This window comes from Rhodococcus sp. Eu-32, assembly GCF_003336925.1.
GTDB classification, from domain to species: Bacteria; Actinomycetota; Actinomycetes; order Mycobacteriales; family Mycobacteriaceae; genus Rhodococcoides; species Rhodococcoides kyotonensis_B.
Genome location: NZ_QGNK01000031.1, coordinates 1 through 48,404, shown reverse-complemented (window position 1 = coordinate 48,404; position 48,404 = coordinate 1). Strand labels below are relative to the sequence as shown.

At 65.6% G+C, this 48,404-nt stretch carries 40 protein-coding genes and 1 pseudogene; 14 read left to right on the top strand and 27 right to left on the bottom strand.

All coding sequences use genetic code 11. The annotated features are described in order from the left end of the window. Positions 1-143 precede the first annotated feature (143 nt). The 3 genes from DK926_RS24875 to DK926_RS24865 are packed head-to-tail and all read right to left on the bottom strand — an operon-like array spanning position 144 to position 3,000. Positions 144-1,586 carry an NAD(P)(+) transhydrogenase (Re/Si-specific) subunit beta gene (locus DK926_RS24875; protein WP_068426994.1) on the bottom strand — a complete coding sequence of 481 codons (1,443 nt, stop codon included), beginning with the start codon at positions 1,584-1,586 and terminating at the stop codon, positions 144-146. Continuing rightward, on the bottom strand, positions 1,586-1,915 hold the full coding sequence (locus tag DK926_RS24870) for an NAD(P) transhydrogenase subunit alpha (RefSeq protein ID WP_114332621.1): 330 nt from the start codon (positions 1,913-1,915) through the stop codon (positions 1,586-1,588). Before DK926_RS24870 ends, DK926_RS24875 begins: the two co-directional genes overlap by 1 nt. Beyond that, a complete protein-coding gene (locus DK926_RS24865; RefSeq protein ID WP_207890910.1) occupies positions 1,915-3,000 on the bottom strand; it encodes a Re/Si-specific NAD(P)(+) transhydrogenase subunit alpha in 1,086 nt (361 codons plus the stop codon). Before DK926_RS24865 ends, DK926_RS24870 begins: the two co-directional genes overlap by 1 nt. A gap of 289 nt (positions 3,001-3,289) precedes the next feature. On the opposite strand from DK926_RS24865, the gene DK926_RS24860 reads away from it, so the two are divergent. Further along, a complete protein-coding gene (locus DK926_RS24860; protein WP_068427084.1) occupies positions 3,290-3,730 on the top strand; it encodes an HIT family protein in 441 nt (146 codons plus the stop codon). Beyond that, on the top strand, positions 3,727-4,356 hold the full coding sequence (locus tag DK926_RS24855; protein ID WP_114332618.1) for a Type 1 glutamine amidotransferase-like domain-containing protein: 630 nt from the start codon (positions 3,727-3,729) through the stop codon (positions 4,354-4,356). The genes DK926_RS24860 and DK926_RS24855 overlap by 4 nt, the downstream gene beginning before the upstream one ends. Here the strand turns inward: DK926_RS24855 and DK926_RS24850 are convergent. After that, positions 4,353-4,664: a hypothetical protein gene (locus tag DK926_RS24850; protein WP_114332617.1), complete on the bottom strand. Its 312-nt coding sequence runs from the start codon at positions 4,662-4,664 to the stop codon at positions 4,353-4,355. The two genes, DK926_RS24855 and DK926_RS24850, sit on opposite strands and share 4 nt — an antisense overlap. A gap of 170 nt (positions 4,665-4,834) precedes the next feature. Between DK926_RS24850 and DK926_RS24845 the strand changes: the two genes are divergently transcribed. The 3 genes from DK926_RS24845 to DK926_RS24835 are packed head-to-tail and all read left to right on the top strand — an operon-like array spanning position 4,835 to position 7,278. Next, positions 4,835-5,356: a DUF3558 domain-containing protein gene (locus tag DK926_RS24845; RefSeq protein ID WP_243637012.1), complete on the top strand. Its 522-nt coding sequence runs from the start codon at positions 4,835-4,837 to the stop codon at positions 5,354-5,356. Next, entirely contained in the window at positions 5,346-5,867 is a 522-nt protein-coding gene (locus DK926_RS24840; protein ID WP_114332616.1) for a DUF3558 domain-containing protein, read from the top strand. Before DK926_RS24845 ends, DK926_RS24840 begins: the two co-directional genes overlap by 11 nt. A 34-nt stretch (positions 5,868-5,901) precedes the next feature. Beyond that, a complete protein-coding gene (locus DK926_RS24835) occupies positions 5,902-7,278 on the top strand; it encodes an FAD-linked oxidase C-terminal domain-containing protein (RefSeq protein WP_114332615.1) in 1,377 nt (458 codons plus the stop codon). A 37-nt stretch (positions 7,279-7,315) separates the two neighbouring features. On the opposite strand, the gene DK926_RS24830 is transcribed toward DK926_RS24835, so the two are convergent. From DK926_RS24830 to DK926_RS24810, 5 genes are all read right to left on the bottom strand, one after another. Beyond that, the gene (locus DK926_RS24830) at positions 7,316-8,332 is read right to left on the bottom strand and encodes a TIGR03842 family LLM class F420-dependent oxidoreductase (protein WP_114332614.1); all 1,017 of its coding nucleotides are present in this window, start codon (positions 8,330-8,332) and stop codon (positions 7,316-7,318) included. 3 nt (positions 8,333-8,335) lie between these two features. Beyond that, entirely contained in the window at positions 8,336-9,757 is a 1,422-nt protein-coding gene (gene hydA, locus DK926_RS24825) for a dihydropyrimidinase (RefSeq protein WP_114332628.1), read from the bottom strand. Between the two features lie 10 nt (positions 9,758-9,767). After that, the gene (locus tag DK926_RS24820; protein ID WP_114332613.1) at positions 9,768-10,607 is read right to left on the bottom strand and encodes a nitrilase-related carbon-nitrogen hydrolase; all 840 of its coding nucleotides are present in this window, start codon (positions 10,605-10,607) and stop codon (positions 9,768-9,770) included. A 109-nt stretch (positions 10,608-10,716) separates the two neighbouring features. Beyond that, positions 10,717-12,237 carry an ATP-dependent DNA ligase gene (locus tag DK926_RS24815; RefSeq protein ID WP_114332612.1) on the bottom strand — a complete coding sequence of 507 codons (1,521 nt, stop codon included), beginning with the start codon at positions 12,235-12,237 and terminating at the stop codon, positions 10,717-10,719. Between the two features lie 52 nt (positions 12,238-12,289). Continuing rightward, positions 12,290-13,849, bottom strand: coding sequence for a carboxylesterase/lipase family protein (locus DK926_RS24810; protein ID WP_114332611.1), 1,560 nt, complete (start codon positions 13,847-13,849; stop codon positions 12,290-12,292). Positions 13,850-13,925: 76 nt separating this feature from the next. On the opposite strand from DK926_RS24810, the gene DK926_RS26915 reads away from it, so the two are divergent. Both DK926_RS26915 and DK926_RS24800 read left to right on the top strand, forming a co-directional pair. Continuing rightward, a complete protein-coding gene (locus tag DK926_RS26915) occupies positions 13,926-14,579 on the top strand; it encodes a hypothetical protein (RefSeq protein ID WP_207890909.1) in 654 nt (217 codons plus the stop codon). A 139-nt stretch (positions 14,580-14,718) separates the two neighbouring features. Next, on the top strand, positions 14,719-16,131 hold the full coding sequence (locus DK926_RS24800) for a sugar porter family MFS transporter (RefSeq protein ID WP_114332610.1): 1,413 nt from the start codon (positions 14,719-14,721) through the stop codon (positions 16,129-16,131). Between the two features lie 26 nt (positions 16,132-16,157). Here the strand turns inward: DK926_RS24800 and DK926_RS24795 are convergent, their stop codons facing one another. Together DK926_RS24795 and DK926_RS24790 are read right to left on the bottom strand one after the other, a co-directional pair. Beyond that, a complete protein-coding gene (locus DK926_RS24795) occupies positions 16,158-16,805 on the bottom strand; it encodes an SDR family oxidoreductase (RefSeq protein ID WP_114332626.1) in 648 nt (215 codons plus the stop codon). A 64-nt stretch (positions 16,806-16,869) separates the two neighbouring features. After that, positions 16,870-21,540 (bottom strand): AAA domain-containing protein, encoded by a 4,671-nt coding sequence (locus tag DK926_RS24790; RefSeq protein ID WP_114332609.1) that lies wholly within the window; start codon positions 21,538-21,540, stop codon positions 16,870-16,872. Between the two features lie 972 nt (positions 21,541-22,512). Between DK926_RS24790 and DK926_RS24785 the strand changes: the two genes are divergently transcribed. Then, the gene (locus DK926_RS24785) at positions 22,513-27,978 is read left to right on the top strand and encodes a carboxyl transferase domain-containing protein (RefSeq protein ID WP_114332625.1); all 5,466 of its coding nucleotides are present in this window, start codon (positions 22,513-22,515) and stop codon (positions 27,976-27,978) included. A 124-nt stretch (positions 27,979-28,102) separates the two neighbouring features. Here DK926_RS24785 and DK926_RS24780 read toward each other — a convergent pair whose 3' ends face one another. From DK926_RS24780 to DK926_RS24770, 3 genes are all read right to left on the bottom strand, one after another. Further along, on the bottom strand, positions 28,103-29,008 hold the full coding sequence (locus DK926_RS24780; RefSeq protein ID WP_114332624.1) for a pseudouridine synthase: 906 nt from the start codon (positions 29,006-29,008) through the stop codon (positions 28,103-28,105). A 58-nt stretch (positions 29,009-29,066) separates the two neighbouring features. Continuing rightward, a complete protein-coding gene (locus tag DK926_RS24775; RefSeq protein WP_114332608.1) occupies positions 29,067-29,909 on the bottom strand; it encodes a rhodanese-related sulfurtransferase in 843 nt (280 codons plus the stop codon). 113 nt (positions 29,910-30,022) lie between these two features. After that, on the bottom strand, positions 30,023-31,699 hold the full coding sequence (locus tag DK926_RS24770) for an alkaline phosphatase D family protein (RefSeq protein ID WP_114332607.1): 1,677 nt from the start codon (positions 31,697-31,699) through the stop codon (positions 30,023-30,025). 119 nt (positions 31,700-31,818) lie between these two features. Here DK926_RS24770 and DK926_RS24765 point away from each other — a divergent pair, with 119 nt between their 5' ends. Together DK926_RS24765 and DK926_RS24760 are read left to right on the top strand one after the other, a co-directional pair. After that, on the top strand, positions 31,819-33,303 hold the full coding sequence (locus DK926_RS24765) for a cryptochrome/photolyase family protein (protein ID WP_114332606.1): 1,485 nt from the start codon (positions 31,819-31,821) through the stop codon (positions 33,301-33,303). A gap of 25 nt (positions 33,304-33,328) precedes the next feature. Next, on the top strand, positions 33,329-33,808 hold the full coding sequence (locus DK926_RS24760; RefSeq protein ID WP_114332623.1) for a MarR family transcriptional regulator: 480 nt from the start codon (positions 33,329-33,331) through the stop codon (positions 33,806-33,808). A 63-nt stretch (positions 33,809-33,871) separates the two neighbouring features. Here DK926_RS24760 and DK926_RS24755 read toward each other — a convergent pair whose 3' ends face one another. Next, on the bottom strand, positions 33,872-34,888 hold the full coding sequence (locus DK926_RS24755; protein ID WP_114332605.1) for an ABC transporter substrate-binding protein: 1,017 nt from the start codon (positions 34,886-34,888) through the stop codon (positions 33,872-33,874). Between the two features lie 131 nt (positions 34,889-35,019). Between DK926_RS24755 and DK926_RS24750 the strand changes: the two are divergent. Further along, positions 35,020-35,831 (top strand): annotated as a pseudogene (locus tag DK926_RS24750) (SDR family oxidoreductase). Further along, positions 35,828-36,331, top strand: a complete 504-nt coding sequence (locus DK926_RS24745) for an SRPBCC family protein (RefSeq protein ID WP_114332604.1) — start codon at positions 35,828-35,830, stop codon at positions 36,329-36,331. The pseudogene DK926_RS24750 and the gene DK926_RS24745 overlap by 4 nt, the downstream one beginning before the upstream one ends. A gap of 4 nt (positions 36,332-36,335) precedes the next feature. Here DK926_RS24745 and DK926_RS24740 read toward each other — a convergent pair whose 3' ends face one another. Then, the gene (locus tag DK926_RS24740) at positions 36,336-36,842 is read right to left on the bottom strand and encodes a DinB family protein (RefSeq protein WP_114332603.1); all 507 of its coding nucleotides are present in this window, start codon (positions 36,840-36,842) and stop codon (positions 36,336-36,338) included. Between the two features lie 131 nt (positions 36,843-36,973). Here DK926_RS24740 and DK926_RS24735 point away from each other — a divergent pair, with 131 nt between their 5' ends. Further along, positions 36,974-37,987: an NADPH:quinone reductase gene (locus DK926_RS24735; RefSeq protein ID WP_114332602.1), complete on the top strand. Its 1,014-nt coding sequence runs from the start codon at positions 36,974-36,976 to the stop codon at positions 37,985-37,987. Positions 37,988-38,048: 61 nt separating this feature from the next. Here the strand turns inward: DK926_RS24735 and DK926_RS24730 are convergent, their stop codons facing one another. From DK926_RS24730 to DK926_RS24695, 8 genes are read right to left on the bottom strand one after another with little or no spacing between them, the layout of a single operon-like run. Beyond that, the gene (locus tag DK926_RS24730) at positions 38,049-38,675 is read right to left on the bottom strand and encodes a TenA family protein (protein WP_114332601.1); all 627 of its coding nucleotides are present in this window, start codon (positions 38,673-38,675) and stop codon (positions 38,049-38,051) included. Next, positions 38,672-39,424: a glutamine amidotransferase gene (locus DK926_RS24725; RefSeq protein WP_114332600.1), complete on the bottom strand. Its 753-nt coding sequence runs from the start codon at positions 39,422-39,424 to the stop codon at positions 38,672-38,674. The genes DK926_RS24730 and DK926_RS24725 overlap by 4 nt, the downstream gene beginning before the upstream one ends. 8 nt (positions 39,425-39,432) lie before the next feature. Further along, a complete protein-coding gene (locus DK926_RS24720; RefSeq protein ID WP_068427097.1) occupies positions 39,433-40,461 on the bottom strand; it encodes a phosphotriesterase in 1,029 nt (342 codons plus the stop codon). Then, positions 40,458-41,492 carry an ABC transporter permease gene (locus DK926_RS24715; protein ID WP_068427043.1) on the bottom strand — a complete coding sequence of 345 codons (1,035 nt, stop codon included), beginning with the start codon at positions 41,490-41,492 and terminating at the stop codon, positions 40,458-40,460. Before DK926_RS24715 ends, DK926_RS24720 begins: the two co-directional genes overlap by 4 nt. After that, complete coding sequence (locus tag DK926_RS24710; protein ID WP_068427045.1) at positions 41,489-42,247, bottom strand: ATP-binding cassette domain-containing protein; 759 nt, start codon at positions 42,245-42,247, stop codon at positions 41,489-41,491. The genes DK926_RS24715 and DK926_RS24710 overlap by 4 nt, the downstream gene beginning before the upstream one ends. Continuing rightward, complete coding sequence (locus DK926_RS24705; RefSeq protein ID WP_114332599.1) at positions 42,247-43,257, bottom strand: substrate-binding domain-containing protein; 1,011 nt, start codon at positions 43,255-43,257, stop codon at positions 42,247-42,249. Before DK926_RS24705 ends, DK926_RS24710 begins: the two co-directional genes overlap by 1 nt. After that, a complete protein-coding gene (locus tag DK926_RS24700; RefSeq protein ID WP_114332598.1) occupies positions 43,254-44,150 on the bottom strand; it encodes a carbohydrate kinase family protein in 897 nt (298 codons plus the stop codon). Before DK926_RS24700 ends, DK926_RS24705 begins: the two co-directional genes overlap by 4 nt. A 3-nt stretch (positions 44,151-44,153) precedes the next feature. Continuing rightward, the gene (locus DK926_RS24695) at positions 44,154-44,996 is read right to left on the bottom strand and encodes a BtpA/SgcQ family protein (protein WP_114332622.1); all 843 of its coding nucleotides are present in this window, start codon (positions 44,994-44,996) and stop codon (positions 44,154-44,156) included. A 194-nt stretch (positions 44,997-45,190) separates the two neighbouring features. On the opposite strand from DK926_RS24695, the gene DK926_RS24690 reads away from it, so the two are divergent. Next, positions 45,191-46,216: a LacI family DNA-binding transcriptional regulator gene (locus DK926_RS24690; RefSeq protein WP_114332597.1), complete on the top strand. Its 1,026-nt coding sequence runs from the start codon at positions 45,191-45,193 to the stop codon at positions 46,214-46,216. On the opposite strand, the gene DK926_RS24685 is transcribed toward DK926_RS24690, so the two are convergent. Genes DK926_RS24685 through DK926_RS24675 form a run of 3 tightly spaced genes read right to left on the bottom strand, consistent with a single transcriptional unit; the run spans position 46,177 to position 48,249 of the window. Further along, positions 46,177-47,259: a M20/M25/M40 family metallo-hydrolase gene (locus tag DK926_RS24685; protein ID WP_114332596.1), complete on the bottom strand. Its 1,083-nt coding sequence runs from the start codon at positions 47,257-47,259 to the stop codon at positions 46,177-46,179. The genes DK926_RS24690 and DK926_RS24685 overlap by 40 nt on opposite strands. Positions 47,260-47,269: 10 nt before the next feature. Further along, entirely contained in the window at positions 47,270-47,773 is a 504-nt protein-coding gene (locus tag DK926_RS24680; protein ID WP_114332595.1) for an alpha/beta hydrolase, read from the bottom strand. After that, positions 47,770-48,249, bottom strand: a complete 480-nt coding sequence (locus tag DK926_RS24675; protein ID WP_068427059.1) for a phosphoribosyltransferase — start codon at positions 48,247-48,249, stop codon at positions 47,770-47,772. Before DK926_RS24675 ends, DK926_RS24680 begins: the two co-directional genes overlap by 4 nt. Positions 48,250-48,404 lie beyond the last annotated feature (155 nt).

Genomic DNA, 48,404 nt, shown 5'->3' with positions numbered 1-48,404 from the left:
CGACAAACGACTCGCCCAAGGCAAAAGCAAACGCGACATCATCCGCTGCCTCAAACGAGCCGTCGCCCGCGAAATGTTCCAGCTACTCACACAAAAAATCGGAAGTTGACACTCATAGGAGCATCACGGGCAGCGCAGCTGCATTACAGCGCCTTCAACTCCTCGATGACCGAGTTGACCGACTTCTTGGCGTCGCCGAACAGCATCGAGGTGCGGTCCGCGGTGAACAGCGGGTTGTCGATGCCGGCGTATCCGGAGCTCATCGAACGCTTGAGCACGATGACCGAACGGGATTCGTCGACGTTCAGAATCGGCATGCCGTGAATCGGGCTGGACGGGTCGTTACGCGCCGCCGGGTTGGTGACGTCGTTGGCGCCGATCACGATGGTGACATCGGTGCGGTTGAACTCGCCGTTGATGTCGTCCATTTCCTTCATCGCGTCGTACTCGACGTCGGCCTCGGCGAGCAGCACGTTCATGTGCCCGGGCATACGACCAGCGACCGGGTGGATCGCGTACTTGACCTCGACACCCTTGCTCTCGAGGATCGACGCCATGTCCTTGACCGCGTGCTGAGCCTGCGCGACCGCCAACCCGTATCCGGGCACGACGATGACCTGCGACGCGTACGCCATCTGGATCGCCGCATCCGCCGCCGAGGTGGACTTGACGGTGCCACCGGCATCGCCCGGGCCACCGGCAGCCGCGTCGCTGCCGCCGCCGAACGAGCCGAACACGATCGCCGGAATGGACCGGTTCATCGCCGTCGCCATCAGGTTGGTCAGGATCGAGCCCGACGCGCCGACGATCATGCCCGCGACGATCATCGCCGTGTTGTTCAGCGCCAGACCCGCAGCCGCTGCAGACAGACCGGTCAACGCGTTGAGCAGGGAGATGACGACGGGCATGTCAGCGCCGCCGATCGGGAACACCACGAACAGACCCATCAGACCGGCCGCGATCAGCACTGCGACGATCGTCCACCACGCCGTCCCCTCACCGGGGGTCGCGTTGATTCCGATGTAGATCGAGATCGCGACCGCGACCAGCAGCAACACGATGTTCGCCAGCTGGAAGGTGCGCGCGTTCTTCACGAACGCCTTCTCGACGTTCTTGTTCAGCAACTCCTGCAGCTTCGCGAACGCCACCAGCGAGCCCCAGAACGACACCGAACCGATCACCGCGGCGAACAGCGATCCGACGACGATGTGCACCGTCGGCTCCTCGCCGTGATGGAACGCCGAGAAGCCGTCGGTCTCGATGAACTCCGCCCACGCGATCAACGCGACCGTGCCGCCGCCGACGCCGTTGAACAGGGCCACGAGCTGCGGCATCGCCGTCATCTTCGTGCGCTTGGCCGGCGGAACACCCAGGATGACACCGATCAGCAGGCCACCGGCGATGAGAATCCAGTTGATCGCGGCCGCGTCGCGCACCTCGATCAGGGTCGCGACGACGGCAATGCCCATACCGGTTGCGGCGATCCAGTTACCGCGGACCGCCGTCTTCGGGCCCGTCAGACCCATCAGACCGTAGATGAACAGCGCGAACGCGATGATGTAGAGAATGTTGACCAGGTTGTTCATCAGGAATCAGCACCCTTCTCACCGACAGCAGCAGGTGCTTTCTTGGACTTGAACATTCCGAGCATGCGGTCGGTGACCAGGAAGCCGCCGACGACGTTGAGCGTGCCGAAGATCAGCGCGACGAACGCGATGATCCGCACACCCCACGACGCGTCCTCGGGAAGACGGCCGAGCACGATCAACGCACCCAGCACGACGATGCCGTGAATGGCGTTGGTGCCCGACATCAGCGGCGTGTGCAGCGTGTTCGGAACCTTCGAGATGACAGCGAAGCCGACGAAGCCGGCCAATACGAGAATCGCGATGTTCGCGAGCAGAGCGGTGTACATCAGGCATCGGCCTTCCGTGTGACGCAGGACTGCGCAAGCACCTCGTCGGAGAAGTCGGGCGCGACCGCACCGTTCTCGTCCAACAGCAGCTCGAGCAGCGCGGAAACGTTCTTCGAGTACAGCTCGCTGGCGTGCTCGGGCATGCTCGCCGGCAGATTCAGCGGCGACGCAATGGTCACGTCGTGCTTGACGACGGTCTGCCCCGGCTCGGTCAACTCGCAGTTGCCGCCGGTCTCCCCAGCCAGGTCGACCACGACGCTGCCGGGCTTCATGCCCTCGACCGCCGCAGCCGTCACCAGGCGCGGCGCGGGACGTCCCGGCACCAACGCGGTCGTGATGACGACGTCGAAGCCCTTGATCGCCTCTTCGAGCGCCTGCTGCTGCTGAGCCCGCTCGTCCTCGGTAAGTTCGCGGGCATACCCGCCCTCACCAGCGGCGTCGATACCCAGATCGAGCCACTGCGCACCCACCGAACGCACCTGATCGGCCACCTCGGGACGCACGTCGTAGCCGGTCGGGCGCGCGCCGAGACGCTTCGCCGTCGCCAACGCCTGCAGACCCGCGACGCCGACACCGAGCACCAACACCGTCGCCGGCTTGACCGTGCCCGCGGCGGTCGTCAGCATCGGGAAGAAGCGCGTGGACTCCGACGCAGCCAGCAACACGGCCTTGTAGCCGGCGACATTGGCCTGCGAGGACAACGCGTCCATCACCTGTGCACGTGAAATGCGTGGAATGGCCTCGACGGCGAACGCCTGCACACCCGCAGCGCCCAACGCGCCGATCTTGTTGTCCGCGTTACGCGGCGCGAGGAAACCGATCAACGTCGAACCCGACGGGAGCTTCGCGATCTCCGCATCGGTGGGAGGCGCGACCTTGACCACGACATCCGCCGACCACGCATCACCGATCTCCGCGCCCGCCGCCGCGTACAACTCGTCCGGAATCAGGGCCTGTACACCAGCGCCCGACTCGACGACGACGTGTACACCCTTGCCTACCAGCGAGGACACGACCTTGGGAACCAGCGCCACACGACGCTCGCCGTCACCCGACTCGCGGACGACGCCGACGCGCGTCGTCACATGGCCGCTCGTCCCGTTCTCTGTGCTGTGCGATGTATCCAATTCTCCGACTTCCGTAAAAAAGTGAATGGTGCCTGCGGTTCGGCGAACGGGGGTAACCGTGCGGCGAACAGGCGGCGCCCAGCGTCAAGGCACGAGGAGACTGATGATAGCCAGAGTAGGCAGCCCTCAGGTAACCCACGCCACAGCATTTCGCGGTCTGAATCGAATCCGAAACGGCGTGACGTGCAGCTCGACGGGGTTGTGTGATCGACATCATAAGCCAGGGTGTGCACCTACAGTGTTGGCCGTGGACAACTGCGTGTTCTGCTGCATCGTGTCGGGTGATGCCCCCGCAACGCGAGTTCTGGAGACCGACTCGGTGCTCGCCTTTCTCGACATCCGCCCGATCGCGCGCGGCCACGTGTTGGTGGTGCCGAAGACACATGCGTCCGACCTCGACGATCTGGAGCCGTCGCTGGGCGCGTCCGTGTTCGCGGCCGGGCAACAGCTCTCTCGCGCGATGCGCAGATCCGACCTTCGTGCCGACGGCGCGAACCTCGTCGTCAACGACGGCAAGGCCGCGTTTCAGACCGTGTTTCACACGCATCTGCACGTCGTCCCACGGTGGACGGGAGACAAACTCCGGTTCGCGACAGGATTCGTGACACGGCGTTCGCGTCGGCCGGAGGAGACCGCGGACGCGATTCGGACGGGTCTTCGACGTCTCAGCGAAGAGAACGACGCGTGAAGTTGTTTCTGGCGTCGTATCGATTCGGCGCGCACCCGGACACGTTCGTCGACATGACGGGCACACCAGGACGCATCGCGGTGATCGCGAACGCGTGCGACAGCTGGCCGGACGCGGCACGCGCGTCGGCGGTGACGAGCGAATTTCGCAGCCTGCGCGAACTCGGATTCGAGCCCGAGGAGCTGGACCTACGCGGAAGCACGAAAGCCATTGCCGCCATGCTCGATTCGGTCAGTGCCGTATGGGTTCGAGGCGGCAACACCTTCGTGCTGCGCTCTCGCCTCGCCCTGTCGGGCGCCGAGAACGAGATTGCACGACGCGTCCGTGACGGCCGGCTCGTCTACGGCGGTTACAGCGCGGGCGCGTGCGTCGCGTCGACGTCGTTGCGGGGCATCGAGACTGCCGACGATCCCGCCGACGTGCACCCGACTACCGGCGGCGACGTGATCTGGGACGGACTCGGCTTCGTCGAGACGTCCCTGATCCCGCACTACGGATCGATTCTCGACGACACGAATTCCGGTGCGACGATGGTCGAGCGCTACCGGCGCGACGGAACTCCGTTCGTCACCCTCGACGACGACCAGGTGCTGGTGGTCGACGGCGATCGGCAGGAACGGATCTAGCCCGACTGCGCGAACGGCGCGAGGCGGTCGAGCGAGGACCACGCCATGTCGCAGCGCTTCCTGGTCATCTCGTCCGCGTCGAGCAGCAGGATGTCGAGCAGGAGCCGAGGGCGGTGCTTCCACTGAGCTTCCGCGTCGGCGATCGTGGGTCGGTCGAACAACCCCGAATGTTCCAGCGCCTCCACCCACTCATGGACGTCACCGCGGTGCAGCGTTTCGAGGGTGTCGTAATCGATTCCGCCGCCTTGGAATTCGTACGAGAACATCGCGGCCACGTAATCCCACGACGTGCTGTGCGGATTCATCATGTTGGGCCTCCTTCAAGTCCACTGGCTGGGACGCTAGACCCCGCAGCCGCACGATTCCGTGTCACGCACGCATCGATCGGGTAACAGAAGTGACGGGTGTGACTATTGGGACTTGCTCCGCACTGTGGGAACCGGGCGAATTCATTCTCGACTCGGTAGGGTCACTGCTCGTGGGGAAGCCTGGAATTCGCATCGGCCTGAGCGTCCTGGCGCTGGCCGCAGCCGGATGCGGACACTCGGCCGACGACCCCTCCCCCACGGCCACGACCACTCGGGCACCCGCGCCCGTCAGCGAGGAACTCTTCGTCGGCGAATGCGGTTCCGTGACCGACGAGCAGGTCGTCGACATCACCGGGGTGCCCGGCCTCGCCGCGGTGTCCAGGAACGGAATTCGCTGCCGCTTCGAGGCCTCCGACAGCGGGGCGTACGCGATGTTCACGTGGTATCGAGGCAGTCCCATCGCTCGCGAACGGACCGTGGCGGGACGGATCGGACGCGAGATACGCGCCTTCGACATCGACGGACATCCCGGATTCAGCGCGCGAGCCGACGACTACTCGTGCGAGGTCGGCGTGGAGTCCGGCGACGGGTTCATCCACTGGTCCGTGAACTACGTGTACGCGACACCGACGCGCGAGATCTGCGACATCGTCGGCGACCTGGCGCGAGCGGTGGTCGCCAATGCGAAGTAGGAGACGTGCACTCGCGGCGGCGGTGTCGGCCGTCGCACTGCTCGCCGGCTGCAGCACTGCCGTCACCGGCACGCCGACGGCAGAAGGGTATGCAGGCGACGCCGACGCCGACTTCGCGAAGCTCCTTCAGGAATGCACCGCCGTCCCGGACGACAAGATCGCCGAGACCGTACAGGCCGACGGGGTCTACCAGTACTTCTTCGGGGCGGTCTGCATGTGGGACGGATCCGGGCCGGCGGGAGCAGTCGACGTGACGTTCGCGTGGTTCGAGACCAATTCGCTCGGACGCGAGAAGACTCTGTCGCAGGAGATCGGATACGCCGTCGAAGACGTGTCGGTGGCCGGTGCCACCGCGTTCCTGTCCAGGCGACCCGGCGATGCGGCGTCGTGTGGCATCACCGCCGCGTACTCGGGAACGATCACCTGGTGGGTGCAGTACCGCAGCGGCGCGGGCGACCCGTGCGCGGCCGCCACTCGGCTCGCCGAACTGACGTTGCAGCGAAACCAGTGACGCGGCGCCGCGTCGGCCCATAGTGTTTCTTCACATGAGCAACTCTTTCGACGCGGCCCTCACCGAGCTGCAGGACCTGCTGACGGACGGGGCCGTCCTCGTCGACCCGGACGTGACGGAACGCTACCGCCAGGACTGGGCCAAGGATCCGGATGCGGGAACACCGCTCGCCGTGGTGCGTGCGCGTTCCACCTCGGACGTGCAGAGCGTCATGAAATGGGCGAGCGCGCACCGCATTCCCGTCGTACCGCGAGGTGCCGGATCCGGATTGTCCGGTGGCGCAACGGCTGTCGACGGCGGTATCGTGCTGACGACCGAACTCATGCGCGACATCAGCGTCGCCCCGGTGACACGCGTCGCCGTCGTGCAGCCCGGTCTGCTGAACGCGGAGGTCAAGAAGGCCGCTGCCGAACACGGGCTCTGGTATCCGCCCGATCCGTCGTCGTTCGAGATGTGTTCGATCGGCGGGAACGCGGCCACCAACGCGGGCGGCCTGTGCTGCGTCAAGTACGGCGTGACGACCGATTACGTGCTCGGACTCGAAGTGGTGCTGGCCGACGGGGCCGCGGTCAGACTCGGCGGACCGCGACTGAAAGACGTTGCGGGACTGTCACTCACGAAACTGTTCATCGGCAGCGAGGGCACGCTCGGCATCATCACCGAGGTCACGGTGCGGCTCATTCCGGCGCAGCCACCGGCGAGCACCGTCGTCGCCTCGTTCTCGTCGGTGCGGGATGCGACGACGGCCATCCTCGCGATCACTCGATCACTGCGTCCGGCGATGCTCGAGTTCATGGACCGCGCGTCGATCGGCGCCGTCGAGGACGCGATGAACATGGGCCTCGACCGTGACGCGCAGGCGATGTTGATCGCACGGTCGGACTCCCCCGGCGCCGACCGTGCGCGGGAAATCGAGATCATGGCCGACGCGTGCACTGCAGCTGGCGCAGCGGACGTCTTCACTACCGACGACCCCGAGGAAGGCGAAGCATTCGCTGCTGCACGACGTTTCGCTATCCCAGCCGTCGAACGACTCGGCAGCCTACTGCTCGAGGACGTCGGCGTTCCGTTACCCGCGCTGCCGGATCTCGTCGAGGGGATCGAACGAATCTCCGAGAAGTACGACGTTCTGGTCGCCGTCATCGCGCACGCGGGTGACGGAAACACGCACCCGCTCATCGTGTTCGACCCGTCCGATTCCGACATGGAGCGTCGAGCGAACGTCGCGTTCGGCGCCATCATGGATCTGGCCATTTCGCTGGGCGGCACGATCACCGGCGAACACGGCGTCGGTCGGCTGAAGAAGGCGTGGCTTCCCGATCAGGTGGGTGACGACGTCATGCAGCTGACGCAGCGCATCAAGACCGCCCTCGATCCGGACGGCATCCTGAATCCCGGGGCGGTCTTGTAGGCGACTTCGTCGCACGTGCGCGCGAATGTATAGAGGGCTATACATTCGCACGCACGAGGGGGATTACTGCCTCCCCGTAGGCCTCCAGCGTCGCGGCCTTGGCGTCGTGCTGCAGATAAACGGCGAACTGATCGACGCCGAGCGTGCTCAGCTCCTTCAGCCTCGCGAGATGATCGGCCGGACTGCCGAGCACACAGAACCGGTCGATCACCGAATCGGGCACGAACTCCGCGTGCGTGTTGCCTGCCCTGCCGTGCTCGCTGTAGTCGTAGCCGGTGCGCGCGTCGATGTAGTCGGTGAGTGCGTCGGGCACACCGCCGTGGTGTCCGTACCGCGCGACGATGTCGGCGACATGATTGCCGACCATGCCGCCGAACCACCGAACCTGGTCGCGGGCATGGGCCAGGGCGTCGGCGCTGCCGTCGGTCACGTACGCGGGTGCGGCGACGCAGAACGAGATCGTCGACGGGTCCCGCCCGGCCGACTCGGCGGCCGCACGTACGCGACCGATCATCCACGACGCGATGTCCGGGTCCGCGAGCTGCAATATGTAGCCGTCGGCGATCTCCCCGGTCAGGGCGAGCGCTTTCGGGCCGTACGCGGCCACCCAGATATCGAGCGTCGATTCCTGCGCCCACGGTAACTGGACCGTCGTGTCCCCCAGGGAGACGGACCGTCCGTTGGCCAATTCTCGAATCACACGGACCGCCTCGCGCAGGGTCGCGAGCGTCGTCGGCTTCTCCCCGAGGGTTCGGACGGCCGAGTCACCGCGGCCGATTCCGCAGATCGTCCGGTTGCCGAACATCTCGTTGAGCGTCGCGAACGTCGACGCTGTGACGGTCCAGTCGCGGGTTGCGGGGTTGGTGACCATGGGACCGACCATCACGTGACGAGTTTCCGCGAGGATCCGACTGTGGATGACGTACGGCTCCTGCCACAGCAGATGCGAGTCGAACGTCCACACATGCGAGAAGCCGTGCCTCTCGGCGCGACACGCGAGGTCGATGACGCTCGACGCCGGTGGCGTGCATTGCAGAACAACCCCGATGTCCATGTCTCACAACAGCTTCTGTGCCAGTGACCGCTTGACGAACCGCCCATGCCCTGGGCGGCCGAGGTAGTCGCCGTGGTCGACGATCACCCTGCCCCGCGAGATGACGGTGTCGACGTGACCGTCGATCTCGAAACCCTCGTAGGCCGAGTAGTCCATGTTCATGTGATGGGTCTTTCCAAGGCCGATGCTCGTGTGCCCGTCGGGGTCGTAGATCACGAGGTCGGCGTCGGCGCCCGGTGAGACGATGCCCTTCTTCGGGTACATGCCGAACATGCGCGCCGGCGTCGTACAGCACACCTCGACCCATTTCTCGAGACCGATCTTTCCGCTCACGACGCCCTGGTACATCAGATCCATGCGGTGCTCGACGGATCCGATTCCGTTGGGAATCTTCGAGAAGTCGCCGAGACCGAGTTCCTTCTGGTCCTTCATGCAGAACGGGCAGTGGTCGGTACTGACCGTCGAGACGTCTCCGGTGCGCAGATAGCGCCACAGTTCATCCTGATGCCCCTCGGCGCGAGACCGCAGTGGCGTCGAGCACACCCACTTCGCCCCGTCGAAACCCGGTGCGCCCAACTGCTCTTCGAGCGACAGGTACAAATACTGAGGGCACGTTTCACCGAACACGTTCTGTCCGTTGCCTCGTGCGTGCGCAATCTGTTCCAGCGCCTGCTTCGCCGAGACGTGCACGACGTAGAGCGGCGCACCGGTCACGTTCGCGAGCATGATCGCGCGGTGGGTGGCTTCCTCCTCCAGCTGCCACGGCCTGCTGGTTCCGTGGAAGTACGGCGCCGTGTCGCCCCGCGCCACCGACTGCTCGATCAGCACGTCGATCGCAATTCCGTTCTCCGCGTGCATCATCAGCAGTGCACCGGTGTCGGCTGCGGCCTGCATCGCGCGCAGGATCTTGCCGTCGTCGGAGTAGAAGACACCGGGGTACGCCATGAACAGTTTGAAGCTCGTGACACCCTCGGCGACGAGTTCGCTCATGGCTTTCAGCGAATCGCTGTCGACGTCGCCGACGATCTGATGGAAGCCGTAGTCGATAGCACACGATCCGGCAGCCTTGTCGTGCCACTGCGCCAGTGTGTCCTGAACTCGTTGTCCCGGAGTCTGAATCGCGAAGTCGACGATGGTCGTCGTGCCTCCCCACGCGGCGGCTCGCGTTCCCGTCTCGAACGTGTCCGACGCGAACGTCCCGCCGAACGGCATCTCCATGTGGGTGTGGCCGTCGACCCCTCCGGGAAGCACGTACTTTCCCGAGGCGTCGATTACGACGTCGGCCGACTGCGTCAGATCGGCGCCCAACGCGGTCGAACCGGGTTGCAGCACAGCCACTATCGACTCACCGTCGATCAGGACGTCGAGTAGCTGCGACCCCGTCGGGGAAACGACGGTGCCGCCGTGGACGAAGGTCGTCACGATTCCACCGTCCTCATGGCTCCACCAGGGGCCTGTAGGCGTCGGGTCTGCGATCGCGGTAGAAAGCCCAGCGGTCACGCACGACCTTGATCAGATCCATGTCGAGGTCACGGACGAGGAGTTCGGGCTCGGTGTCCGACGCGACCTCTCCGACGAACGAGCCCTCGGGGTCGACGAAATAGCTGGTGCCGTAGAAGTCGTCGTCGCCGAAATCCGCTTCGACGCCGACGCGATTGATCGCACCGACGTAATACTCGTTGGCGACCGCAGAAGCAGGCTGCTCCAGCTTCCACAGGTAGTTCGACAGACCACGAGACGTCGCCGACGGGTTGAACACGATCTCCGCGCCTGCCAGGCCGAGGGCGCGCCATCCTTCGGGGAAATGCCGGTCGTAGCAGATGTAGACGCCGACGCGACCGACCGCGGTGTCGAAGACCGGCCACCCGACGTTCCCCGGGCGGAAGTAGAACTTCTCCCAGAAGCCGCGCACGTGCGGAATGTGGTGCTTGCGATACTTGCCGAGGTATCGGCCGTCGGCGTCGACGACGGCAGCGGTGTTGTACAGAACGCCGGGCATCTCCTGCTCGTACACCGGCAGGATCATGACGATGCCGAGTTCTTCTGCCAGCGCGGCGAACCTGTCCACGGTGGGACCGGGTACGGATTCGGCGTAGTCGTAGAACGATGCATCCTGCAGCTGACAGAAGTACGGGCCGTAGAACAATTCCTGGAAACAGATGACCTTCGCGCCTTGCTCGGCGGCGCTTCTGGCGTAGTCCTCGTGCGCCTTGATCATCGTTTCTTTGTCGCCTGTCCAGGTGGTCTGGACCAAGGCCGCTCGAACCGTCGACATATGCGTCACTCCATCCTCGGCTGGCTGGCCTCCTCAACATAAACACTCGGCGGGATGCGTGTCGGTGCAATCGTGTTACAACATGGCCCGGTTGGTTTCAGCTCTGTAACTAGCGGCTCTGCGTCGGCAACAGCGCTCTGACGGCCTCGATCGTGTCGGCTTCGGCGTGCGTCTTGTCGGGCCGGTAGCGCAACACCCGCGCGAACCTGAGCGCGACGCCGCCGGGATAGCGCGTGCTGACCTGAACACCGTCGAGCTCGATCTCGACGATCAGGTCGGGTTCGAGGTACACGGTGTGGTCGTCACGGCTGCGTTCGTGCTTCGGAAACTCGTCGGTCTGCCACTGCAGCAACGCGTCGGTGAGACCCTTGAACGTCTTGCCGACCATGATCGGCGGGCCACCGTCGGGGTCCCGCGCACCGAGGTGAAGGTTCGACAGCCAGCCCGTCCGCCTGCCGTACCCCCACTCCGCACCGAGGACGACGAGGTCGAGTGTGTGCTCGGGTTTGACCTTCTGCCAAGTTCTGCCGCGCCTGCCCGCCGCGTACGACGAGGACAAGGCCTTCACCATGACACCCTCGTGTCCTGCGTCGAGGGCTGCGTCGAAATGCGCTGCGGCGGAGTCTGCGTCGGGGCGAAGGAGTGCCGGTATCCGATGCTGCGGCGCGACGCGGTCCAGAGCGTCGAGCCTTCGCTCGAGGGGCTCGTCGAGCAGGTCGACGCCATCGAGGTGGATGCAGTCGAAGAAGTACGGATGCAGCAGGAGGTCGTGTGCGCTGTCGGCCCCGAATCTACTCATCGTCTCCTGGAACGGCCTCGGTCGCCCGCTGTCCGTCAGTGCCAGCGTCTCTCCGTCGAGAACCACACTGGTACAGGGCAATTCACGAATCAGCTCGACGAGTTCCGGGACGCCGGACGTGATCTCCCGCAGCGTCCGTGTGTAGACGTGCACCTCGTCACCCGATCGGTGCACCTGGATTCGGGCGCCGTCGAGTTTGTATTCGACGCTCACATCGCCGCCGAACTCGGTCCACGCCCCCGCCAGCGTTTCGGCGGGCGACGCGAGCATCGGGCGAATCGGTCTGCCGACCGTCAGGACGAACTCGGCGAGCGCCTGCTCGCCGCCCGACAACGCGGCGGTTGCCGTCACCGACAGACGGCCGGACAGCATGAACGCGCGTCGGACGGGTTCGAGCGGCAACCCTGCAGCCTTCGCGATGGCGTCGGTCATGACGCCTTCCAGTGCGCCCTGGCGTAGTTCGCCCGTCATCAACCGGACGAGGAAGTCCCGCTCGCCCCGGGTGGACCGGCCGAACAATTCTGCGAGCAGGTCTCGGCGTCGTTTCGTCGAACCGGAACCCGAGGTCGACGCCACCGCACCGATCGCGTCGTCGACTTCGGCGATCGTGAGCACCGGCTGCTCGACGGGATCGGCCTCGATGTCCGACAGTGTGCGCCAGCCGATACCGATGCGGCCCTGCGTCATCTCACCGGACAGCCACGCGACGACGGTCTCGACCTCGTCGGGTCGGAGATCGGCCAGCAGCGTCTGCAATGCCTCGGTCTTCGCCTTGCGCGACCGCGTTGCACCCACTGCCACGGACGTGTCGACGATTCGTGTGAACAGCACGCTCTGAACGTAACCCGAACCACCGACAGCTAACCGCGAGTTTCGGAGGAGCTCAGCTGAAGCCGAGAACCTTGTCGCCCCATGCGGCTCGCATGGCGCTGTCCGGGTCGTCGACGAGCTGGTCCTGCGAGTCGATCACCAGCGTCGACCACGTGGGTTCGGTGTACGGCGCCCAGTGCTTGGCTCCGTCGAGTGTGGCGGGTACTCCGTGACGCGCGAACGCGACCCACCGCTTCATGATTCGCGCCGACACCGCCGTCGCCGACTTCCGGCCACCGAGCCAGAACGTCGGATCGCGATTGAGAGTCCCGAAATTGCCGAAGACGTACGGCAATTCGGTGGCATGTCCGGCCCCGATGCGCGCAGCTCTGAGCATCGGGGTCGCATGATCGAAGCGGTACATCCAGACCGGAGCGTGGCGGCTGTGCGCGTCGGCGATCCACAGGCTCGGCATGCGGAACCCGGCATCTCGCGACATCGCCAGTGCCCCGGCAGGTTTGGATCTGTCGGGATAGGCGGACATGATCTCGGCGACGCGAAACGCAGGGAGATCGGCATGGTCGTTGGCGATGGCACGGAACATCTCGGAGACCGTGTCGGACGTGACCGGCATCAACGGTGACTTCATCAACCGGAAGATCGAGGCTTCGTCGTGATTGGTGCCGATGATCAACGGAATTCGATGAGCGTGGCCCTTCTGGAAGGCAGCCACCGGATAGCGAGGAACGACATCGCCGTCGACGACGGGTGCGAGCCCCAGGGTGCCGGGCGACCGCGTCGGAATCTCGTAGCAAAGAGTGTCTCCCGCTGCGACGAGCTTCCTGAAGTCCATCGACAACAGCTCGTCGATGCGATCCGGGGTGACGTCGATCAGCTCGAGGAACCGGGACGCGACGACGGCGGCGCGTTCGGGGCCGTACACCGACGTCGACGGCGCACTCTGCACGATGGCCTGCGAGAACAGGCCGTCCGCCTTGGGCGACGTCATCAGCGTCGTGATCGACGCGCCGCCGGACGATTCGCCGAACACCGTGACCTGTTCCGGGTCTCCGCCGAACGCCGCGATGCACTGCTGCACCCATTCGAGCGCGGCGATCTGATCCCGCAGTCCGAGATTGGTCTCGAACACCGCGTCCTCGGTCGTGAACGACGACAGGTCGAGGAATCCGAACGCACCGAGCCGATAGTTGATCGTGACGACGACGAGATCTCCCAGTTCGGCGAGATTTCTGCCGTCGTACACGCTCTGCGCCGACGACCCGATCGAGTACGCGCCGCCGTGAATCCACACCATGACCGGTCGCGGTGTGCCATCCGGCTCGGGGGCCCAGATGTTCAAGGACAGGCAGTCCTCGGACATCGGGATGGCCTGGTCGATGGGAACCGGACCGTTCCGACTCTGGGGTGCGATCGCACCGAACGAACGGCACTCGCGTGGTTCCGTCCACGGCTGCGGGGGGCGTGGTGCCCGAAAACGCAAGTGTCCCTCGGGAGCGGCCGCGTACGGAATGCCTTTCCATGCGAAGACGTCGCCGTCGCGATACCCGATGGCTCCCCCGTACGCAGTGTCGACCGACCGCGTCGCCTCACCTGTGGTTTCGACCTCGATCATGACACCTCCCCTTTCTGGCCGACGCTCGCCAACGTACCAACTTCGTGAGACGTGACGACTTGTCTAAGCTGTGACGATGTATCGACGCCGGGCACTCGGTCGTTCCACCGCAGCCCTGTTTCTGCTGGTCCTCGCCGGATGCAGCTCCAGCGTCGACGGCAGCGCGACGGCCCCGCTCGCCACCGTCGACACGAATCCACCGTCGGTGATTCGAACCACGACACCGTCGACACCACCGGTCACGACGACGCAGGCACCGACCACCACGACCACGTCGTCGACCGCCCCGACCACCACGTCGAAAGCCCCGCCGACCGCCGATGCCTCCGCATACGAGGGGCAACCCGGCTTCTACTTCTTCACCAGCCCCAGCGGAAAGTTCGAGTGCGCGATCGTCGTCACCGAGACGTCGGTTGCAGGCTGTCATGGCGACTTCCCGCCGACGGCACCGCGCGTGGAGGGTAGCGGCGCACCGGGATCGACCGTCGCACCGAACACCGTCGAACTCACGGCGGGCTCACCCGCACGATTCCTCAGCTCGGGGGATCCGCGCTTCCACCGGTTCGACGGCCCCGCACGCGCACTTGCCTACGGCGAGACTCTGGCCGTCCCCGGCAGCGGCGAGTCCAACGGCCTGTCGTGCCGCGTCGACGAGAAGGCCGGGGTCTCGTGCCGAGACCAGGTGGGCCACGGCTTCACGGTGTCCGATTCGGCGTTTCGACTCGAATGACCGCGCCGTTTCCGTCCTGACAGCGGTGTTTCGCACGGCAAACCATCGGGCATAAGACAGTCGGCGCGCCGAATCCGTCGCGCATGTTTCGTCGCGGCCGAGAGCGCTGAGCTTCCCGACCGGGAAGGAGTGCGTCCCCATGTCAGAGCAGCCGACCCGACCCGCCACGGGCAATCACAACGCCAAGGTCATCGGCGTGAGTGTGGCCGCAGCGGTCGGTGGTTTCCTGTTCGGCTTCGACAGCTCGGTCATCAACGGTGCTGTCGACGCCATCGAAGGACGATTCTCGCTCGGATCGTTCACCACAGGCTTCGTCGTCGCCATCGCACTCGTGGGATGTGCCGTCGGCGCATGGTTCGCCGGCTCGCTCGCCGATCGGTGGGGACGCAAGAAGGTGATGGTCCTCGGATCGGCGCTGTTCACGATTTCGTCGCTCGGGTCCGGCCTTGCGTTCAGCGTCCCCGACCTGATGCTGTGGCGCATCCTCGGTGGCCTCGGGATCGGCATCGCATCCGTCATCGCTCCCGCGTACATCTCGGAGATCGCGCCGGCGAAATGGCGCGGCAGCCTCGCCTCGTTGCAGCAGCTCGCGATCACCGTCGGTATCTTCGCGGCCCTTCTGTCCGACGCGTTGCTTCAGGGCGCCGCGGACGGTGCGTCGAACGATCTGTGGTGGGGGCTGGAGGCGTGGCGGTGGATGTTCCTCGTCGGCGTCGTTCCCGCGCTGGTCTACGGTCTGTTGGCCGTCACCATTCCCGAATCGCCCCGGTTCCTCGTCGGCAGGCACCTCGACAAGGAAGCCGCCGAGATTCTCGCCAACATCACCGGTGAGCTGCATCCCGACGAGCGTGTCCACGAGATCCGGCTGACGCTGCGCAAGGAAGAACGGTCCTCCATCAGGGACATTCGCGGTCCGCGGTTCGGGCTCCAACCGATCGTCTGGGTCGGCATCATCATGGCCGTGCTGCAGCAGTTCGTCGGCATCAACGCGATCTTCTACTACTCCACGACGCTGTGGAAGTCGGTCGGGTTCACCGAGGACCAGTCGTTCGTGACGTCCGTGATCACGTCGATCATCAACGTGACGATGACGTTCGTCGCCATACTGTTCGTCGACCGCATCGGTCGACGCAAGCTGCTGCTCGCCGGATCCACCGGAATGTTCGTCGGTCTGCTCATGGCCGCCATCGCGTTCTCGCAGCAGATCGGCAGCGGCGACGACGTGTCACTCCCCAGCCCGTGGGGAGCCATCGCGCTCGTCGGTGCGAATCTGTTCGTCATCTTCTTCGCCGCCACCTGGGGTCCGATCATGTGGGTTCTGCTCGGCGAGATGTTCCCGAACCGGATGCGCGCAGTGGCCCTCGGCATCGGTACCGCGGCCAACTGGACCGCGAATTTCGCTGTGACGCTGGCCTTTCCGCCGCTGACGCAGGCGGTCGGCCTGTGGGTGATCTACGGCTTCTTCGCGGTGATGGCTGCGGTGTCGTTCTTCTTCGTGAAATCCAAGATCCCCGAGACGAAGGGCATGGAGCTCGAGGAGATGCAAGCCTAGCGATCGGCTTCTGGGGTCTGGGCGGGTCAACCCAACGCTTCGGCGATCGGGGTCGAGCCGTTGTCGAACTCGATGAACCGGCCGATGGTTCCTGGGCTTGCGATCGCAGCGACCACGGCGGCAGCGACGTCGTCGCGAGTGACGGAACCGCCTGTCGCCCCGGCTTCTTTCGTGTCGATCAACCCGGTGCCCTGGTCGAGAGTCAGCGCGCTCGGCCCGAGAATGGTCCACTCGAGCGAGGTCGACTTCAGGTAGTCGTCCGCCTCCGCTTTCGCCTGCGCGTATGCGTGGAACGAATTCCCCGAATCCACACCGTGATCGAGACCTGCACCGAAGTAGGACACCATGACGTAGCGCGAAATACCCGCACGTCCTGCAGCGTCCATCGACCGAATGGCAGCGTCACGATCCACCGCGTACGTCCGCTTCGAATCGCCGCCTCCTGCACCGGCAGACCAGACGACGACGTCGTATCCCTCGATCAGCGCTGCGATCTTGGCGACGTCCAGGTACTCGATGTCGGCGACGATGGGCGTCGCACCCGCGTCGGCTACGTCACCGACGTGATCCGGGTTCCGCACGATGGCCCCGACCTCGTGACCGGCCCCCACGAGGAGCGGCGCCGCTCGAAGCGCCACCTTCCCATGACCTCCGAATACCACGACTCGCGACATGAACAGCTCCTTCGACGACGGACGGCACTGAAGTTCCACGGTACCCACCGCCACCGCGCGTCAATCACGGGCGTCTGTCGGTTCCCCCATCGTGGAAACCGTTCACCGGCAATTCTTTCGACCCGTTCGATTCCGACGGTACGGTCCACATCTCGGGGCTGACGTCGGCGCCCCGTGCTGGTGCAGGGTCTCCGGCCCCCAGCCACCCGTTCCATGCCTCGGCCCGTATCTCGCCTACCGACGGGCGGCGATTCGGCAGCGGCACGTCACCGAACAGTTCGTCCTGGGGAGGATCGAGATCGACGGGTGACCAGTCCGAGGCCGGGGTGGCAGCGTCGATCGAGACGGTGTTCGGTTCGATGCCCAGTGACGCCAACGTGGTCCACAGGCTGCTCATCGCGGCCTCCGGGTCGAGCCAGTACTCGGACTCGCGCACCCGCCAGAACGTCCACCCGCACCGCTTGAGTTCCTGCTCGCGTTGCAGGTCGGCCGATCGGCGTTCCGGCGTCGCCACCACGACGTCGCCGTCGCACTCGACGGCGAGTCGTGCGGACCGCCCGGTCACGACGAGGTCGATACGTCGATTGTTGACGACGACACCCGGGTTGACGTGGAACCCGCGGTCACGGAGTTCGACGAACACCTGCTGCTCGAAGATCGTGTCGAACTCGGAACGACGCGTGTCGGCGGTGACGCCCTCCGGCATCGGATCGGCGGGCGCCGGGGACGCCGACGCCATGTAGCTGAGCAACGAGTTGCGCAGGTCCGCTCGCTTGAGACGGTCCACCGTCACCGAATGGAAAAGCCACAGCTGGTCCTTGGCGCGCGACGCAGCCACGTTGAACCGTCGCTTGTACTGATTCGCCGTCAGCGCCACGAAATTCTGCGTCGGCGCGACGACCATCGACAGCATGACCACGTTGCGCTCGTCGCCCTGGAAGTCCGGTGGCGTGCCGATGCGCAGACGCCGGTCCTCCCACTGTTCGATGCCGATGCGTTTGATCAGTTCGTTCCTGATCTCGTCGACTTGGGACGTGCCCTGCAGAACGACGACGCCGAACGTCATGCCGTCGTACACCGGATCCGCGAGACATTTCACGATCTGGCCGACGATGGCGAGCGCTTCGGTTCGGTTGACGAGAGACGTCCCCGACCCGACTGCCTCGGCATCGGGCACGAAGGTATGACGCAGCGGTGGAAGTCGATCCGCACCGAACTGCCGCACCGGAACGAGTGGGGAGTCGCCGTAGAACTGCTGCGACGACCAGTTGATGATCTCGGGCATCGAACGGAAATGCTCTCGCAGTCGGACGACCTGTCCGAAGCGCGTCCGCAGCATCGAGAACAGACTCGACCGTGGCGTGAGCGTCGCACGTACATGTTCGGGAAGGTCCGGTAGGTACGCGTCGAGACGAGTGAAGACGTCCTCGAGCGTCCCTGACTGCGGCACGTCGGCAGGTGCGCATTGCCGGTCGTCGCCGACGACGATGACCCGCGGCGCGAGGTAGAGCAGGAACAGGCTGGCGATGTCGGCCTGGCTCGCTTCGTCGACGATGACGACGTCGAAGCTGTTCCGAATGGGAGGGATCGACGCCAGCACCTGCTGCAGCGGCATCACCCATGCGGGTACCGCGGTCTGCGCGTCGCCCATCGCCGACCGCGCGGCACTTCGGAAGGTCTCGGCGTAGCGGCCCGCACCCGTTCCGATCGCGGAGACGTGTTCTCGATACGTTTGCAGCGCACGCACTTCCACGGCAGTCATGCGTTCGAGGCAGTCCCGCCAGGCCATCGCTGCCGCAAGCCGGCCGGTGAGGTAGCTCAGATCGGCGTCGGCGGCGTTCAGTTCCGCTTCGAGCTTCAGCTCCAGACCGGCCTCGTGTTGCTCGGTCACCCATTCGCGAGCCCGTCGCCACGCCCACGCCTTCGACATCTGCCAGCTGAGTTCGTCCCAGTCCGAATTGCCTGCCGTGTCGACGACGAGTTCGTACAGTGCGGGCGCCGCCTCGGACAGCGTGGCTGCGAGCTCGTCCTGCTTCTGCTGATCCTCCTGCTCCAGGCATGCCGCGTTGTAGGCGACGACGGCCGCTGCGACGGCGTCCTCGTCCGCGTCGCCCAACGCCGAAACCAGAGCCGTCCCTTCCGGTGAGGGTCCGGAATCGATCTGTGTCGCAAGCGAATACATTGCTCGATCGAGCTCCGCGCGGGCCACGTCGGCATCGATGCGCGTCGCGATGGCCCCAGCAGAACCGGCGAAGGCCGACGCGTCGTCGAGGCTCTTGATCCACGGCGCCGACGGCGACACCGCGTACAACCGCTCGACGAGGGCGTCTCGAGCATGCAGCACACCGGAGACGCGCGTCAGTTGACTGGTGACGAGCCCGAGGTCGTTGACCTGTCTCGAACGAGAACCCTCCGTGGACACCGAGATTCGCAGATCCGCCAGCAGGACGGCGGCAGTCGCAACGATGTGCAGCGCTCGAATGTGTTCGGCGACAAGACGTGCCGCAAGAGCAGTCGTCGGCGGCAGACCGTCGACGGAGGCCGTGATTCCCAGTTCTTCGACGGCCTTCTGTTGCGCGCTCCTGCGGAACCGGGACTTCCATTCGATTCCCGATTCGAGCGCCACGGCAAGGGATTCCATCGCGTGCAACGCCGCGGTGGTGGTCGTCGAACACTGCACGTCGTGGGCTCCGACGAAACGATCGGCCCGCGCGGCGGTGTCGACCATCGAGACGATGCCACTGACCCGCGACCACAGGTGGGCCGACTCACCGGACAACACCGAATCGGTCAGTTGCCGATAGACGGCGTCGAGTTCGGACACCTCTCGCACGCGCGCGTCCAATTCCTCACAGAGGCGCCTGATCTCGAACGCAGCAGCCGGATCGACCCCGCCGAGGAACTCGACGAGGTGCGTCGATTGCTCGGAACCCGTGGCCACGTGCGCGTTCGCGCGTTGGCACAGCGACCGCAGCTCGGCCGAGTTGGGCAGAACCGTGTCGAGGCGAGGCAGTGACTGGCGAGCTCGACGCGTGCGCCCGTCCGGGGCTGTCGCGATGAGAGTGCGGAGATTCTCGACCTCGGTGCCGGTCAACGGCGGCCGATCCGTGAACAGCGGGCCGGGCAGCCATTCGTGCGCCTCCTGCGTCAGGACCATCTTGCGGACGACGGCCGCCGCCGTGCCGTCGAACCCGTCGGAGACGAACGGGTGAACGACGGTTTCGGCGTCACGCAGTTCGGACACCGACTGCAGCAGGGCCGCACGCCTCGCCACTGCCTCGTCGCGCCGGGCACGCAGCGATGCGATCTTCTCCGACTCGTCGACCTCGTTGTACGACGCCTTGCGGTCGGCGATCCGAGACACGCTTCGGCTGAGCTCCTCCGCACCGCCACGGGACAGATCCGTGATTGCCACGCACAGTTCTTGCAGTTCGGGTGGCAGCTTGTCCCTCAACACGCGCAACGCCTGGGACTTCTCGCTCGTCACCAGCACGCGCTGCCCACGCGCGAGCAATGCGGACAGCAGGTTGGCGATGGTGTGCGTCTTGCCCGTCCCGGGCGGCCCTTCGACGACCACCCCGCTGTCGAGGCCGAGACGTCGAACGATCTGTGACTGTTCGGCGTTGGCGGGCAGCGGAAACAGCGGATCCTCGGCGATCGACGCGGCGTCACCCGACCCGGGAGCGGAACTTGCAGGGACGCCCCTGCTGTTCGAGCTGCGCGACAACCATGCCAGCCGATCTGCGGGCTCGATGGGTTCGACCAGCTGAGCGAGGCCGAGCGGCACGCCGTCGTCGGACCTTTCGAGATCGGCGATCATCTGCTCGTAGTAGTCACGCAGCGCGAACGAATCACGCTTGCGGAGAACGAGTGCAGGCGAGACCGTCAGACTCGCTCGATCCGCGGTCGCGAACGTCGACGGCCTGTCGAGGTCCGGCCGCACGTCGACCGGAAACGCGAGCGTCGCCTCGGCCCACTCCGACAGAAACGGAACGATCTCGGCGGACACGGGCGACGCGACGCGGGCGGTGAGAATTTGCTGCAGATCCGTGGACCTGGACGCGTCGAAACCCGGCCGTCCGGCGAGAAGCTGGGTGTCCTCGAGCCGCGGCCGACCGTTCGACGGCAGCTTGACCAGTAGATCTCCGGTGCGCACGTCCCGTTCGACCGTCGCTGCCTGCGCGATCAGGTGGGTGCAGACATTCGCACCCGACTCGGCCGACGCCAGTGTCAGCAGGCCCGATGCGACGACCAGTTCGACCGACTCCGGTCGCGACGACAGCTCGTGCATCATCAGCTGCAGGCTTTCGTACAGCGACGCTTTCGGACGCGCGACGCGGTCGACCTCGGCCCACTTTCGCCATCGGGCCGAATATGCAGAGAATGCGGTGCGAATCTCGTACGCCCGCCGCACGTCGAAATCCGCGTCGGAATCCGCGTCGTCGCCGGGTGTCGACGGCATCGCAGTATCGGTCAGTTCGAGTGCGCGGTATCGGCTGTCCTCGATCATCGACGAATCGATGGAACCGACGAGAATCTCCGGGACTACGGGCGGGTCGGTGACCTCCACAGGGCGCACGCGTAACAGCACGCCGCCCGATTCGACCGACGCGTCGACCGTGGGGACGACCGCACCGTCGTGCAGCCAACGAGTCCGCAGATGACCCTCGAAGTGCAGTATCGGCTCGGTTCGCGCCACCACTGTCTCGCGGAGGAACCGAAGCAACCGCAACACTCTGTCTCGAACGTCGCCGGCCGGGGCGTCGCCACCTGCATGGTCCCGAGAGGGCTCGGGGCTGACACGAGAAGGCTCGGGGCTGGCCCGAGAAGGCTCGGGGCCTGGAACCGGTGCGGTCGACACAGTGAAAACCTCTGAACTCTTCGAAACGGCCGTTCTCGAACAGGGACGGAGCTTGCACGCTCGGAACAGACTAGTCGGCACGACGCGTTTCTTCACGATCTCTGAACCATCGGTCTTCTTTGTCGTGGGATTTCACAAAACGTGTCCGCTTCCGACGGTCAGCAGCCACAGTCGACAGGTCCGGAATGCTCACCGACGGCCGAGCGGATACGCAGCGATCGATCACCGTGATGCACAACGTCTTTCGAACAGGCATCGGAACACACGTGCGCGCGTCCGTCATCTCGGAACGCGTCGCCTGAAAGATCGCGGAAGATACCCGAAGTCGATCCTTGCCGCAAACAGCAGACCGCACGTCCTGACGAGCCTCCGACAGCACACCGGTACCGATCGGTAACGTACCGACGGGTAAGTAAAGACATGACCGTGAGCGCGAAATGTCAATTCCAACAACGCTACTCGTCAGTATCCCGTCAAGACCCCAGGGTCTTTTCACAAGTTTTTCACGGCAACTCCGTGAAAAACACTGTGTTGGTTGACCTTTGAACGAAGCGATATCAATCACAGTTTGCCCGAAAGTAGTTGACATGGAAAAACACTGCCGAGCCGCTAGAATCAGTTCTCGTTCAGCCAGCGCCTGAAGATTTCGCGGGGCGGGGAGAAATCAGAATCGGATGGACGACACGAGCGAAGAAGACGGTTGTCGGGGGGCCTGCAACGGGTGGTAATCCGCCCTCGCAGACTTGCCGGCGTCTCTTGCCCGCGCACGCGCCGACGATTCGATTCCCTCCCGCTGGCGGTCGACCCTCGACCGACGACATCCACCACCTGACGAAGAGAGACACGTTGTTCAAGCGGATAGCAGTAGTCAACAGAGGCGAAGCGGCCGTACGCCTGATCAGAGCCGTCAAGGAACTCAACGCCGAGTACGACTACGGCATCCGGACGGTCGCCCTCCACACCGAGGCCGAACGACGGGCAATGTTCGTCCGTCAGGCCGACGAAGCTGTGACACTGAACAAACCCGCCTCCGGGTCGGCGTACCTCGACTACGAGGTTCTGGAAGCTGCACTCGTCGAATCGCGTGCCGATGCGGTGTGGGTCGGCTGGGGATTCGTCGCCGAGGACCCCGCGTTCGCGGACATCGTCTCCCGACTGAACATCACGTTCATCGGCCCGTCCGCGAGCGCGATGCGCCTGCTCGGTGACAAGGTCGAGGCCAAGCTGCTCGCCGAGAAGGTCGGCGTCCCCGTCGCACCGTGGTCCGGTGGTCCCGTCTCCACTCGCGCCGATGCCCGGCGTCACGCGCAGGCGATCGGCTATCCGCTCATCATCAAGGCACGCAGCGGTGGCGGCGGTCGCGGTATCCGCAAGGTCTTCCACGAGGACGAGCTCGAACTGGCTCTCGAGCGCACCCAGGGTGAAGCCGAGCGATCCTTCGGCGACCCCGTCGTCTTCATCGAGCGCCTGGTCACCGATGCCCGCCACGTCGAGGTGCAGGTCATCGCCGACAACCACGGCAACGTGTGGGCTCCCGGCGTCCGCGACTGCTCGATCCAGCGCCGCAACCAGAAGGTCATCGAGGAGTCCAGCTCTCCGCTGCTGACGAAGGAACAGTCCGACCACCTGCGTGCGGTGTCCGCGGAACTGGTCCGGGCCGCCGAGTACTCCGGTGCAGGCACCGTCGAGTACCTGTACCAGCCCGAGCAGAAGATCTTCACGTTCCTCGAGGTCAACACTCGACTGCAGGTCGAGCACCCGATCACCGAGTTCACCACCGGCCTCGACCTGGTCAAGCTGCAGATCCTGGTGGCGAACGACGAGCGCCTCGAAGGCGACTGCCCTCCCGAATTCGGCCACGCCGTCGAAGCTCGCCTCAACGCCGAGGACGCCGACAACGGATTCGCTCCCGCGCCCGGCAGCGTCGAACTGCTGAAGTTCCCGCTCGGATCCGGCATCCGCGTTGACACCGGCATTGCGCAGGGCGACGTCATCCCGCCCGACTACGACTCCATGGTCGCCAAGGTCATCGCCTGGGGACGCGATCGTAGCGAGGCCCTCGCCCGTCTACGGACCGCGCTGCGCGAGACGACCGTCGTCATCGACGGTGGCACGACGACCAAGTCGTTCCTCCTGAGCCTGCTCGACCGCGACGAGGTCATCACGGCATCCGCCGACACCGGTTGGCTCGACCGCACCGACGCCGGAACCGCGACGGGCCCGACCGCGAAAGCCGACATCGCCATCGTCGCCGCCGCGATCGACGCGTACGACGCCGAAGAGGCTCGCGAGCGCGCCGCGTTCCTGACCTCCGCCCGTGGTGGACGACCCCGCGCCAGCCACACCATCGGCCGCACGGTCGAGCTCAGCTACCAGGGCCAGGCCTACAAACTCGGCGTCAGCCAGATCGGCCCGCACCGCTACCGCGTCGACGGTGACAGCGGGGACCTCCAGGTCGACGTCGAACGCCTCGGTGACTACCAGAGCCGCCTCGTCGTCGGCGACAGTCGCTACCAGGTCGTGACCGTCGCGCAGGCCGCGCACTTCCTCGTCGAGGTCGACGGCATCAGCCACCAGATCAGCCAGGACGAGGCAGGCCTCGTGCGCGCACCCGCGCCAGCGGTCGTCGTCGCCGTTCCTGTCGCCGTCGGCGACGAGGTCGAGGCAGGCCAGACCCTCGTGGTGCTCGAAGCCATGAAGATGGAAACGGCCGTTCGCTCGCCGTACGCGGGCCGGGTCAGCGAGGTCCTCGCCTCCGTCAACGGTCAGGTCGACTCCGGCGCCCCGCTGCTGCGCGTCGACGAAGCCGGTGAGCAGAAGGCGTCGTCGCAGACCGCGCGCGTGGACTTCCGCACCGTGACTCGCCCCGAGGGTGAGACGGCGAGCTGCCTCGCTCTGGCCCAGTTGGACGAATTGGCCGCTCTCATAACCGGATTCGACGTCAACGCATCTCGTGCACGGACGCTCCTGTCCGACTACGAGACGCTGCGCAGCCAGGTCCCGCGCGACGATCGTCAGGTCGTCGACGCAGAATTGGCTCTGCTCAACACGTTCGCCGACATCTGCGAGCTCTCTCGTAACCGTCCGACGATGGACGAGGAGAACACCGACACTCGCGTCCACTCGCCTCGCGAGCACTTCCACTCGTTCCTGCAGTCGCTCGACGCGGACATCCAGGGATTGCCGGATACGTTCCGCGGCAAGCTCTCTCGCGCGCTACGTCACTACGACGCAGAGGACCTCGAGCGCGGACCCGAGCTGGAGGAGGCCGTCTACCGTGTCTTCCTCGCGCTGCAGCGCATCGAGAATCAGGTTCCCGTCGTCGCCGCGCTGCTCGATCACTGGCTGTCCGACTCGTCGACGCAGCCCGCAGCAGGCTCGGCCATCGGCGAGGTCCTCGAACGCCTCATCGTCGCAACCCAGGCCCGCTACCCGCTCATCGGCGACGTCGCCCGCAACCTGCGATTCCGCCTGTTCGACGCCCCGCAGATCGCACGGTCGCGCGAGCAGGTCTACGACGGCGTCCGCGGTAGCCTGCAGTACCTCGCCGAGAACCCCGACGCGCCGGACTACGCCGCGCGCATCGATGCGCTCGTGTCGACGCCGGAGCCGCTGCTGGACCTGCTGGCAACCCGCGTCGCGGATCCGGGTGCACTGCTCGAGGTCGTCACGCGTCAGTACTACGAGATTCGCACCCTCGAGGACGTCAAGGCGTTCGACCGCGACGGCAAGCACTTCGTCACCGGCAATTTCGAGCTGAACGGCGAACGGCTGCAGCTGGTTTCGACGGCGACCGCGTTCGACGACCTGGCACGAACGATCGATGCGATCGACGACATCGCCGGGCCTGCGCCCGAGCATCTGGCCGTCGACCTGTACCTGGCGTGGCCGAACGCACCGAAGGACGGCGACGAGATCTCGTCGACCATCCATTCGGTTCTGTCGGCACATCCTCGCACCAGCGGATGGCGTCGCATCACGATCACGGTGTGCGGCACGGATGTTCGCCACGTGACGTTCCGTCGCCCGACCACCGAAGGGTCGCAGCCCCTCGCGGAGGACACCGTCATCCGCGACATGCACCCGCTCACCGGTCAGCGTCTCGACCTGTGGCGTCTGAAGAACTTCGACGGCAAGCGTCTGCCCGCGACACCGGGTACCTACCTGTTCCAGCTGCAGGCCAAGGAGAACCCGGCCGACGAGCGTCTCATGGCTCTCGCCGAGGTCCGCGGCGTCACAACACAACTCGACGAGAACGGTGACGTCGTCGCGGTTCCCGAGATCGAGCGCACCGTCGCCGCGTGCCTCGACGGCATCCGCCGTGCTCAGGCAGGACGCAAGAAGCGTCTCGACGCCAACCGCATCACGCTGTACGTGTGGCCGGTGCTCGAGGTTCCCGAGGACAAGCTCGCGACGATCGCCCGGCACATCGCGCCGTCGACGATCGGTGCAGGCCTGGAAGAGATCACGATGATCGCGCGCCTCAAGAGCGGCCCGGACGCCCCGGTCCGCGACGTGGCCATCCGCTTCTCGTACCGATCGGGTGCGGGCGTCATCGCGAAGGTGACGGCCAAGCCCACCGAGCCGCTGCGTCCGCTCGACGAGTACACGCAGAAGGTGCAGCGCTCGCAGGCCCGCGGCACGGTGTACCCGTACGAGCTGATTCCGCTGCTCACCGGTTCGAAGGGCGCGTTCACCGAGTACGACTTCGACGACAGCGGCGCGTTCGTGGCCGTCGATCGTCCCTACGGCCGCAACAAGGCAGGCATCATCGCGGGCCTCGTCACGACGCCGTCCGAGCGCTACCCCGAGGGCATCACTCGCGTCGCACTGTTCGGTGACCCGACCAAGGCGCTCGGTACCGTCGCCGAGGCCGAGTGCTCGCGCATCGTCGCCGCCATCGACCTGGCCGAGAAGCTCGGTGCGCCGGTCGAGTGGTTCGCACTGTCCTCCGGTGCCACCATCTCGATGGCGACCGGTACCGAGAACATGGACTGGGTCTCACGCGGTCTGCGTCGCATCATCACGTTCACGCAGGCAGGCGGCGAGATCAACATCGTCGTCGCAGGCATCAACGTCGGCGCGCAGCCGTACTGGAACGCAGAAGCCACGATGCTGGCGCACACGAAGGGCATCCTCGTGATGACCCCGGACAGCGCAATGGTGTTGACCGGCAAGCAGTCTCTCGACTACTCCGGTGGCGTCTCGGCCGAGGACAACTTCGGCATCGGCGGTTACGACCGCGTCATGGGACCGAACGGCCAGGCACAGTACTGGGCACCGAATCTTCGTGCCGCAGTCGAGGTTCTGTTCGCTCACTACGACCACGCCTACGTCCTGCCGGGAGAGCGGTTTCCGCGTCGCGCCGTCACGGCCGACCCGTCGGACCGCGACGTGCGCAGCTACCCGCACGTGCATCCGTCGAGCGACTTCACCACCGTCGGCGACATCTTCTCGTCCGAAACCAACCCGGATCGTAAGAAGCCGTTCGACATTCGCACCGTCATGCGTGCGGTCGTCGACCAGGATCACTCGGTGCTCGAGCGCTGGGCCGATATGGCCGACGCCGACACCTCGGTCGTCTTCGACGCGCACCTCGCCGGAATTCCGGTCAGCGTCATCGGTATCGAGTCGCGGGCCATCCCGCGTAAGGGATGGTTCCCGGCCGACGGACCCGACCAGTGGACGTCGGGCACGCTGTTCCCGAGTTCGTCGAAGAAGACGGCTCGCGCGATCAACGCCGCCAGCGGCAGCCGTCCGATCGTCGTGCTGGCCAACCTGTCCGGCTTCGACGGCTCCCCCGAGTCGCTGCGCAACATCCAGCTCGAGTACGGCGCCGAAATCGGTAGGGCCATCGTCAACTTCGACGGTCCCGTCGTCTTCTGTGTCGTCTCCCGCTACCACGGTGGAGCGTTCGTCGTGTTCTCCGGAGCGCTGAACGACAACATGGAGGTGCTGGCCGTCGAGGGCTCGTTCGCCTCGGTGCTCGGTGGAGCTCCGGCGGCAGCGGTCGTCTTCACCCGAGACGTCAACGCCCGCACCGCAGCCGACCCGGCCGTCAAGGACATCGAGGCCCGTCTCGCCGCCGCCGAGACCGACGCCGAGCGCACGCACCTGCGTGTCGAATTGGCGCAGGTCAAGACGGACGTCCGCAACGCCAAGCTCGGCGAGGTGGCGTCGGAGTTCGAGGCGATCCACAACATCCAGCGCGCTCAGGAAGTCGGATCGGTGCACCACATCGTCCCGGCCGCCGAGCTTCGCCCGCAGCTCATCGCAGCGGTCGAGCGTGGAATGGCCCGCACCCAGGCGTAAGTGGTTCCGACACAACACCCCCGGCCTCGCATAGGGCCGGGGGTGTTGTCGTGTCGGGGCACAGATGCTCACCTTTTCGCTGGATGCACGACAATTGGCCAGCAATGTGGCGTGCGCCTGACAACTACGTGAGCGTCCAGCCGGCGAGGGTGCGGCGGCTTTCGAATCTGCGACGCTCCCCGGTGATCGGGTCGTCGAATTCGACTGCACGCGCGAGCAACTGCAGCGGGGTGCCGAAGTCATCTGCGGCCGTGCGCGTGTAATCCGGGTAGTACGGATCGCCTTGGATGGGAATGCCCAACGACGACAGGTGAATTCGCAGTTGGTGCGTACGGCCCGTGTGCGGGAACAACCGGTAGCGCGCCCTATCGCCGAGTTCCTCGATCAGCTCGATGCGCGTCTCGCTGTTCGGTTCGCCCGGCTCCTCTCGGGCGACCATGACGCCGTGGTCCTTGAGAATTCGACTGCGCACAGTTCGCGGAAACTCGAGCGACGGGTCGTAGACGGCAATCGCCTCGTACTCTTTCAGGACCTGCCTGGTCGAGAAGAGTTCCTGGTACGGGCGCCGTAATGCCACGTCGCGCGTGAACAGCAGGACACCGGCGGTGGCGCGGTCGAGTCGATGAGCCGGCGTCAGATCCGCGTCGTCGAACATGCGACGCAGCCGCACTGTCGCGGTCTCGGTGACGTGCATGCCGCGCGGGATGGTCGCCAAGAAGTGGGGCTTGTCGACGACGACGATGCCGTCCGCGTCGTACAGGACGTCGAGGTCGAAGGGGACCGGAATCTCCGGCGGCGGAACCCGGTAGAAGTAGACGAATCGGCCGGGAGCGTACCGCGATTCGGCATCCCAGCGTCGACCTTTCTCGTCGACGACCTCGCCGGCGGCCATGGAATCGATCCACGGATCCATCGGGTGTTCGCGCGTCAGGAATTCGAGCAGCGTTCGGGCGACGTCGCCGTGCGGAAGTCGAATCCGCAACGGCGCCAGCCCATCCCGGAACGGCAGCGGGAGTGGAGCCTGCGGAATGACCTCACCGGAGGTGTCAGACGGGAGTGGAGCCTGCGGAATGACCCCACCGGAGCTCTCAGACGGCACAGTCGATGCACACCAGGCGCAGGCCGCGTCCGTCGTCGTCGAAGTCCTGGTAGCGCGACGTCGGGTTCGCGCAGACCGTGCATCGGCCGATGACCTCGGTGTGATCCGAGAAATCGGTCGTCATCCGCTTGTCGAAGACGTACAGCGACCCCTTCCACAACCCGTCGTCGCCGAAGGTCTCTCCGTACCGAACGATTCCGCCGTCGAGCTGATAGACCTCCTCGAACCCGCGCGACCGCATCAGCGACGACAACACCTCGCAGCGCACGCCGCCCGTGCAGTACGTGACGACCGGGCTCTTCTTCAGGTGGTCGTACTTACCGGAATCGAGCTGGGCGACGAAATCGCGCGTCGTCTCCACGTCCGGCACGACGGCGTTCTCGAATCTGCCGATCTGCGCCTCGAATGCGTTCCGTCCGTCGAAGAAGACGACGTCGTCGCCGCGCTCGCCGACCAGTTCGTGCACCTGCTGCGGGCTGAGGTGCACTCCCCCGCCGACCACGCCGTCTGCATCGACCTTCAGTTCGTCGGGCGCGCCGAACGTGACGATCTCGTCCCGCACCTTGACGCTCAGGCGCGGAAAGTCGTCGCCGAGACCCTCCGACCACTTGATGTCGGCGTTCTTGAACGGGGCGTAGCTGCGGGTGCCGCGAACGTACTTCTTGACGTCGTTCACGTCACCGCCGACCGTCGCGTTGATCCCGTGTTCGGAGATCAGAATCCTGCCGGTTAGGTTGTTCGATGCGGCGAGGGTGTGCTGCCAGAGCCGGATGGCCTCGGGGTCCGGCAGCGGGGTGAACACGTAGAACAGGACGATTTTCGGTACAGCCATGGCTGCAAGTATGCCGTGGTCGGCGGGCCGGGTCCGAATCGGCGGGGAGCGAATGGCCGCATCCGGTCACTCCAGGTGACCGAACGTGACATTCGGTCGGACAGCAGGGTGTTTCAGTCCGCCCGAACCGGCATGGGCGCAGGCTCGACTCGGGCAACCCCGTCGGCGACGGTGAAACCCGCACCCCAGTACACGCGGGTCAGCGGGTCTTCTTTGGCGTCGAGGTACCAGTGATCCATCTGCACGCCCGTCGGCGTCACCTCGAACACTCCGAAGCCGTGGCTGTCGAGGTCGACGTAGCGGATGTGCCGGTTCAACGTCATGAGCGCGGATTCGGCGACGCGGCCGAGGGTGTGCGGCGGCGTCGTGGTCAGATCGTCGATGTTCGCCGACGTCACCGACGTCACGACCAGCTCGGTGGCGACGCCGCCCGTCTCGAAGTAGCGCGACGCGTCCTGCGGGATGTCGCAGGCCCACGCAGAGTGGATGTCACCGGTGATGAAGACGGTGTTCGTGACTCCGTTGTCCGCTATCGCGCCGAGCAGACGCGCGCGGTCGGCCGTGTAGCCGTCCCACGGGTCCGCGTTGTAGGGCAGTCCGCCCTCCGGGATGTTCAGCAGAGCCGTCAGACCGCGCGCGGCCTCGCTCTCGAGCGGCGGCAGCAGAACCGGGGTGATCATGACGGGGTTGCCGACGATCTTCCACCGCGTCGGCGACGACACGATGCCTTCCGTCAGCCACTCCATCTGGTCCTTGCCGGTGATGGTGCGGTTCGGGGAGTCGACGTCGCCACCCTGGAACGGCAAGACCTGCTGCGACCGATAGGTGCGCAGATCGAGCATGGACAGCTCGAGCAAGTTGCCGAAACGAAGCCGTCGATACAGGTGACGGTTCTGCGGTGTTCCGGCGGCGCGGACCGGCATCCACTCGTAGTAGGCCTGCACCGAATTGGCCTTGCGCTCGGCCCACGGCCCCTCGGTCTCGGGCTGGTGGTTCTGGGCGCCCCCGTCGTACGCGTCGTTGGCGCTCTCGTGGTCGTCCCACGTGCAGATCCACGGCACTCCGAGGTGTGCCGCCATCAGGTCCGGGTCGCTCTTGTACTGGCCGTGGCGGATTCGGTAGTCGTCGAGGCTGACGATTTCGTGGACCGGATCGTGTTGCCGGACAACGCCGTTCTTGCCTGCGAAGCCGCCTGTCTCGTACTCGTAGATGTAGTCGCCCAGATGGATGATCGCGTCGAGGTCCCGTCGATCCGCGAGATGCCGGTACGCGGCGAAGAAGCCCGACTCCCAGTTCGAGCACGAGACGACACCGAAACGAACCCGTTCGAGGTCGGCGTCGTTGCTCGGCGCGGTGCGCGTGGTTCCGACGGCGGACTGCGTCCCGGCCGTCTCGCCCGTCTGGATCTCGAAGCAGTAGTAGTACGTCGTCGCGGGAGACAAGCCGTCGACGTCGATCTTGACGGTGTGGTCGCTGGCGACGTCCGTGACGACCGTGCCGCTGCGCACGAGCATCGTCAGTTCGCGGTCAGTGGCCACGCGCCACCGAACGGTCGTCGCCGGACCGAGCCCGGACCCAGGAGTGGCGTCGGGACCAGGTGTGACGCGCGTCCACAGAACGACTGCATCCGGCGTCGGATCCCCGGACGCGACGCCGTGCTGGAACGGAACGAACTCCGTTCCCTGCGCGTAGGCGACGGCAGGCATCGCCGATGCTGCTCCAGCCGCCGCGATCGCTACCGATGACGAACGCAGAAATCCCCGCCTGGACACACCTTGTCTGTCGCGCACCGAGCTAGTTCATTCGAACTTCGGCGCGTGGTCAAGTCGACCTGGCCACCGGGCTCGAAAGTTCACCGGAGATACACGGCGAGGTTTGCCGAGGTATCGATCCGAGCACTCTCCGGTCCATGACATCCTCCGATCCGCTGTGGCTCTTCGGAGATCAACTCGGGCCGCATTTCCATTCGACGGAAGAGCACGGACATCGGGATGTTCTGCTGGTCGAGAGCGCCCGCGTTCTACGACGACGACGGTTCCATCGCCAGAAGTTGCATCTGGTGCTGTCGGGGATGCGTCATCTCGCCGACGAACTGGGCGACCGCGCGACCTACCTGCGCACCGAGACCTACCGGGACGCGCTGGAGGAGTTCGGCAGGCCCGTCCTCGTGTTCGAACCCACGTCGCACTCGGCAGAGCGCTTCGTCGAGACGTTGTCCGAGGAAGGCCTCGTCGTCGACGTGCTGCCGACGCCGATGTTCGCGCTCAGCCGCGGCGATTTCGCCGAGTGGGCCGGAAATCGCACTCACTTTCTGATGGAGACGTTCTACCGCGATCAGCGCAGGCGCTTCGACGTCCTGATGAAAGGCGACGAACCCGTCGACGGACGGTGGAATCTCGACGAGGACAACCGTGAGCCGCCGCCGAAGAAGCGCGTCACGCTCGGCGTCGACGCACCGTGGTGGCCCGAGGAGGACGAGATCGACGAGCAGGTCCGCACGGACCTCGACGAGATGGAACTCGACACCGTGGGCGAGGACGGCCCGCGGGTGTTCGCCGTCACCGCGGACGAAGCACGAAAAGCGTTGCAACACTTCGTCTCCTATCGTCTTCCGGACTTCGGCAAGTACGAGGACGCCGTCATGACCGACGACTGGACGATGGCTCACTCGCTGCTGTCGGTTCCGTTGAATCTCGGGCTGTTGCAGCCCCTGGACGTCGCGGAGTCCGTCGAACAAGCCTGGCGCGACGGCGACGCGCCTCTGTCGTCGGCCGAGGGCTACGTCCGTCAGATCCTCGGGTGGCGCGAATACGTGTGGCACCTGTACTGGCATTTCGGTCCCGAGTATCTCGACAGGAACGAGCTGAACGCTCACGAACCGCTACCGGAGTGGTTCGACGATCTGCACGGAGACGAACCGGTCGCGGCGTGCCTGTCGCACACTCTGTCCGAGCTCCGCGACCGCGGGTGGGTCCATCACATTCCGCGACTGATGATCCTCGGCAACTTCGCGTTGCAGCGCGGCTACGACCCGAAAGCGCTGACCGAATGGTTCGCGACGCGGTTCGTCGACGGCTTCGCGTGGGTCATGCCCGTCAACGTCATCGGCATGAGCCAACACGCGGACGGCGGTCTGATCGCGACGAAGCCGTACGCGTCGGGCGGCGCGTATCTGAACCGCATGACCGATCACTGCGGCGGATGCGAATACAACCCGAAGAAGCGACTGGGCACGGATGCCTGTCCGTTCACCGCGGGATACTGGGCGTTCGTACACAAGCACCGAGATCGGTTGGCACAGAACCACCGAACTGCGAGGCAGGTGTCGTCGATGAACCGGCTGGCCGACCTGGATCAGGTGCTCGAACAGGAGCGCCAGCGCGAGGTGTACTGAACGGCCCGTGGCAGAATCACCGAACATGTCGGGACCCAGTGGAGAAACGTTCCCCGACTGGTTCGTCGAACGCTTCGCCGACTACTGGCAGTCCGGCGGCGCGTCGCGCATCGAGGGTCGGATCATGGGCTACCTGCTCGTCGACGAATCATCCGGCGTCACCGCCGCTCAGCTCGCGGAGGCGCTGAGCACCTCCCGCGGATCGGTGTCGAACTACATCCGACGCCTCATCGCACGCGGGTTCGTGAAACAGGTGCGGCGGCCGAAAGACCGGATGCACTACTACGTCATGGATTCCGACGTGTGGGGCGGCTTTCTCGAGAACGAGCACGCATACCTCGAGAACCAACGCGCGCTCGCGACCGAGGCATTGAAGTACGCCGACCCGAACGGTCCGGCCTACCTCCGTGTCCTCAACATGCGCGACTACATGGGATGGATCATCGACAACCGCATGCTCCGCAGCGAGTGGACTCGGTTCAAGGAGGAACGGGACGGGCGCTGACGCACCCGCGCGCGGATAGTTGGCCTCTGGGCCAACCAACCGCGCACGGGTGGCGCAGCCGCACTACAGCTTTCCGACGGCCTCGTCGATCATCGGCACGTAACGTTCGAGTGCCCACGGCACGGTCAGCGGGTTGATGATCGACGACCCGGTCACGAACGGCTGCTCGATCGGCGCGACGACGGACCCACGCCCGATGGCCGGAATCTGGTTGTAGGCGGGCTGGGCTTCGGTCTCCGCGCGGTTCTCGGCGTCCGAGTAGAACGTGAAGATCAGATCCGAATCGTTCAGCAGATTCGCGTTCTCGAGCCCGATGACCGCCGAGTCGGTGCCCTCGGTCTCGTCCAGCGTGTAGACGACGGGGTCGACCTCCAGGCCGAGTGCACGCACCATCGCGACGCGCTGTTCCTCGGCGAGAAACACGCCGAGCGTCGCGGGCCCGGTGTTGTAGATGTACGAGAACGTGACGTCCTTGTACTCCGGGTGGGCGGCGGTGGCGTCGGCGAACTGGCTCTTGATCTTCTCGATCTCCTCGGCGGCCTTGGCTTCCTCACCCATGGCCTTGCCGATGACGGAGATCTGGTCTTCCCACGTGATGGTCCACGGCTGCTCTTCGTACGCGACGACGGGAACGAAGTCGTTCAGCGCGTCGAACTGCTCCTGCGTGATGCCGGACCACGGCGCGAGGATGAGGTCGGGATCGAGCGCGAGGACGGCCTCGATGTTCAGTTCCGTTCCGCCGGTGAATTGTTCGGGTAGCTCGTCGGCGGCGACTGCGTCGTGAATCCACGGAAGATAGCCGGTGTCGTCGCTCCCCCACTGGTACTCCTCGATACCGACGGGCACGGTGCCCAGCGCGATCGCGGTCTCGGCGGACCCCATGCCGAGAGTGACGATGCGCTCGGGCTTCTCGGTGATGACCGCTTGGCCGAGTGCGGAATCGATCGTCACGGTCTCGAAACCGCTGCCCGACGCGTCCGCGGTGGTGTCGTCGGTCGACGAGCTACACCCCGCGACGACCAGGGCTGCAGCCAGGAAGCCGGACAGCATCGCGGTGCGCCGGAGAGGGAGGTGTCGCATCGAAGCCCTTTCGCTAGGTGAGCGCGAATGTATAGCCCTCTATACATTTCTGCTCACAGGCGGTTTACCATAGGCTTACCTACTCTGAAATTTCAAATTCCATGAAACTTCGAGACACGTACGGTGGTCCCATGAGCCTTCCCAAGCCAGGCCCCGATCGCACGGCAGTGGTGACCGGCGCGTCCTCGGGCATCGGTGAAGAGATCGCCCGCGAACTCGCCCGGCGTGGTCATGGCGTCACCCTCGTCGCGCGGCGCGAGGACAAGTTGGCCGCGTTGGCCGCCGAACTCGGCGACACAGCGCACGTGCTGGCCGCAGACCTGTCGAAGCGGTCCGATCGCGCAGCTTTGCTGGGCCGCATCGAAGCCCTCGGCCTGACGCCGGACATCCTCGTCAACAATGCGGGACTGTCCACGCTCGGGCCCGTCGCTGCGTCCGATCCCGAGGCGGAGCTCAACATGATCGAGGTCGACGTCGCATCCGTCGTCGACCTGTGCAGCCGGTTCCTCCCCGGCATGACGTCGCGACGACGCGGCGCGATCCTCAATGTCGCGTCGACCGCCGCGTTCCAGCCCCTCCCCGGCCAGGCCGGGTACGGCGCATGCAAGGCGTTCGTTCTGTCCTACACACAGAGCCTTACCGGAGAGCTGAACGGCACGGGGGCGTCACCGCGACTGCCCTGTGCCCCGGCCCGGTCGACACCGGCTTCGGTGAGGCAGCGGGTTTCTCGAAGGAGGACGCCGAAGCCGCACTGCCGTCGGTCATGTGGATGCCCGCCGACGTCGTCGCCAAGACCGGCGTCGACGGTATGGCCAAGGGCCGGATGGTCGCGATTCCGGGGACAGTCAACCGCGTCGCGTCGGTGTTCGCCGCGGTGACGCCCCGAAAGCTGTTGGTACCCATCCTCGCTCGCAACCATCCCGGACTTCGGAGGGGACGATGACCCGTGAGATGACCGTCTCGGACAGCGTCGTGGTGAACGCCGATCCGGACACCCTGTACGCCGCCATCAGCGATCCCACGAACATGGGCGACTGGAGTCCGGAGAATCTCGGAGCCGTCGTGACCGACCCACGCGACACTGCGTACGTCGGAATGCACTTCGTGGGCCGGAACAAGCGCGGCGGCGCGACGTGGGTGACCCGCTGCACGGTCACCGTCGCCGATCCCGGCAAGGCGTTCGAATTTCGGGTTCACGCGATCGGCGTGAAGAAGCCTCGCCTGAATGCCGCGAACGCCACGTGGCGCTACGACTTCGAGTCCGTCGACGGCGGAACGAAGGTCACCGAGACGTGGACCGACGACCGCCGAAAGTGGCCCGACGTCGCTGCCCTCGTGTTCGACAAGGTCGTCACCCGCGGCAGGACGTTCCCGCAGTTCCAGCGTCGCAACATCCGGAAGACGCTGGACAATCTGCAGAAGGCCTACGCGACGACGAGCTAGCCGCCTACGCTCGCGAGAAGAGTCCTCGGACGTACGCCGCCTGGCCCGCGTGCTGAAGGTCGTCGGACACCACCGACACCAGGCGGACCCCGAGGGTGACCGGAGGATCCCAGTTGTCGTCGACGACGCGATCGAGGTCCTCCGCGGTCAGCGACTCGACGTACGCCTTCGTCCTGGCGTGGACGGCGTCGTGGTAGTCGCGGAGCAACTCCGCGCTGCTCGTGACGGCCGCGACGTCGTCGGAACTCTGTCCGTACCCGATGTCGCTCGCGTCGAAGGGAAGCGCGAACCGTTCGTGCCAGCCGTCCGCCGTCCAGACCTGCTCGCTGCCCGCGACGCCGGCGACGTGATCGTCCTGCACGCGCGTGAGATGCCAGATCAACCACGCGACGGTGTTGGCGTCGGAATCCGGGCGGAAGGTAAGAGCCTGGTCCGGAATGTCGTCGAGAGTGTCGTGGACGACGCCCTTGATGCGTTCGAACGCGTCGACGAGTACAGCGGCATGATTCATCGGGGCTCCTTCTGTGCGGCTTCGCCACCCGTGCGCGGTTGGTTGGCCTCTGGGCCGACTTTTCGCGCACGGGTGCGAAGCGCATACCCACGTTCGGAATTTTCATCACCGCGACGCCCGTTGCACAGAGAATGAAGGCAATTGCGTATACCGAGACCGGACCGTCCTCCGTACTGAACCTCGTCGAGCGAGAGCCCGGTGAGCCCGGTCCGGGTGAGGTCCGGGTCAAGGTCGTCGTGTCCGGCGTGAATCCGACCGACTGGAAGAACCGCACCGGCGCCACTGGCTCCCTCGGATTCGACGAGGTCGTACCGAATCAGGACGGAGCCGGAATCGTCGACGCGGCGGGACCGGGCGTCGAAGGTCTGGCCGTCGGCGATCGCGTGTGGCTTTATCTTTCCCAGTACCAGCGGCCGACGGGCACCGCGCAGGAGTACACGGTCGTTCTCGCCGAGCATGCGGTGCGGCTGCCCTCCGAGGTGTCCTTCGACGTCGGCGCCAGCCTCGGCGTTCCTGCCATGACCGCGCACCGCGCGTTGACGGTGTCCGAGGACGGGCCGACGCGTCTGCACCCCGGTGCGCTGCAGGGCAAGACCGTCCTGGTCGCGGGTGGGGCAGGGGCCGTCGGACATGCGGCGATTCAGTTGGCGCGATGGTCGGGCGCGACCGTCGTGACGACTGTCAGCAGTCCCGAGAAGGGTGCACTCGCCACCGCGGCAGGCGCTCATCACGTCGTGAACTACAAGACCGGTGACGCCGAGGCCGAGATCAAGAAGATCGCGCCCGAGGGTGTCGACCTGATCGTCGAGGTCGCGCCCGCGCAGAACGCGAAGTTGAACGCAGCTGTCGCGGGCAACCGTGCATCGATCGCGGTGTACGCGAACAACGGCGGCGACGCCTTCACCCTCGACATCCGGCCGCACATGATTTCGAACGCGCGCTACCAGTTCGTGCTGCTGTACACGGTCGGCGACCAGGCGTTGAAGGCTGCGCAGGAGGACGTGAGCGAGGCAGCACGGGCAGGCGTCCTCGAGGTCGGCGAGGCGGCGGGCCTTCCGCTGCACCGGTATTCGCTCGAGGACACCGCGGCCGCCCACGACGCCGTCGAGAACGGTGCCGTCGGCAAGGTGCTGATCGACATCTAGGGGCCTTCGGCCCACGTGCGTGGGAATGTAGAGCGGGCTATACATTCCCACGCACGTGAGGCTATGCCGCCACCCCGTGAAACTGGTTCTCCGCCTGCAACATCCCGGAGAACCAGTCGTCGAGGGTGGCGTCGTCGATACGTGCGGGCAGTGCATCGACCTCACGCGCCAACGCCTCCACCTGCGCGACGAACGCAGGCTCGGTGTGCATGACGACCCAATCCTGCAGTGCCGGTTCACGTTCGACGTCCGACGCGAGCGCTTCACGGCACCACGACAGGTACAGCGTCTCGGCCGCGAACATCCCGACGAGCGCTGCGGCTCGTCCGTGCTCACGCGCCAGACCCAATGCATACCTCGACAGCACCGACGACTCGGCCACCAGCGCATCGACATCGCCGTCGTACGGGAACTTCTCGCGTAGATCGGTGAAGTAGTCACGCTGCTCGCCGACGAGGTTGGACATCGACACGACGTGGTCGCGGGCGTCGTCCAACGACTCCGACTCCGCCACCACGAGACCGAGGATGCGCACGGCCGTCAGCACGAACGCCTCCTCGATCACCAGATATCGTCGAAAACCGTTGTCCGACAGCGTCCCCGCGATGGACTCGGCGATGAACGTCACCGCGCGCGACTCCGCGAGAGCCACCTGATGACGCTCGACCAGCGCGGCCGCGCGACTCATTCCCCCGCTACCCACGTGATCAGGCCGTCGAACAGGTCGGTGTACCCCGCCCACTGCTCGCAGAACTCCGGGGGCGCCCAGTGCGGCGAGCAGTCCGACGTGAAGACCACCGAACGGCCCGTACCGTACTCCCCCGCCACGACGAGCGGGTCGCCGTTGATCGTCGCGGGCACGGCGGTGCCGTCCTTCGCGACGACGCGGTTGTATCCGAGCAGTCCCGGCCATTCCGTTCCTGCGCCACCGAGTGCGGCGTGCGACGGGTCGTCGACCTGCGGCACCATGCCCGCGGGAGTTTCGACGCGATCGTCCTCGGGCAGCATCGTGACCGGCAGCGCGTCGGCCAACGCGGTCTGGCGAAACGCACCGCGAGCTTGGAAACCGGAGAACGACAAGTACCCGCCGATCATCATCAACGCGCCACCGGCGGCAACCCAGTCACGCAACGCGGCGAGACGGTCCTCACCGGGCTGAAAACGGTCGAACACCCCCGGCGCCAACTGAATCGAGTTGGCGCCGATGTCCGACAGCACGACGACGTCGAACTCGGCGAGCGCCTCGGCCGTACCCGGGAACTGCGTCGGCACCAGGTGGGCCGGCATGTGCACGACGTCGTGGCCGCGCGAGGTCAGCGCGTCCTTCAGTGGCCCGACACCCTCGACGTACGAATGCACGGTGAACTCGTCGACGCCCTTGACGTGCGTGGACGTCGTCATCCAACTTTCGCCTGCGATCAGAACTTTCTTGCCCATGAAACTCTCTATCCTTTTCCGGCGTGCTCGAAGAGCGCCCTGGGGTTGTCTCGCATCAGCGAGGACACGTGCTCCGGTTCCATTCCGCCGCGCACCAATCGTGCGGCGAACGAAACCGGTACATAGGTGAATCCGTTGCCACCGTGCTTGCGGAGCATCGATTTCAGGAACAGGTCGTGGCTCAGCAGCAACTGCGTGCGATAGCCGCCGCCGACCAGACCCTGGATCGCGAGTGCCGTCTCTGCCGGGTACGGCGATTGCCCTTCACCCGGGAACTCGAACGGCATTCCGATCATGTCGAATTCGAGGTACACGCCACGGTCGGCGATCGAACACTGATATTCGGGGTCGTTGCCCGACGGGTCCATGTGGCACAACACCACCGAACCCGGATCGACGCCCATCTCGTCGACGACGATGTCGAGGACGTCGTGGCCGTACCGCTTCCAGCCCGGAAGGTGAACGAACAGGGGGACGTTCACTTCCCGCTGGGCCACACACGCCGCCCTCAGCGCTTTGGCCTCGTTGGGCGTGAACCACGGCGAGACACCGATCTCGCCGATCACGCCGGGACTCGGGCGGTCACCGGGCGCGAACTCCTCGATCAACGACGCCGCCAGCATGTCGACGCCGAGTTCCTCGACCTCGGCCGGGTGCGTGGATTCCAGGTACCAACCGCAGCCCATCACGACGCGGACTCCCGACGCCGCCGAGTACTCGGCCAGAATCTCCGGTCGACGACCGATTCCCGGCGGGGTCAGATCGACGACCGTCGTTCCGCCGTTGTCCGCGAACGCTTTCAGGTCGTCGAGCACGGCCGCCGCGTCGTCGACCCGGCAGTTGTCGAGGCTGTGGTACGGGTTGTCGTGCAGCAGCCACGCGTCCTCGGCCCTGACCTGCCCCTGCAGAATTTCGGCGACACGCGGGTCGGAGGACTCGCTGTACGCCACCGATGCGTCGTTGTGCAGGTGTTCGTGCGGCAGAACGAGGCCGAGTTCGGACGAGTCGATCGGGCCGGTGACCGTCTGTATTCTCACTGTCCGCCCGGTGCGCTCTGCAGGTGCTTCCACAGCTGCGCCAGCGAATGGCCGCGCATGTTGATCCAGATCGCCACCAGCAGCACGATTCCGGTGATGATCGGCGTCAGGAACGGGCTGACACCCAGCAGCGTGAGGCCGTTGGCGATGATGCCGGTCAGCACCGCACCGATGACCGTACCGACGACGGTGCCGCGGCCACCGAACAGGTTGGTACCACCGAGAACGACGGCCGTGATGACCGTGAGCTCGAATCCGTTGGCGGAGTTGGCCGATCCCGATCCGAGACGCGCTGCGATGAGCAGACCGGCGATGCCGGCAGCGAGGCCGGTGAACACCAGCGTCATCATCAGGACGCGACGGGTGTTGACGCCCGAGCGTCGCACCGACTCGACGTTGGAACCGATTCCGGTGACGTAGCGTCCGAACCTCGTGCGGTTCAACGCGACAGCACCGATCACGACGACGATCAACGCGATCCATGCACTCGCCGAGAAGCCCAGCCACGACGCGGTGCCGAGTTTCGCGAAGTACGTGTCCGGCGTGATCGGGACCGAGAATCCCTCGGTGCGGTACAGCGCGATACCGCGAATGATCGACAGTGTCGCCAACGTGACGATGAACGGCGGAATGCCTTGATACGCAGCGAGCCAACCGTTGACCAAACCCCACGCCGCCCCCATCAGCGGAGCGGCGACGAACACGATCGACGAATCGACACCCGCCTGGATCAGTTCGGCGCTCATCGCGGCGACGAATGCGACCGTCGCACCGACCGACAGGTCGATCTGCCCCGTCGTGATCACGAACGTCATCGCCACCGCGATGATGAGCACCGGCGCGATCTGCGTCGCCAGGTTCGAGATGTTGGTGAAGGTCAGGAACGACGACGTCGTCACCGAGAACACCAGTGCCACAGCGACAGTGACGGCCAGCATCGCGAGCGTCGGTTTGTTCAGCGACTGCCAGAACGTGGGCCTGGCCGCGAGCGTGCTCACGGACGGCTGCGCGCTCTTGTCGATGGTGATCATGCTTGTCCTCCCTGCGGAACAGGTGTGCGGGTGATCAGCCCGACCAGCGACTCGATGTTCAGATCGCCGATGGGTACGTCGTCGACGCTCTCACCCTCGTACATGACGGTGATGCGGTCGCAGACCCGGAAGAGGTCCTGCAGTCGGTGCGTCACCAGGATGACGCCGACCCCCTGTGCTGCGACGTCGGTGATCAGCTTCAGCACCGATTCCACCTCGGCGACGGCCAACGCGGCCGTCGGCTCGTCGAGGATGAGTACGTCGGGTCGGAACGACACGGCACGCGCGATGGCGACGGTCTGGCGCTGTCCACCGGACAGTTGACCGATCTCCTGATACGTCGATTTCACCTTGACGTGCAGGTCGGCCAGGATCTCGGCGGCCTTGGAATGCATGCCGTGGCGATCGAGGAACGGGCCCTTCCGTGGCTCGCGCCCGAGGAACAGATTGCTGGCGACGTCGAGCGTGTCGCACAGCGCCAGATCTTGGTAGACGATGCCGATCTTCTTCTGTTGCGCGTCGAGCGGCGTCGAGAACTTCACCGGTTCGCCGTTCACTCGCATTTCGCCACCGTCGTGTTGGACGGCGCCGGCAAGGATCTTCATGAGCGTCGACTTGCCGGCGCCGTTGTCTCCGACGACCCCGAGTACTTCACCCTTGGACAGTCGAAGATCGACTCCGCGTAGGGATTTCACCGGGCCGTACGATTTGGTGATCCCGGACAGTTCGATCAACGGCGCGCTCGTAGGTGCCATCACTTCTCCAGGTAGTAGAGGTAGTCGTCGACATTGTCCGGGGTGACGATCTGCGTCGGAACCGGAATGTCGGCGGGCGCCTCGCGGCCGCAGCCGAGGTCGATGGCGGCGTTCATGGCTTCGTAGCCGAACTCGAAGGTGTTCTGCTGTACGACCCCCTTCAGCCAGCCTGCGTTGAGTGCGCTGACGGCCTGGTCGGACAGATCCCAGCCGACGGCCTGGACACGATCCTGTGCGTTCTGGCTGTTCACCGCGGCGACCAGTCCGATCAGCGCAGGCTCACCGGTCGCGTAGACGTACTCCATGTCGGGGTTGCCGGTCAGCAAGTTCTCGGCCGCGGCCTGCGCGTTCTCCTGGATGTTCCGGCCGTCGACGACGGTTCCGACGGTCATGCCCGCGGCGGACACGGTGTCGGTGAAGCCCTTCTGACGCTCGAGCTGGACGGTACTGTTCAACGCACCGACGATTCCGACTGTGCCTGTGCCGCCGGACATCTCGGTGAGGGTTTCGCCGATCTGCTTACCCCCCTCCTCGTTGGCCGTTCCGACCTGGGTCGACAGAGCAGGGTCGTCGACGACGGCATCGACGGCGACGACGGGGATGCCGGCCGCGTCTGCCTTTACGATCGACGGCTTGATGCCGTCTGTGTCGATCGCGTCGACGATGATCGCGTCCACACCGGAGGCGATCAGGTTGTCGAACGCGTTGGCCTGCGTGACCGAGTCGTCGTTGCCGCTGATGATCTGCAGGTCGACGCCGGTCCGATCGGCGATCTTCTGTGCAGCGGTGTTGATCTGGTTGAAGAACAGCGCCTGCAGGTTGATCGTCACGAGACCGACCTTCAACGTGCCGTTCTTGCCTTCGCAGGCCTCGGCGACGCGGCTGGGCTCCGGGATGGACGCCGCTGCGGTCGAGCCGTCGGCCGTGTCGCTGGACGACGCCGAGTCACAGGCGGTGAGTGACAGCGCCAGTGCGGCGCCGACCACGAGCGGAAGAGCGCGTTTCATCATGGGATCTCCTGGAGGTCGAGTGAGCTGTGGTTCATGAAGGCGAGCAGTTCGGTGCGAGTCGGGCAGCCGCGCGGGCCGGCGGTCGCGCAGGCCAACGCGGCGGAGGCACCGGCGAGACGTGCCGCGTCGACAGGAGGTGTTCCCGCGTCGACGAAGGCAATATAGGTGCCGCAGAAGCAATCTCCGGCGCCGACGGCATCGATGACGTCGACCTGAACAGCAGGTTCGGTGGTGACCTCGCCGGTCGGGGTCACGAGGGTCCAGCCCCGCTCGCCGTCGGTAAGGACGAGGTAGGTGTCGTGCTGCGAGGCCAGTTCGGCGGATCGGGCGTCGTCGATGGCGAAGGCCCGCTCCCACAGGCTGCGCCCGACGATGACGTGATCGGCGAGCGCGAAGGCACGCAGCGCCGCGTCGCGATCCTCGCACCCGTCGAGATCGATTGCGACGTCGACGCCGTCGGGCAGACGTTCGGGAAGGAACGCCGCTCGGTAGCCGTCGACGAACAACCGTCCGCCACCTGCGTCTGCGATTCTCCGTATCACCGCGGCGATCCGGCCCGCGTCGTTGGCGTCGTCCTGGCTGATGATCGAGCGATCCCCACCGTCGGCGATGAGAACCACGGCCGTCGACAGGAACGCGTCGCGCGGCGCCCAACTCGTGTCGACGCCGCCCCGTTCGAGATTCTCGAGAAACTCGGTCGACCGCACGTCCGGCCCGACGGCACCCGCGAAGAAGACCCGCGCGCCCATCCGTGCGGCCGACACCGCAGCGTTGGCGTTCATGCCGCCGTCGATAGAGACGATCGACGTGGCCTGGACACGCTCACCGAGCACGGGTACATGCGGAACCTGCACTGTCACATCGTTGTTGGCGTATCCGCAGAAGACGATCATGACTTACTTGCCCGCCGCACGAGCCAGGGTACGGACCTTGTCGCCTGCGACGCGGCCCCACCAGCGGCTGTTCTCCTTGACGGACGAGGCGATGATCGCGCCGTCGCACTCCTTCATCAACGTCGCGACGTTCTCGGCGGTGATGCCGGACCCGATGATGACGGGCAGAACGGTGTTCGACTTGATCAGTGACACCTCGTCGACGGAGGCGGCGTCGCCGGTGCGCGAACCGGTCGCGATGAGCACGTCGGCGTCGAAGAATTCGGCGTCCTCGGTCTGCTCCGCGATGGTGCGGTCGGCGACGATGGCGTGCGCACCGTGTTTGACGTGCACATCCGCGAAGATCCGCACCGGATCGGCGCCGATGCGATGGCGGAATCGGGTGGTCTTGGCAGCCTGACCCTCGATGAATCCCTCGTTGGCGACGTAGGCATTGGCCCACTGGTTGACGCGAACGAAACCGGCACCTGCGGCCCACGCTGCGGCGACACCGCATTCACCCGCATTCGACAGGATGGAGACGCCGACGCTCTTGCCGAACTCGCCCACGACGGCCGCCGTCACGACGCCCATGCTGGCCGCGGTCTCGTATCCATGTTCACCAGGCTTGAGGAACGGTATGTCCCAATGATTTTCGACGATGACCCCGTCGAATCCGTTGTCGATATAGGCGTGGGCCTCCTCCACGGCGAAGGCTGCGATCTCGGATACCGGCATGCCCTTGTAGTGCGGGCTCCCTGGCAACGCCGGAAGGTGAATCGCGCCGACGAGGGACGGGCTGCCGGTGAACATCTCGGCCAGCGCCGACGGCTTTGCCGGGAAGACTCCCAGCGAGGACGTACTCACGAAAACTGCTCCTTGGACTGAACTGCGGAACGTTCGGATGTAATCGATTGCCTTGCGTACATGCACCGTAGGCGATCGACACCTGGTTGTGTCAAGGATTTCTCGAGTCGTTTATGTAAACGATTGCCTCTATTGTGTTACCCAGGGTCTTCCAGACCCGTCGGTTCGCTGATCTCGCACTCGAAAGGAGACGAATGCGCAAGGCAACCATCCGCGACGTCGCAGAGCGTGCAGGCGTCTCGACGGCAACCGTGTCGAGAGCGCTGTCCGGCTCCCGACCGGTCTCGGACGAGCTGGCCCGAACCATTCGCAAAGCCGCCGACGACCTCGGCTACTCGGGCAACATCATCGCCAGCTCGCTCCGTCGCAGCAGAACGGACACCGTCGGCATGGTAGTGCCCAGCATCGCCAACCCGTTCTTCACCTCGCTCGTGGAGAACGTCGAACATGTTCTGTCGCAGCGCGGCCTCCAGCTGTTCCTGTGCGATTCACGCTCGGACCCGGACGTCGAAGCGCAGCGACTGCGCAGTCTGGTGTCCCGTCAGGTCGACGGCATCATCATCAGCCCGTGCCACGGAGCGCGTTCCGCCGAGGCCGTGCGCACGAGCGCGAAGGCGCTCCCGGTCGTGCAACTCGACCGCTTCGCCAAGGACACGCACACGGACTGGGTCGGCGTCGACGACGATGCCGCGCAGGCTCTCGTCATGGACCATCTCGACTCCCTGGGTGTGCGGACCGCGGCTTTCATCAGTTCGACGCTGACCAACTCGTCCACCGAGCTACGCAGAGCAGGGTTCTTCCGCCACGCCGCGCGGGTGGGAATCGAGACGCGCGAAGAGTGGACGCTCCTCGGCTCGTACTCCATCGAATGGGGACGGGCGGCGTCACATACCATCTTGGACAACGGCTCGCGCCCGGACGCCGTGGTGTGCGCCGACGATCTGATCGCGCTCGGCGTTCTGCAGTCGTGCAGCGCACTCGGACTGTCCGTACCGGGCGACGTCATGGTCACCGGCTTCGACGACATTCCGTTCTCGGCACTCAGCAGTCCCCCGCTGACGACGGTGCGTCAACCCCAGGAACGCATTGCGATCGAGGCCGCCCGTCTGTTGGATCAGGCGATGAACGACACCGTCACCGGCGCCGCGCACATCGCACTGAAACCCGAACTGGTAGTACGTCAGTCGACCGTCGGCCAGGCACGCACCACCGCGGTGTAGGCCCGGGCGGCGGCGTCGACCTCCGCGAGCGAGACGCTCTCGTTCGCGGCGTGCATCAAGGCGGGAGTTCCCGGGCCCCAGACGACGATCGGGGCCGACGGCGCGGCAGCCGCCAGAATCGACGCGTCGGTGAAGTACGTGACCGGGCCTTCGGCGACAGCGGCGGCCAGCGAGCGCACCCACGGATCGTCGGAAGGCGTCCGCACGCCCGGGAGGTCGATCCGGGCGTCGACGCTGTGGACCTCCGGCTGACTGCGCCACCAGGCGAGCAGGTTCTCTCCGGTTCCGACGGTGCGATGATCGACGATCACCTGCGCCGCGTCGGGCACGATGTTCGGAGCCGAACCGCCGCCGATCGTGCCGACGTTGAACGTCTCGGCGCCGAGGAACGGGTCTTCTGCGAGAGGGAGTTCGGTGCGCGCACGGGCCAGCACGTCGACCAGCTTCATGATGGCGCTCTCGCCTTTCTGCGGCGTACTTCCATGCGCAGCAACGCCTTTCGTCGCGACTTCGAGCCACAACGCGCCACGATGTCCGAGGTGCACACCGTTCCCGGTCGCCTCCGGAACGATGACGGCACCCACCGAACAGTCGGCAACGGCATGCCGGGCCGCCTGCGCTCCGAGCGACCCGATTTCCTCGTCGCTCGTCAGCAGCAGCGCGATCGGGATACCGCGCTCGGCCGCGTCGATCACTGCAGCCGTCGCGGCGACGAGTCCCGCCTTCATGTCCGACGTACCGCGGCCGTGCAGTAGACCGTTCTCGACCGATGCGGCGAACGGATCGAACTCCCAGTGCACGAGGTCACCGGGTGGCACCGTGTCGACGTGGCATGCGAACACGAGTCGTTTCGCCGACGGCGGCGCATCGTTGGTGAGCAGCAACCAGGGGTGCGCGCCGTCCGGTTCACCCTGGACGTCCACGGCGCTTACCCTCGACTTCACCACGGACACAACGGTCTCCATGGTCAGCCGCTGCGGATCCGGGTCGCCCGACACAGTGCGTCGGGCGACGAGTTCCTGAAGCAGTCCGGTCGAGTCCATGTCGTCAGTTCTACCGGATGTCGTCGGCGATACCGTTCTCGAGGCCGAGAAATTGGTGTCCACCCGTCGCATGAACGGTGACACGGGCCGACGGCAGGGCTGCGGCGTTCAGCGCGAGATGGTCGAACGGTACGACGTCGTCGTCACGACAATGATGTAGCGACAGAACGGTTTCGGGCTCGGCGTCCCCGAGCGCATAGTCCGGCACGTCCCAACCGCGCGGCGACCAGTCCGGCATCGCGAGCACGACGGCCGTGCGAAGAGGTCGCGGTTCCTCCGCCAGAACGCGTACCAGAATCGACGCGCCGAAAGAGTGTGCGACGACACGGTCGTCGGGACCGAGCGCGTCCAGCCTGCAACGAAGGGGCGTCGCCCATCCTTCGAAGGACATGTCGTCGCCCGAGAATTCCGGCATGCCCGTCTCGAGACCGAGCATCTCGCCGATGCCGTCGGCCAGGGGCCTGTCGTCGAGGTATCCCCCGGCGCCGTGAACGAAAAGCAGTCGCGCACTCATGATTTCGAAATGGTCGGCAGGGTCGACCACGGAAAGTTGATCCACCGGTCCGTTTCACGCCACGAGAAGTCGGGGGCGACGATGGACCGCGGTTTCGTGTAGATGACCGCCGACTTCACCTCGTCGGTGTGCTTCTTCAACAGTTCGACGACGAGGGCGAGCGTACGCCCGGAATCGGCGACGTCGTCGACGACGAGAAGCCGCTTGCCGACGACGGCGTCGGTGTCCAGTAGCGGCTCGAGCACGATCGGGTCCGGCAGCGTCTCCTCGATGTCGGAGTAGAACTCGACGTTCAGCGTCCCCGCGGCCTTGACGCCCATCGCGTAGGCGATCGCGCCCGCGGGGATGAGGCCACCGCGAGCGATGGCGATGACGATGTCCGGGACGAATCCGTCGTCGACGATCTTCTCGGTCAGCTCGCGGGACGCGGCGCCGAACGCTTCCCAGGTCAAGACTTCGCGCGCGGGTTCGCTCATAGTGGCGATTATGGCGCCTTCGGCACCCGTGATGCTCCTATGAGTGTCAACTTCCGATTTTTTGTGTGAGTAGCTGGAACATTTCGCGGGCGACGGCTCGTTTGAGGCAGCGGATGATGTCGCGTTTGCTTTTGCCTTGGGCGAGTCGTTTGTCG

What these genes read in the sequence shown, in the direction of transcription:
- DK926_RS24700 (WP_114332598.1), bottom strand. Translation starts at nt 44,150, where the DNA reads ATGATCGTCTTCTGCGGATACGCCAACAACGATGTGACAGTGCAGGTT.
- DK926_RS24800 (WP_114332610.1), top strand. Translation starts at nt 14,719, where the DNA reads ATGTCAGAGCAGCCGACCCGACCCGCCACGGGCAATCACAACGCCAAG.
- DK926_RS24745 (WP_114332604.1), top strand. Translation starts at nt 35,828, where the DNA reads ATGACCCGTGAGATGACCGTCTCGGACAGCGTCGTGGTGAACGCCGAT.
- DK926_RS24705 (WP_114332599.1), bottom strand. Translation starts at nt 43,257, where the DNA reads ATGATGAAACGCGCTCTTCCGCTCGTGGTCGGCGCCGCACTGGCGCTG.
- DK926_RS24685 (WP_114332596.1), bottom strand. Translation starts at nt 47,259, where the DNA reads ATGGACTCGACCGGACTGCTTCAGGAACTCGTCGCCCGACGCACTGTG.
- DK926_RS24680 (WP_114332595.1), bottom strand. Translation starts at nt 47,773, where the DNA reads ATGAGTGCGCGACTGCTTTTCGTTCACGGCGCCGGGGGATACCTCGAC.
- DK926_RS24870 (WP_114332621.1), bottom strand. Translation starts at nt 1,915, where the DNA reads ATGTACACCGCTCTGCTCGCGAACATCGCGATTCTCGTATTGGCCGGC.
- DK926_RS24795 (WP_114332626.1), bottom strand. Translation starts at nt 16,805, where the DNA reads ATGTCGCGAGTCGTGGTATTCGGAGGTCATGGGAAGGTGGCGCTTCGA.
- DK926_RS24775 (WP_114332608.1), bottom strand. Translation starts at nt 29,909, where the DNA reads ATGGCTGTACCGAAAATCGTCCTGTTCTACGTGTTCACCCCGCTGCCG.
- DK926_RS24690 (WP_114332597.1), top strand. Translation starts at nt 45,191, where the DNA reads ATGCGCAAGGCAACCATCCGCGACGTCGCAGAGCGTGCAGGCGTCTCG.
- DK926_RS24765 (WP_114332606.1), top strand. Translation starts at nt 31,819, where the DNA reads ATGACATCCTCCGATCCGCTGTGGCTCTTCGGAGATCAACTCGGGCCG.
- DK926_RS24740 (WP_114332603.1), bottom strand. Translation starts at nt 36,842, where the DNA reads ATGAATCATGCCGCTGTACTCGTCGACGCGTTCGAACGCATCAAGGGC.
- DK926_RS26915 (WP_207890909.1), top strand. Translation starts at nt 13,926, where the DNA reads ATGTATCGACGCCGGGCACTCGGTCGTTCCACCGCAGCCCTGTTTCTG.
- DK926_RS24840 (WP_114332616.1), top strand. Translation starts at nt 5,346, where the DNA reads ATGCGAAGTAGGAGACGTGCACTCGCGGCGGCGGTGTCGGCCGTCGCA.
- DK926_RS24715 (WP_068427043.1), bottom strand. Translation starts at nt 41,492, where the DNA reads ATGATCACCATCGACAAGAGCGCGCAGCCGTCCGTGAGCACGCTCGCG.
- DK926_RS24675 (WP_068427059.1), bottom strand. Translation starts at nt 48,249, where the DNA reads ATGAGCGAACCCGCGCGCGAAGTCTTGACCTGGGAAGCGTTCGGCGCC.
- DK926_RS24710 (WP_068427045.1), bottom strand. Translation starts at nt 42,247, where the DNA reads ATGGCACCTACGAGCGCGCCGTTGATCGAACTGTCCGGGATCACCAAA.
- DK926_RS24760 (WP_114332623.1), top strand. Translation starts at nt 33,329, where the DNA reads ATGTCGGGACCCAGTGGAGAAACGTTCCCCGACTGGTTCGTCGAACGC.
- DK926_RS24725 (WP_114332600.1), bottom strand. Translation starts at nt 39,424, where the DNA reads ATGGGCAAGAAAGTTCTGATCGCAGGCGAAAGTTGGATGACGACGTCC.
- DK926_RS24730 (WP_114332601.1), bottom strand. Translation starts at nt 38,675, where the DNA reads ATGAGTCGCGCGGCCGCGCTGGTCGAGCGTCATCAGGTGGCTCTCGCG.
- DK926_RS24755 (WP_114332605.1), bottom strand. Translation starts at nt 34,888, where the DNA reads ATGCGACACCTCCCTCTCCGGCGCACCGCGATGCTGTCCGGCTTCCTG.
- DK926_RS24810 (WP_114332611.1), bottom strand. Translation starts at nt 13,849, where the DNA reads ATGATCGAGGTCGAAACCACAGGTGAGGCGACGCGGTCGGTCGACACT.
- DK926_RS24820 (WP_114332613.1), bottom strand. Translation starts at nt 10,607, where the DNA reads ATGTCGACGGTTCGAGCGGCCTTGGTCCAGACCACCTGGACAGGCGAC.
- DK926_RS24735 (WP_114332602.1), top strand. Translation starts at nt 36,974, where the DNA reads ATGAAGGCAATTGCGTATACCGAGACCGGACCGTCCTCCGTACTGAAC.
- DK926_RS24875 (WP_068426994.1), bottom strand. Translation starts at nt 1,586, where the DNA reads ATGAACAACCTGGTCAACATTCTCTACATCATCGCGTTCGCGCTGTTC.
- DK926_RS24835 (WP_114332615.1), top strand. Translation starts at nt 5,902, where the DNA reads ATGAGCAACTCTTTCGACGCGGCCCTCACCGAGCTGCAGGACCTGCTG.
- DK926_RS24830 (WP_114332614.1), bottom strand. Translation starts at nt 8,332, where the DNA reads ATGGACATCGGGGTTGTTCTGCAATGCACGCCACCGGCGTCGAGCGTC.
- DK926_RS24850 (WP_114332617.1), bottom strand. Translation starts at nt 4,664, where the DNA reads ATGATGAATCCGCACAGCACGTCGTGGGATTACGTGGCCGCGATGTTC.